The following is a 57,671-nucleotide window of genomic DNA, read 5'->3' as shown; positions in this document are numbered from 1 at the left end:
CCAAAGCTCATGAAAATGCTCGAAGACAGACGTTACGCCCGCTTTCTCGATAAGGGCCTTTCCATGATTCTGGACAGATATTCATCCTTCGGAATAGAGCATATTAATCCTGAACTTATGTATTTTTCGGTCAGACATTGGAAGAATCCCTGGATTTTTTCGGAGATATCAAAATGGAAGATGGTTTCATCTGAAGCAAGAAATATGGTGGCAAGATGGATACGGGTGGATCTTCTTAAGCGGTTTTTTGAATTTTTTTCAGGAGACGGATTCAACAGCTCGAGGCGTTCTGATTTCTGGATTCGGCATATTGCTCGAATCAGCGAGATGTATTTTGCCCTTGGCAGGGACGCCATGACTGACAGGCGCCCGGAATTCATGGATCAGAAAAGAAAAATGGAAGGCAGACTTATCGCCATTGATGACGGCCTTAGCATTCTTCATAATAACGCCCTCATAATGAAGGTCGGGGATCACTGGTTTGTCGAGTTTGGCGGCGTGGGCGGAGCCGTTTATGTTTACAGCCAGCTCCCATTCAGCCCTGACGAGACTGTCAATGTGAACGTTTCCATGCTCAAAGACAGAAACCTTGCAAAAGACAGGCTTCATCACAAGGATAATTACCACGGCTTTTCAAGATGGGAAGAACAGTTCGAATTCCATCTGGAGAATTTTTTTTGGATAAGCAGATAAGATCCCGATCATGCTTTTGGGCTTGTGGATCATTATCAGTGTGGTTTCCCGCCTTGCTGGATCGAGTCAGATTATACCCTTGAGCCTTAACGCCTCAAAGGTAATTTCCTGGCGAAGGGGAAGATCCTTTGGGGTATTGATCTCCATATTGGTTGCAAAAAACCATACCTTGCCACCTGATTCGACATAGCCTGTGAGCCAGCCAACTTTTTGTGACCATCCGGTCTTTGCCCTTATAGTATGGGAAGATGTCTGTTCAATAATCATGAGCTTTTTGAGCAGTTCGTATGATGACGTTTTAAAAGGATACGCTCTGGTATAGACTTTTTTAAGAAAATCAATCTGTTCAAAGGCGCTGATCCTTAAATCCCCACTAAGCCAGAATGTGGTGATTTCGGGGCCAGCCTGCTCATTTCCGTATTTTATTTTTTTAAGATAGAACTCGTACTTGTCTTTGCCCACACGTTTTGCAAGCTCCTGATAAAACCAGACACATGAAGATGGGAAAGCTGTCTCCATGGATTGGTCTTTATTCCAGCTTGGAATCTCCTGGTTTTTACCGTCCCATTTTATAATTTCTTTTTCATCTGCCACTGCACCTTCTTCAAGAGCTATGAGCGTGTTTGGTATCTTGAAGGTCGATGCAGGAAGAAAACGGGATCTGGCGCGGTCTTTATTGTGACAAAATGTCTTGTCGCCTTTCAGAGATGCAATGACTATGGTTCCATTAATTTTTTTATTTTTGAAAAGATTTGAAATATCAGGATCTTCAACAAAAGTTTCGCTATGTGCCTGGGTCGCTAAAACAAAAAAGAAGGAAATAGCAACGCAAAAAAGGAATTTATTCATTTCTCTATCTTTATGTGTGTTTTTTGAGCAGCTATGCTCTGTTTTTTTTCGAGGGTCAGGCAGAATCCTAAAGTTTTTGCGGAGCTTTTTTCAAAAAGCGACCCGCCGGAGGCACATATCTTCCTAATCAGTCTGTCTTTTCCCTTGGCATCTGCATTCATTTTTTTATTCAAAGCGCAGAGCCAAGGGAAGAGTCAAATCTATCCGCCTGCAAAGACCGCGATCATGATTTGTGCTATCAGGATTTTCAAGATAGTGGCCGCAGGAAAAATCATCGCATAGCATATTTCCACGCGGTCAGAAGGGACGGTTCTGTAAGCGTATGCAAGTATTGCGGGATTGCCTGTGACACCGGCTGTTATACCGAGTAGTTCGTCAAATGGAATCCGCATGACATAATGGCCGATAATCATAGGGATCAGTGCGAGGGCCAAAAGAATGCATGCACCGGCAATAATCAGGGTAAATCCGCTGTCCTTGACCACATTTATGAATGGAGCGCCTGAACTCATTCCAACCTGGGCAAGAAATATGGAAAGACCAAAGTTTCTAAGGGTGATGTTTGCTGAAAGCGGCATTGTCCAGGTAAGTTTTCCGGTTCGGCCAAGTTTTCCGAGGATAAGAGCGACAATGAGCGATCCTCCGGCAATCCCCAGCTTGATCGTTCCTATCATGGGAACAGGTATTGGTGTAACGCCCAGAAGAACGCCCAGAACCATTCCTATGCCAAGGGAAATATAACTGAATTCGGTTGTAGTCTTGATCGAGTTGCCGAAGAATTTTCTCAAATCATCAAATGACTTGCGGTTTGCAAGCAAGCCGATACGATCACCGTATTCAAGGGTAATGCTTGGTGTGATAAGCATTTCGGAGTCACCGCGCTGGATATGGGAGATGGTTGCTTCAATACCTTCAGGCATCTTTAAATCGGACAGCATCATTCCAATAAGATTGGGTTTTGAAACAAAAACGTGGAGATAATCGATGTCGCTGCGATCACAGACAAGACGGCCAGTGGCCTGTTTGCCCAGCATCTCGCGTGCAGAATCAATCGAAGCCTTGTTTATGCCTTCAAGAAACAGAACATCGTCAGCGCCCAGAATCAGCTCGGGATCAGGATGCATGTTTTCATTTCCTATGCGGGCCAGAAGAATTCGGACTCCCACAGGCAATCGAGGGACTATTTCTCCGATCGGACGTCCTATCACATCTGCCGAATGGATGGCTACCTCGAGAAGCTCAAGTCTTGATGAAGAAGATGCCTCGATATTAGGTTTTATTATAAGCTGCATGACGTACATGCAAAGGATGGCGCCAAACACACCAAAAGGATATGAAAGGCTGTAGCCGACCGCAGGCTCGGTGTTTTTCGCAGCTTCCATGGCAGCCTGCATACATGCGGAACTTGTTCCTGACCCTGCGAAAAGACCGACAATCAAAGGATTGGAAGTATTAAGCACATACATTTCTATGATGCTTACGGCAGATGCGGCGATCAGAGCTATCACGGCAAGCAGGTTGAATTTGCGCCCTGCCTTGCCTGTCAGACCTTCGAAAAACTGTTTCCCATACTGCACGCCAAGTCCATAAAGAAACATGACCAGTCCCAGTGTGCCGACCATAGGTGGAGGTTGGCTCTTGGTGGCGATTGCACCAATGAAAAGGCCTGAAAAAATAACGGCTCCAACACCAAGGGAAAACCCCTTGATATTTATTGAGCCTAACGCATATCCTGTGGCAATTACCAGAAACAGAGCCAGGAACGGCTGCTGGTTTAGAAATGAGATCAGTATCTCCATATTATCCCCTTTTTTGCTTTGTTGTTTTGTTCCAGCAAGGCACCATAAATGAACGCGACCAGCCTCGGCTTTTTCCACCTGTTTAAGGCTATTTTGCTATTATCATTTGGAAATGGAGCTGATCTGTCAGAATATGCTTAAAGCTTTCAACAGAAACATAATCTGCCTGTTTTTGTCTATCGTTTTCTGTTGAGAGGGCAAATTGTCTTTTTATCGAAAATCTAATCCTCAAATACAGTATGCACGGACATAAACTGAATTTCATAAGACATGTGAATTTAAAAAATATTTCCATATGTTATATATTAGTATGTCTCAATAAGACATACGAAATTTTTACGGCTTGTATTGCTTAAAAACACTTAGATATTAGAAAAATTGTATTGACGCATCTATCAGTGAAAAGATATTTGCTTATGTTATGGATAAAAGTTAACGAGCATCTTTCAGGAATATTTGAATAAATGTGTTAAGTGTAGTTTTAGATCTTTGGGAACTGTTAGAATAAGCATTATGTTGCATACTGCAATGTTGATATTGGGGATTAAAAAGGAGGGCGTTTTGAAAAAAATTGTCATTATTATTGGATGTTTATTTGTCTTGAACGGTTGTGCAGCTTTGGTGAAAAGGATAATTAATCCTGATCCGCCTTTAACAGAATTAAAATTTGAAGATATAACCATAAAAACCGATAATGGCGATAACTTTTTTAAAAACATTGTGGTTAAATCATCCGGCTATAATATTGTTATTACCTGCAATCTTTCAAGTAATTCAAAATATGATTGTGTTAACACTTATGATTTTCAACTGGTTGATCAAGATAACACAACCCAAAGAAAAGTTATTTCTGTTAATAAGGGGGAGTCTAAGCCAATAAGTCTTAGCTGTAGCAGGAGTGACTTTGATGGAGAAATTAAAGATATTAAAATAATTTTGAAACAATCCAAAAAAATATCAGAAACCGAGGCCAATAAGAATACTCCTGTAAGTGATGAGAATACTCCTGTTAATTATAAGTTTAGCCTTCATAAGCCTTCTTATAACAAAGATAAATATTTTTCAGACTCTAATATTTCAATACGTTTTGATATTGAACAGTCTGGGATTTCTTTTAATATTACAAATAAGTCGGGTGGAAGAATTAAGCTTGATTGGGATTCTTTTTCATTTGTTGATGTAAATGGAGCTGCTCATAGAGTTATTCATTCTGGGGTAAGAATAATTGACAAGGAAAAACCTCAAGCAATTGCCATTATCCCACCTTCGGCCCAAATAAGTGATTCGATATATTTGTCAGATTATATAGAAAGTTCAAAGATCTGGGAAAATAAACCTTTGTTTCCAACTGACAAGGGGTTAGCTGTAGTATTAGTAAAGGGTAAAACATTCTCAATTTTTATGCCCCTTGAAATCAACGGTGTAGTGAAAAATTATAACTTTGTATTTAGAATTGATGATGTGTAATAGCACAACCCAATTAGTTTTCTTATTATAACTCGTTAGGAGACGAGTTATAATAAGGATCTATAACCCCCTTACATAGCCTTATTTAGTAAATATTGAAATAAAGATTTATATTCGGTCATACTATTATTTTACAATGCCTAAGTGTAGAATAGATTTCATTATCAGTATTTCTTATTTAGAAATAAGCAACATTTTTTCTGCAAATTCATCTGGTTCTTTACTCGATAAATAATCAGTATTAATCATTTTTGCGAAGTCTGGGAGAGGCTTGTTTGAATACCCCATAATTTCTCTGAGAGCATCGACTCTTTCAGCAGGCTTGGAAACCAATTCTGATCCGATATCGCTCCAGTTTGCCAGAATATAGCGTTTGAGCCTAGATTGAGATTCAATTACTACCTTTTCATTTTTGTTTATGGGCTCAAGAGCTACATGATACGAACTTGGAGAATATTCATAAGCTCCTCCAGATATTGCATCCGTTCCTGACCCACAAAAACCCCCACTTATTATATTCCCCCAGAACCAGCCAGATAAGCGTCCTTCCAGATTGATAATTTGAGGGTTGTAACCTTCCTTTTTGATTGTTGCCTGCATTGAATCTTTTCGAGAAACTGATCCCGTCCAAGGGGTTTTGCCAACGTCATTTCCATTAATTTGTACTATAGCGTCTATAGGTGTGGAATTTATGGAAACGCTTTGTTCTGTCCTATTAATAATAGTTGCACAACCTGCGAATAACAAAATACATAAAAGAAATTTTACATTATTTATGAGGCATTTTTTACTATTCGACTTCATCATTCTTTCCTTCTTGCGCTTTGGCTCATGTTTGGATTAAGTTCTGTTTAAAAAAGTTACTAAATGGACAGGAATTCAATGTTTTGCTAAATCATAACTATTATTCCTTAAAAATATCGGTATTGAATTAATTAAAAACACAATTTATCAAAAGCACATCATACCTGTTCTTGTCCATCATTTTTATTCCCGTTTTCTGATCAAAGATTTGCATATCTCCTGTCTCCCTTTTACTGTATTAATTGACATGTCCTGACCTTATATCTGATTGGTTATCCGATTGATGATTTGGCCGGGCCTTAGATCAATACTAATCCCCAATCTGGCGTGAATCATGGACTGGTTGCTTATATTTAAAATTTCATGGGCGTTTTTCTCTGTTTTTGTGCTTGTTGTTGTCCTGGTCATTCTGGCGAGATTCGGCAGCATTTTCAGGTGGAAAAGGGCGCTTAAAACAGAGCTTGATACTCTTGCTTCTGACTGCATCGATGATTGTACAGATGGCTGCGCCAATAATTCGGCAAGGCATTCAGGCATTGGAATCATCAGGGACAAATGTCTGGAAATATTCGGGGTAACTTCTCCTGAAATAATGGAATTAAAGGATATTCCTGATTTTGTGGCTGAAATCGCGGCCTGCTATCATCCTGAGTCTGAAAGGCCGGAGCTTGAGGTCAGCATAGGTTCAATCGCCAGAAGCCTTGATCTTGCCCTTTCACGGTTCGAATCAATTATGGATCGTCCTGGTTTCTGGCGTCTAAGGTTTGTCAGAATCCGTCATATTAAGGACTCCCTGGATTATTACGAGACCATCACAGACACTGCGATCTGGAAATGTTATCAGAAATACAGAAAGAAGATTCAGGTTCTTTTGAAACTCAATCTTTACCTTGTTCCAGACCCTTTTTCATGGCTTGCATATCTTTCGCGAAGGCTTCTTCTGCTTCTTCTGACAAAATGCCTTCTTGCGGACATTTATCTTTTTGTGGGTAAACTTGCCCTGAATGCCTATGATATTGAAAAAAGCACTGTTTCGGATGATGAGAAGGAGACTCTTGAGAACGCTCTTGAAGGCCTAAGCATGGCTGCGGATGATAAGGAAGAGGAAGATGCCGTCAATTCAGAGCTTAGTAGTCCTGAGCTTCTTGAACTCAGAAAGAGGCTCATCAGTTTCAGGCATCTCATTATGTCAAATCCAACGTTTGGCGAGTGGAAGGCTGCGGTGGTCGAGGCTGCCGGGATCATTTCCGGAAAATATTTTCCTGAATCGGAGCGCCCTGTTGAAGAAGCTGCGATTGGTCCTCTTGTGGAACGAGGTCGGCACTGGATAAGCACATTCAGAAAGGCCGAGGATTATCCTTTGCTTGGAAAATTTTACGGAGTCAGACTTAAAACCCTGAGAAAGGCAAAGGATTTTACCAGCGCGATTACAGGCGGCAGACTTTGGCCCGTGATCGGGACTGCTGGCAAAGTGTGGGCATGGCTGAAATGGCCGTGGAAAGCTTACAGACTTGCCCAAAAAGCTTCTCCCTGGGGAATCGCCGCTGAAATAGGATGGGCAGGAGCAAGAAAGGCGGGGCTTGCTTATCTGTCAAAACATTTTAGCTCGCCTGCTTTGAGCTTGAACAGGTCTATAAGGAGTCCTGGATGATTGCAGATAAGAAAAAAAACAGGCTATCTTTTCATGTGTTCCGTCTTTTTTGAGACTTTATGCAATGTGAGTTATCGACAGTTTTTCATTGATTTTAGATATATACGCTTCCACAGCCTTTACAGCATCTGCCGCAGAGCTTGTTATGCCTCCAGTATAACCCGAACCTTCGCCTATCGGATATATGTTCTTTGTGTTTACAGATTCAAATTTTTCATTGCGTTTGATCAGCACCGGAGATGAGGCTCTAGTTTCAGCGCCTAATAATATGGCCTGATTCGAAATAAACAAAGGAACTTCTTCTTTCCATTTTTCAAACGCGGCCAGCAGCTCATTGATTATGAATTCAGGGAAAATGTCTTTCATATCAGCTGGAACAGCGCCCATCTTGTATGAATTATCATTTAAAGCGGCTGAATTTTTCCCTTCTAAAAAATCCATAAGATTCTGGGCAGGCACCTCCCATCTTCCTCCTCCTGCTTTAAAGGCCTTTCTTTCGATACTCTTTTGGAATTCTATACCTGCCAATGGGCAGGTTGATTCATAATCGTCCGTATGGCAGGTTACAATCATTGCAGAATTTGAAAATGCCGAAGATCTCTGAGAATAACTCATCCCATTTACAACCATCATGCCTTGTTCTGATGAAGCATTGATTACCTCGCCTCCCGGGCACATGCAGAAAGTATATACTCCCCTCCTGATCTTCCGGTTCGTGTAATTCAAAGAATATGTGGCTGCTCCCAAACCTTTGAAGTTCTTATATTTATTGCCGTATCTGATAAGGTTGATGGTGTCGACAGGATGCTCGATTCTCACACCAACTGAAATGGGTTTCTGCTCAATTGCGATACCTTTTTTATGCATCATCTCAAAAGTATCCCGGGCAGAATGACCGAGTGCGATAAAAATACCTGAAGATAGATATTCATTTTCTCCATTTATGATTACGCCCGAAGCCTTGCCATCCGAGATCAGGATATCCGTCATTTTTGAGTCAAAAAATATCTCGCCGCCTCTTTCAAGGATATAGCGTCTTATATTGCCGACTATTGAACAAAGCACATCAGTGCCAAGATGGGGCTTGCTGATGTAGGCAATTTCTTCGGGCGCTCCAAATTTTATAAAGGTATTTAATACCCGATTCACATGGCTCGTATTGTTATTTCTTCTGGAAAACAGCTTGCCGTCCGAATATGAACCTGCTCCGCCTTCGCCGAACTGGATATTCGATTCCGGGTCTAATTCCCTGTCTTGAATAAATCTTTGAACATCAATGGAGCGCTCTTCTATATTTTTGCCTCTTTCAAAGATTAATGGTTTGATTCCATAATCGATGAGTTCTATGGCAGCAAACATTCCTGCCGGGCCAAAACCAATTATTATCGGTCTGTCCTTTATGTTTGTCTTTCTGATCGCTTCCGGTTGTTCTGTGTATACAGGAAGGTTTTGCTTGTTCTCGAAACTGCCTGAAATATTTACGACGAAAGAGATAATATAATAGAATTGTTCATGGTTGCTGGAATCAAGTGATTTACTCAGGATTTTCGAGATTGCAATATTATCTGGGTTTAATTGCAGCTTTTCAGAAGCGGCCTTTATATATTCATCCATCCCGTCTTTTTCTATGGGAATACGCAAATTTCTGATTATAAGATCCAAAGAAAGCTCCTGAAATTATTTAAACAATTCTCTATTATGATGCCAACTACCGTTTTCTCGCTTGATTCCAGTAAGGAATGCAATCCTAACCGTCTCTCTTGCCGAGGAAAAGCAAAATGATGAAAATCAGAATTTATTTTGCCAATGATGGATATTCTATAAACAGCGGCGTCAATTAAATGGTGCTAAATATACTGACAGGACAGTCTTTGTCCTCGTTGACAAGGCGCATTTATGGCTGTAGAACTCAGGCAATTATAAATGAAGTTTGCCAAAACCTGAACAATACCTGTGAACACAATATTTGTGATTCGGGAAAGGGAATATGACAGAAGTAAAAAGCAAGGATCCTCTCCAGGGTGTAACTCTTGAGCGGATAATTACAGATCTGCATGAGAATTACGGATGGGAGGCCCTGGCTGAAAAAGTTCATGTCCGCTGTTTTGAGGAGAATCCATCCATCATGTCAAGCCTGAAATTTTTGAGACGAACTCCCTGGGCCAGAACCAAAGTTGAGCGTTTATATGTCCAGATGGTCAAGCGTAAGGGTTCTAAACCCGTTCAAAATATCGAAGGGTAGGGCGCTGAACTTTTTGCTTAACCTGTGTAATGAAAGAAGCCGTTTCAAATCATTATTCATTTCTGCTCTGATAAATCCCGGAAGGAATTATTCTTATTAAGACTCAAACATCTTTTCCAAATCAATCTGCGGATAATGATTTGTCATTACAGTCTTCAGGCTTGTCTGGCGGCCTTTGCCTTGCCGCAGATGAACTCGGCTACAAGGAACTCTTTCCGATCCAGAGAGATGCCATTCCTGTGATTCTTGCAGGAAAAGACCTTGCAGTGGCGGTTCAGACAGGTTCCGGAAAGACTGCGGCTTTTTTGCTTCCGCTTTTGCAGCGCCTGTCTGAACAAAAAGCTGTCAAATCATCATCGGTGCGGGTTCTTGTACTCGTTCCGACAAGGGAACTTGCTCTGCAGGTGGCCGAGGCTGCAAAGGTATTCTGCCGTTATATCCCTGAAAAAATTAAGATTACGGCTGTTCATGGAGGCGTTTCTATAAATCCTCAATTGAAAAGCGTCAGCACTGGCGCGGATATTCTTGTCGCAACACCGGGCAGGTTAATTGATGTTGTGAATAATAACGCTGCCAGGCTTTCTCATGTAGAAACCCTGGTTCTCGATGAAGCAGACAGGATGCTCGACCTCGGATTCAAGGACGAACTCGCTATTATCCTCGGGATGCTTCCTTCCAAAAGACAGAATCTCCTGTTTTCAGCAACACTTGGAAGCAAGATTGAAATTCCAGGCATGGATTTTTTAAAAGAGGCCGTGAAAATAGGTATCGAAGAACCTGAAACTCCTCCTGAACCTGTTGAACAGATTGTCTATACTGTCGATCAGAACAGCAAAGGCCTGCTTCTCCGCCATATGATAAAAAATGGAGGATGGACTCAGGTTCTTGTTTTTGTGTCCTCAAAGCGGAGGGCGGATAATGTTACAAGAAAACTTATAACAAACGGAATAAGCGCTGAAGCATTGCATGGAGATAAAAGTCAGGGCGCGCGCAACGGAGCTTTAACCCGTTTCAAACAGGGAAAAACCAGGGTGCTTGTGGCGACGGATCTTGCTTCAAGGGGGCTTGATATTGAACAGCTACCATATGTCGTTAATTATGAGCTTCCAAGATCCGCAGCTGATTATATCCACCGCATAGGGCGTACAGGAAGGGCGGGCATGAAAGGAGTTGCAGTGACTCTTTTATCCGAGGATGATTATCAGCATATGAAGCTGATTGAAAAACGAATGGGGAAAAAGCCCGAGTATATTGATTCCGCAAGTATTCGTTTTTAGAGGAGGCCTCAACACACTACTCATTTTATCATAACAAAATCAGAACAATTCACATCTAAGCTGCTCCCAGACCATAATAATCAATAAGGAGGAAAATGATTACGGCCTGGGATACTGATCAAAAAGCTTCAAGAGCCGCTGTTACCCCGGAATGCAGACTTGAGAAATTCAGAAATATTCTTGGAATATCCGGGGATGCAAATAACCTTCTTGCAAATTTGCCCTTTGGAAATGGAGATGTTACGGCCGGAACCGAAAACGAGCTTCAGGTTGTTGTAAAGGGCTCTCCGGATGATTGCGACCTCCCTCTATTCATCAAAAACTCAAATTATTATAAAAATATTCGGGAGCAGGCCCTCCAGGATGACATGCCCACAGCCAGAGCCGAGGAGCTGGAGGAATTCCTTTCAGGAAACTCGTCACGGGTTTGGGAGCACAGCTGGGTAAGATTTCCAATGTCACGATTGTCAGGTTACGCAAGGCTCATCTTAGGCGAGGATCTTCTGAAGGACAAAAAAGAGCCGGATCTTGGTAGGCGTGATGATTCTGACAGATTTTTTTTCGAAAAGAATGGCGAAACATGGCTCAGGGTGCCTGTCAGCTATCTTTTGAAACTCGCCATTGCAGACAGCATAGGCAGAACTCCTCTCGCACACGCGACTGTAAGGGTTGCTGGCAAGAGCGCCATGGATCATTTTTTGAGCGACAACACTTCCCCAGAAACATTTTCATTCTATCCGTCATGGCTCAGAAAAACCCATTCCCACGGAGAGGAAGTGGCTCGTGAAACCCTGAAACGCTTTCTTCTGACCCATCTTCTGACACTTTATGCAGGAAAAAGATTCGGGCTTGAGGAAAACGGACAGGAAGTGAAAGTCTATTTTTCACCGCATCCTCCGGTTCGTCAGAAAAAACTGAACAGTCTGGTTACTGATTCCTTTTACAGGGAAATTTTTATGAGTCCCTGCCTTTCAGGTTGGGACAGGGGCGAAGAAAAACACAAGTACATGATTCTGTGCCATCAGGTGCTTTCAAGAAGCCAGTTGAACACCATATCAAGGCTTAAAGATTCGGGAATAATCCAGTCAAATCTTGCGGTTCTACCAAATACCTCAAATATCAGCCTTGCGAACAACGGAACGCATGTCAGCCTTGGAAGCCTGAAACTCACCCGGCTATGCAAGGACAAGGGGACTGGTTTCGAAGGCGGCATGGAGAAATACTACGGGGATCTTTCCATAAAGATGTTCGAGTATTTTCTGCCGATTTTTACATGCGTGCTTAGCGGCTCGCCTTGCAGAATGGATTTTGAGGATTTTCATCCTGAGCAGGCACTTGGCTTTCTTCCCCATGAACTTGAGGATATTCACCTCAGAATGATCTGGAGAGAATGGAAACGCAAGGCCGGACTAAGATTCATGGGCAGATCGATTACTCCGTTCGGCCCGGTATGGCTGGACAGAATGCTCAAGAAACTGCTTCATATCAAGGGCGACCTTGTGCCTGATTTCAGGATCATAGATTACCTTTGCGCTCTTAAAAGCACCATGAGCAGCCCGGCCCTTGACGGCGGCCAGGGCAACAATGAAAGGCTTAAAAAAGATCTGATGGATCTTGGTGTTTTTGACACAAGAATGCCGATGTACCTTCCAGTACGCCAGAGACTTTTCAGCCAGATGGGGTTTTCAGGTTTTGAGGGGCGTCATTACAGTCTTTTTGAAAGCGTGAAAAACGATATGACCTCAGCTGTTAATCTTCAGATGCTCCTTACTGCCCTGACTTTCAGCTATATTCTCAAAGGTGAGATAGATCACGAATCCATTCCGGACAAGCCTTTTATGGAAAGCGAGCGTCGCCAGATATTTTTTGCCCAGGCTCTTGGGAATCCATGTTTTTTTGTAAGCCGCAAGAAAACCAGCCCTTTTTTGTCAAAAATTCTAAAGGAGATACCAAAAATCAGGGAGTCGAAGAACTATCCCGGTTTCTGGGTGATAGGCATGAAGGATTATCTCAAGGCGCTTGTGAACATCATAAAAAAAGACGGAGCTGATTTGATAGAGATGTTCGGGTTCACAGGTCTTATGGGAGATCTTGAAAGAAGGATTTCCGGCGACTCTGTTTCTGAAAAGCTCGTAAATGGGATTTGTTCGTCGTCAGGCATAAAAAATCCTGTGTCTGTGGACGCAGACACGTTCAACCGCAATGCCGAGGAATATTTCAGGGAAGGGCTTTTCAATAAGCATATTTCAGAGGCAATCGAGTTCATGGATGATGATATCAGGCGTCTTGAGATGTGGGCAGGATATCGAGATAGCTCCATGCAGGCCTCGCTTTCAGGGATAACAGAAGGAAAATGCAGCATAGGAGCGTTTTATGAAGAAACAAGGGACAGGGTCTTTTCAGGAAAGGCGGACGCTGATCAAATCATGAAACAGATTCACATCGTTCTTGTGTCCATCCAGGCAGACAGATCAAAGCACCAGATTTCATGGTAAATGCCGAAATGCACTATGCACCATCAGGAGAAAACAAAAAAACATGAATTATCATCATTACTATATTGACAGACATACAGGCGGGGCTGTCATGGAAAAACTGGCTGCGGATGCTATTGTTCGCTTTCTTTACTCGCCTGTAAGGGAAAAATCAGAGAAGATGTTCAGAATGATTACCTCTCCCGGATACTCTGATTTCATAGCCAAATTCAATTATGACTTTCCGTTTTTGGGCAGGAGACAGGCCGGGCAGATGGCAAAAAAGCTCGGAATAGACCTTCCTGAATGTCTTGAAGATCCAGGCTACTTTGATTCAGCCAGAAAACTCTTTGAAAGAAAAATTAGATACTGCGAAACAAGACCCATGCCAGAAAATCATGACTCAATCGTTTCTCCGGCAGACAGCAGGGTGATTACCGGATCGCTTCTCGAGACCGAAGATATATTTATTAAGGATAAGTTTTTCACTGTCGGAGAACTTATGGGTAAAAGCATCTGGGCAGAGAGATTTGCCGATGGTGATTTTGCCGTATTCAGGCTGACACCGGACAAATATCATTATAATCACATGCCGGTTTCAGGAAGGATTCTGGATTTCTATGAAATAGACGGTGGTTTTCATTCGTGTAATCCCTGCGCCATCGTTTCAATGGTCACGCCTTATTCAAAAAACAGGCGCTTTGTTACCTTGATCGACACAGATGTCGAAGCCGGAAGCGGAGTCGGGATTGTTGCCATGATCGAAGTTGTGGCCCTCATGATAGGAGATGTTGTCCAGTGTTACAGCGAGGAAGGATATGATTCTCCAACGCCTGTGACGTCAGGGCTTTATGTGAAAAAAGGCTGTCCAAAGAGCCTTTTTCGTCCGGGAAGCTCCACTGACATACTTCTTTTTGAAAAAGGCAGAATCAGATTTTCTGACGACATAATAGCAAACCTTTTCAGGCCTGGTGTGCAAAGCCGTTTTTCCATCGGCTTCAGGCAGCCTCTTGTGGAAACAGATGTCAGGGTAAGGTCTGAAATAGCTGTGGCAATAAAATAAAGTGGTTTTGGCTTAAGGCTGAGGAATGTGCCTTCGGTGAGTCGCTTTTTAAAAAAGCTCCGCAAAAACTTTAGTGATTTGATGATTATTGGAGAAATTTAATGGAAAATCTAATTTTTACATTTGCTTTGATTGTGACGCTTGGGATTCTTTTTTCTTGGGCTTTCAGAACGCTTCCCCGTGAAGAATGGCAATTTCTGGCAACTGCCCACCCCAAAAAGAATGGCCCTGATTCCTGGACAGGAGTGAATTATACTTTTTACGGCTTTTTTTCTGCAACAGGTTATACTGCGGCGGTTCTTCTGGCCTTTATCCTGATGGCCTCTGTGTCCATAACTCCGGGAGCTGCAATGGTTTTAGCAACAACGCTTCTTCTTGTCTGCATGCCATCGGCAAAATGGGTGGCCCGCATTGTCGAAGGCAAGGCCCACACACTTACAATTGGAGGCGCGTCATTCGTCGGGATTGTTTCTGCGCCCTGGATTATCTGGGCGGTTTCGGTTCTTCTTAGAAAAAATGGTTACCAGACCGAGCTTCCTGTATGGCCGATAATGGCAGCCATGGGTACTTCCTACGTCCTTGGAGAGAGCATTGGCAGGCTTGCCTGCATAAGTTTCGGATGCTGTTATGGAAAAAGTCTTTCTGACTGTCCTGCTCCTGTTGCCAGGCTATTTTCATCATTTTCAATGGTTTTTCATGGCAAAACCAAAAAGTCATCCTATGAGTCCGGGCTTGAAGGTGTCAAACTCTTTCCTGTCCAGGCAGTGTCGGCTGTTGTTCTTGGTCTGACCGCGGCAGCCTGCGTCTTTCTTTTTCTTGAAGGAAAGTTTGGTCTTTCCCTTGCTCTAAGCATCGGTGTTTCCCAGATCTGGAGAGTATCATCAGAATTTCTAAGAGCCGATTTCAGGGGCGATAAAAAAATCACGCCATACCAGATCATGGCCGCAGTTTCTGTTATTTACATCCTCATCCTTCTTTTTGTGGCACCATGGCCTGATATTAACATGAAGCCACTAATCGCCAAGGCCTTTCCCCTGGTCTGGGATCCGGGCGTTATTGTGTTTCTTCTTCTTCTGTGGATAGTTTCTTTTGTCTATACTGGCAGAAGCAGCGTAACCACTTCAAAGATATCCTTTGACGTGGCAAGGGACAAAATTTGAAATAGTTTGAAACTGTTTACAAATATGGACAGAGGTCTATGCTGATGAAAAAATGGTCTTTTCATGTTTTAAAATCTATGTTTTAAATGTAGCAAGAAATAGAAAAAACCATCCAATGTCCTGTTTGCGTTTAATCAGATATGTTTAATTTTAATACATCACTGTTCATAATGGACTGCAATTGATGATTATAATGAGACCTTGATACTGTCTGTCTTCTTTCATAACTATATATCTTTTGCAACTATAGGAGAATGATATGTCTTTGAACAAGCCGCGTGCAGTCATTGCAATCCAATCTGGTATTCAATTCGGTTGAAGGCTTACTGGCTCAGGTTTAAGTATTCTCGGCATCAGTTTTGATAGATGGCATAAACAACTATATGAAGAGAAACAGCATGGATAATGGTTTACCTGTATGTATGAAATGCGGATATAAGGCGCAGAGTGAGAATGACCCTTTATTGACCAGTTTCAATGGAATGGGCGAGTGCCCAGGATGTGGTGCAATTCCCAGGAAGATGTCAGAACTGAAACCAATCAGGCTTGAGTCGGATGGAATCACAGAGCCTTCAATGAAAAAGTTAGCGCCAGAAAAGGGCGCTTCTGTATATCAAAAAATCATTATGGTTATTCTGATACAGTTATTATTGGTGGGCTTGCTTTATATCGTGTCAAAACCTGCGATGATTACTGTCAGTACAAGTGACATCTATATTGAGACGGATCAGCACATTAAGGTTGTTCCTGATGGAGTCTATAATGTCTGGAAAAACGGCAAACTGGTTCAGATGGGAATAGATGGCAAAACAGTTCTCGAAATGGAAAAAAAATTAAGAGAAGGTCAGATGGGTTTTTTGGCTGCCACACTTATGGCGATTATTGTTGTTGTCGGAATAGTGCTATCAGCAAAAATTCTTCAGGACCTTGAAGAAGAACATGCAGAAAAAGCACGTAAACTGCTAAAAAGCAGAGGTTTTCTGAATCTCCTCCATGCTGTTGCCGGATTGTCTTTCATTATTGGTGCTATGATGTTCCTGATGATGGTTTTTGGTCTATCAGCAACCATTGACGATCCCAAAGCATATGTAATACGCCCCATAGTAGTGCTTTTTATATCTGAGATTCTTTCTGTTTTCGGACTACATTATTACAGGGCCTTGAAACCTTTTTTGGTCAAAGAGAAGTAGGGGATCGAGGAATTGATCCTCAAAAAATAGGAATGGGCTGAATCAGCTTTTAGTAAAAGTATTTTTTTATGCTAAAATAAAAAGGCTTTTTTAAACAAGGCCAGAGGTTATTTTAAAAAAAGCCCGTCAACCATATAAAAGTTTTTACAAAAAGTGTCTCCCAAAAATCAACATGACAAGCTTAACAGTATCCGTGTATTTTCAAAAAGCGACCCTATAATTTCCTCAAATGAGCGTTCACCTATCCTTTAAGCCCAAAGCATCGAGGCCAGCATTTCCTGATATGGCGACTTCTTCCTAAGACATAATTTCACAATATTCTGAAGAACCTCTAACAAAATTCAAACTGCGCCATACTACAGACTAATTGCCCGCGTATTGGGCAAAGCTGCTCTCCGAACACTTCGCGCTATCTCCGGCCAGTCTAAACCGCTGGCTGGCCGGAGAACAAAACAAAGCAGCTATTTTGTTTTTCAGTTTTTTAAGGATCTGACTTTGAAAATAAGAAGCAAAATCACATCACTTGTCTGCATTACGGCAATCGCTATTTCGGTTGTGTCTGTTTTTCTCTACTACAGGTCAATCACCAGAAATACAGAGGCTGAAATTACCCATCTCAGAGGCCTCATGGAAAAAGAGAGGGAGACCCAGCTAAGGGATCTCGGCGACTCTGCTTATGCAGTTGCGGCATCCTCCAATTTTTATACTGACGCAATTGCTGCAATTGAAGGCATGAGATTCGGGCCAGAACATTCAGGTTACTTTGTTGTCATGGACTTTTCAGGTATCATCTATGTTCATCCGGGACTCCCTGAAGCAAAAAATAAAAAAAGGATTGATTTCAAGGATTCGGAAGGCAGGGAAATTTTCAGGGAGATAATAGAGAGAGCTAAAACGGAAGACAATGGCTTTATTACTCACAAATGGCCCCGCAAAGATGGTTCGGAGCCTGTTCAGAAATTAACCTATTTCAGGGTTTTTATGGAATGGAAATGGGTAATATGTTCAAGCCTTTATATGGATGATATTAATGGAATAGTTAAAAACAGACTCGATGAGGTAGAAAAGCAGAAAAGGAAAAGCCTGATTTTCTTTTTTTCCATGGTCGCGTCAGGTCTTGTGATCGTTATCATTCTGGCCGATTTTATCGCCCGCAGAATAGTCGTACCTTTGAATCTTGCATCTGACACAATTAAAGGGATTGCTTCCGGCAATGCTGATCTGACTACAAGGTTTCCTGTAAAGACAAAGGACGAGGCTGGCGAGCTTATTGAAGGAGTCAACCAACTTCTTGAAAATACGGTTCAGATTATCCAGGCAATCAAAGGAAATGCAGGAACCCTTCACGCGTCCTCTATTCAATTCAATGATGTATCATCCGTTCTTATAGATGCCGCAGATGATGCCAGCCAGAAATGCGGCCAGGTTTCGACAGAGGCTCTTAATCTGCGGGAGCATATAATGCTTGTCAGCAGTACATCTTCAAAAACGGAAGCCAATCTTTCAGGTGCCAGAATCCTTGCGGACAGCCTTAGTCAAAAAATGGCAGAAATATCTGAAAGCGCAGGTCAGGCCACGCAAATTGTAAATTCAGCTGTAGAAGAAGCCGGTGCCATGTCCGAGTCTTTCAAAAGCCTTGGCGAATCAGCGATGGAGATAAACCAGGTCACGGATCTTATTTCTGAAATATCTGATCAGACATCTCTTCTTGCACTTAATGCAACCATTGAATCAGCAAGGGCAGGGGAGGCAGGCAGGGGATTTGCAGTTGTTGCCGGAGAAATCAAGAAATTGTCCCAGGAAACAAGGGATGCCACCGAAACCATCAGGGACAGGATAGAGAGAATCAGGGATGATGTTGTAAATGCGGTGAAAAAAATAGGAAGCATGTCTGATACAATTAAAAATGTGGATTCCATAGTCTCTTACATCAACCAGTCTGTGGAAAGACATGGCGGTTCGATGAGATCCATGTCTGAAAGCATGCTTGTTCTGTCCGGAGAAATGATAATGCTTAAAGATCAGTCTGAAATAAGCCTCAAGGCTTCGGAAAGCATGGTGGCAAATCTTTCCGAAGTAAATGAAACAGCAGAAAGAATAGCTTCAAGCGGACGTACTATTGCTGGTGACGCTGATGGGGTAAAACGTCTTGCAGGACGTCTTGTGCGATGGCTTGGAAATTTTCAGATATGATTCAATGACATGTAAATTTAACGTGTAATAGATAATAAAAATGTTTTTTGAAAATTTTAAGGTATTTATGGAGTTTTATTATGATACCGCTCAATGATTCTTTCTGGATCAACGCCCTTTCAAAGGTCAGCTATGCTTTCCAGCCCATAGTAAACATTCATTCCGGAATATGTTACGGATACGAGGCTCTCCTCAGGGGCTGGCAAGAAGCTGGTTTCAACTCGATAGCATCGGTTTTTGATATGGCTCATGAAGAAAAATGCCTTCACAATGTTGAGCTTAGCCTTAGAGCAAAAGCAGTCAGCACATTTTCAAAAATACCTGCATCCGTGAGGGGCAATGCAAAACTCTTCCTTAATCTCGATCCCCGTGTTCTTGCCTCAGGAGATTACAAGCCTGGAAACACACTTCAAATACTAAAAGATTTCAATCTTCCCAAGGACATTGTCTGTTTTGAAATATCCGAACGAATAGATCCTAATGCGTCCGCCATGATGGAAGTTCTTACAAAATACAGATTCCAAGGGTTCAGAATTGCTATGGACGATTTTGGAACCGGTTTTTCAGGCCTCAAGATGCTTTATTACACAGAGCCTGATTTCATAAAGATTGACAGATTTTTTATAAATGAGATGGAGAAAGATGCAAGGAAGCGACTGTTTGTTTCAAAAATAGTCGAGATAGCTCATATTCTTGGCAGCATGGTCATAGCCGAAGGTGTGGAAACAGAGGCGGAATATTATATATGCAGAAAAATAGGCTGTGATCTTGTCCAGGGATATTTTGTACAAAGGCCGCAGCTTGATCTGAGTGTTCTTTCAGATAATTATTTCCATATTGGCGCACTTGCCAAAAAGGACAGACGCCAGAATACGTCCTTGGACAGCCAACTCATAAATAATGAAACAGCCATGATACCTGCCGTATCAATTAATGATGATATCTTCAGTATTTTCCAGAAATTCCGCCAAGACCTGATCAAGGACCAGACATATTCATTCTTCCCCATTCTTGATGTTTCAGGCGAGCCAATCGGAATAATTCAGGAAAAAAGTCTCAAGGATTACGCATATTCAAGATACGGAGTCTCCCTTTTACAAAATCCTTCGGTGTCAAAGAATATCCAGAAATTTGTAACAAAATACCCGGTTGCTGACATTCATTCACCAATCAGCAGAATTCTTGAGATCTATTCCCAGGATCAGAATATTGAAGGCATAATTATGGTGGACAGAATGAGATATGCCGGATTCCTGAGCGCTTCTTCACTCCTTAAAATCATTAATGAAAAAAATATCGAAACGGCAAGGGACCAGAATCCTTTATCAGGTTTGCCTGGCAACACGGTCATTTACGAATATGTGTCAAACGCCATGGAAGATCTGAAATCATTTCATTTTTTTGTGTATTTCGATTTTGATCATTTTAAAGCTTATAATGATACCTATGGCTTTAGAAGCGGAGACAGAGTGATCCTTTTATTTGCTGATATATTAAAGAAGCTCAGATCCGAAATCGGGATTTTTACGGGTCATATAGGAGGGGATGATTTTTTCGTAGGTATCGAAAATATGAGTCTTTCCGAGGCTACCGAAATGGTTAGGAACATCATTGAAACCTTCAGAAAAAATGTTGAGAGTTTCTATGAACCAACCGCCATTAAAAGCGGCTTTATAGAGGCAAAAGACAGAAACGGAAATATGTCAAGATTCCCCCTGATGACAGTAAGCGCCGTGCTTTTGAAGATCCAGGGGAACCGCAGAAACAATTATTCCTCGGAAGAGGTTTCAAATGTCATAGCCAAACTAAAGCCTGTTGCCAAAAGCAGGGAGGATAAGTTGTGCATTGCCTGCATCGAGAATTGCACGGATGCTTTCAGGGAACTTTCGAATTAAGATTTTTATTGATTATTCTCGATGCTGATTAATCAAGATCCATACTTGACCAGGCCGCAAAAGTTGAATTTTAGTCATTCCGGCGCAGGCAGGAATCCAGAAGTAACTGAAAATACAAAGATGCAGGATCAAGTTAATTATGACGCCGGCGCTCTTTTTTGTGAGATAATCATATACTCATCAATGTCACAGCTTGAACATTTGAAATGAGTCAGGCCGTTTGAATTGCAAGCCTGTTGTTGCATTATTACTGGAAAAGAATCCATAATCGAAAAGTTTTTGCCAAGCTTTTTTCAAAAAGCGGCCTTTGACCTTTCATCTATCAGATGAGTTCAATTTATGACGGTGTGAAGTATACTTACAATATGGATTTGGAGTTTGTCAGCATCTCCTAGGCCACCTTTAAGCAATTCTCAAGAAGGCCGCCCAGATTCTTTGATTGAATTAATCCACGGCTCTAATCTTTTTCCGTAAAAAAGTTCTATTTCATAGCATTGATATTCGGAATACTTTCCGCAGTCCTCATTCATTTTTGAGTTTTTGAATGATTCCAGCTTTTTCTCATATTCAAGGGGCAGATGGAGAGATACCACTCCAAGTCTTGAAATCCAGCCTGTCAGGCGTTTGGTGGCTTTTTCATCACTGTAATCATAACCCGGTCTTACGATACCTTTTGTGATCATATATCTGTTTTTGTCCTGATATTTTGATCTGAGTGCAGAAGCTTCAAGTCCTGCGTCGATTACGAAAAGGCGTGATCTGGATTTGATTTCGTTTTTCAGCTCTTCTTCAGCTGATTTGCGGCGGTCAATCAGATCCTTGCTGTTCGGATTTTCCTTCAGTTTTGCTTCAGCAGAAGCCAATGTTTTTTCAGATCTTTTCACAGCTTCCCTGTATGCTTCGCCGTTATTTTCAAGAACAAGGCAGACTTCCTTTTCCGGCAGATCCTGATAATGATTTGTATTCCGCTTTGCATATCTATTGATGTCAAACCCAAGCTCTGTCAGCTTTTTTTCGTCAAGCCAGATGGGCGCTCTCCAGTCAGTATAATAATATCTTTCGTCCGTATCTTTTTCCTTGCCAAGGGCCCGCCAGTTTATCCGAAGTGAAATTCCGCTGTTTTTAAAATCCGAAGTATAGGATCTGCTAACTTCCATCTCCCTGCCAGAAAGAGTTATGACTGATTCAGGCTCTCCTGATCTGTTGTAGGCAACACCTGAAAGAACGATGGCATTTATTACAAGAACAATAAAGGCTCCTGCCATGAAAAGATTTTTCGAGTTCATCTGATTAATCTGGTTCATTAGGCAGCCCTCCCAGTATTGTTAGTCGGTGAATTGCGCAGACGTTTGAATATCATCAGGAAAAGAATAGATGTAAGCCCGATTATAAGGAAAAACAGATATTTGGGCATCAGATCCCACCACCAGTCATAAAATTTGGTATAAAGGAAAATCACAAAAAATACGTTTCCTGTATTAACGACCTCGGGCCACGTTTTTTTAATGCCGATCCATATGGCGCCTGCACTGAAGATGAATCCGGCAGCCTGATACATGTATTCGATTAATTTCGCATCCATATCAAGATAGCTGATATATCCCCAGTTCGAGAGAATCAGTACGGGAAGGAAAAGCTGAAGCATTGAAAAGACCCTGAATATAGGGTCAAATCCTGAAAACCGTTTATGGGATATGAAAGAAGGCAGGATAAAGAGCAGAATTGCCGCAGGAAAGAAATTTTCAGGCCTCTGACCAAAATCCAGCCAGTAGCACCCGCTCCATGTGCCAGTCCGTGCTGAAAGAAAAAAGGAAAGGCATATAATCCCTGTGGCAAGAAGGAGCCTCGCGTCGCAGGCATAAGCCATAATGAAGGCAAACGCGGCCCAGGCGAGGAAAGCCTTGTCCGAAGGAGTGATGTTGAAAATTTGGCCGAGCATGGCGAGGTTCAGCACAAAACAGGCAAAACCCACCATGCTTATCAGTTTTGCAAAATAACCTGTTGGTTCTTTTTTTATTGCAAAGGCCGCCGCCGGAATGCTTATCAAAGGCGCTGCGATCAGGATAAAGACCTGTACTGCGGTGGAAAACATCCCCCAGAACTGGTAGAAAAGAAAAAACACGCTTGCGGCAAGTCCCAGTGCTCCAAGAAACGAGGCAATACGCATTCCAAGGCTGAGCTGTTTTTCCCTGCTGTCAGCATCGACATCAAATATCCCTGACATTTTGGCAATAAAATCATCATGATATTTTGTCACTGCCGCTTTCTGGTTATCATCCAGTACAAGAATTTTCTCTTCTTCAAGATTTAATAATTCTTTTCTGAAACAGCCGATCTGATCAGTTCTGCTCTGTGCTTCTGATTTGGATTTTATCTGCATTGGAGCCTCTTTCTGTAGGTTCTCGGTGTGGGATCAGGATGATTTTTTGATTTGATGATACCTATAAGTATACGTTACATGCTTCGGCAATATTTTGCATCCTAAATTGGCAAATACAGAGATTTGAAGAAAACGGTTTGAAAAGAAATCGGGCCTTGTCTTTAGTATTTTTAGCCTGATTTTATCAGTCGCTTGCTTGTATGCTCATGTTAATCATTGTATAGCTGATAACGAAAAGAACTGAGGCCGTAAACCCGCTATTTTCGGAGATAATGATGGCAAATACCGAACATTACAGAAAACTTGAAAACATGATGCATTCTGCTCCTTTCGTAAAGCTCGCCGGAGCAAAGGCACGCATCGGTGACGGAGAGGCGACAATATATCTTCCTGTAAGAGAGGATTTGCATCATGCGGCAGGAGCCCTGCACGGAGCCCTTTATTTTCTTGCCCTTGATAACGCGGCGTTTTTTGCGGTCAATTCCCTGGTAGAGGATGTTTTCGTTTTGACCACCAGCTTTACCACATATTTGACCAGACCCGTTTCAGAAGGAGTTGTCAAGGCTGTGGGTAAGGTTGTTCATCAGAATAAGTCCCAGTTCATTGCTGAATCAGTTCTTTATGATTCCAATGACAACGAGATAGCCAGAGCCAATGGCGTTTTTGTGAGAAGCAAAATACCGCTGACTGAAAAGATAGGTTATGCGTGAAGAATTGTAATAAAGGGAGATGGAAGATTTTAGAGGCGCCCTTTAGGCTTTCCTCCCAATTCCTTCGTATTCAAACCCTAACTCCTTCATTTCTAGTGGATCATACTGATTTCTTCCGTCAAAAATAACTGGGGTTTTCATAATTTTCTTCATTGCGATGAAATCAGGCTGTCTGAAGGGTTTCCACTCTGTCACAAGAAACATGGCGTCCGCGTTTTCAAGGGCTGCGTACTGATGACTGCAAAATACGATTTTTCCTGATTCCATCCATTCGCCAGGGAATTCCCGGTCAGTCTGGGGTTCGGCAACAGGGTCATATGCCCTGACGCATGCTCCGGCGGATATAAGGCTTTTTATCAGCACCAAAGACGGAGCTTCCCTCATATCGTCGGTTCCTAGCTTGAAGGAAAACCCCCATACAGCGAATGTCAGTCCAGCGAGATTATTTCCAAAGCGGGCTGAAACTTTTTCAAAAAGGCTGTTTTTCTGAGCTGCATTTCTTTTTTCCACGGCGCTAAGGAGAAGAGGAGAAAAACCGGCGGATTTCGAAGTCTTAATCAATGCCTTGATGTCCTTTGGAAAACATGAACCTCCATATCCGCAACCCGGATAAATGAAGGAGTATCCGATGCGGGAATCAGAGCCTATACCTTTTCTGACATTTTCCACATCTGCGCCCATGATTTCGCATATTCCGGCTATTTCATTCATGAAAGATATTTTGGTGGCAAGCATGCAGTTGGCGGCGTATTTGGTCATTTCCGCGTCACGTATTCCCATGAAAATTATCTTGTCGTGATTCCTTGAAAAAGGTGAGTAAAGCCTCTGAAGTATTTCAGTTGCCCTTGCTGATCTTGCAGGCAAACCATACCCCGATTTAAATCTGGTCTCATGTCTGGTCTCATGTCTTGTTTCAGGTGTAGCCTCATTCTTGTGTTCCATGCCTATTATTATCCTGTCAGGCCTCATGAAATCATTGACAGCATCACCTTCTTTAAGAAATTCAGGATTGCTGACCACGTCAAATTCGATATCAAGAGCTCTTTTTTCAAGGGCCTTTTTAATCTCATTCCGAACAAGATCACCGGTTCCGACAGGGACTGTGGATTTATTGACAACAAGCGAATAGCCGGACATGTTCAGGCCGATCTTGCCTGCCACTTCTATTACATGGCTGAGATCTGCGGAGCCATCCTCGCCAGGAGGAGTACCAACCGCAATGAAATATATGCTGGATGCTCTCATGGCATCTTCAAGACTTGTGGTGAAAGCGAGAAAGCCGTCTTTTGAATTCCTGACCACCATTTCCGCAAGTCCTGGTTCATGTATGGGGATGATTCCGTTTTTTAGCCCCTCAATCTTTACTGCATCAACATCAACGCATGTGACATGGTTGCCCATTTCTGAGAAACATGCGCCTGTCACAAGTCCTACATATCCGGTTCCAATAACAGTAATATTCATGCTTTGATTATCCCTGCCTGTTTATTGTTGTCATTGATAAAGCAAAAAAGACTATCTGAGGTGTATTAGAGGGGGATTTAAAAGATGTTTATATGATGGGCGTTTATTGGGATACTGATTATGATGATTTCATCTAAATAACCCGGCGCTCTAATTTTAATGACCTTAACGTAATTCTGCATAAAAAACTAATGGATAGTTCATGGTGAATAAAGCGAACCAATGACATTTTTAGAATCACGCAGAATACTTATTAGCATCAACACCTATGCCATAAAATTTCTGATAACAGATCTAATGGGCCTTGATGAAAGATCCAGCAAGGCAAAGTGTCCATCCATTGTAGAACCTGGATTAAGAATAATTGAATTTCCAATCCTGTCACTTCCAAATCCCTCATGAATATGCCCGGAAATGCAGGCGAGCGGTTTTCTTTTTTCTATAAGATTTCTGACAGCTTCGCTTCCTACATGGATTCCTGAGTAGATTATGTCGCAGGCTGTTTTAAAAGGAGGACAGTGGGAAACAAGAATAAAATCAACGCCATCAGGAATTATTGCATCTACCTTGTTTACAAGCTTCAAAAAATCGTTTTCTGATAATTCGTTCGGTGTTCTTGCAGGGGTTGGCGGCGAATAACCTATGCCGACTAAAAATATTCCGTCAATTTCAACGACTCGCATATTCAAATTGATGTCTTTTGAGCCAAGATATTTTGACACGCTTGAATTATCCCAATTCCCGGGAACGGCAAATAGCCTTGGCTGAATGCTTCTGATAGCTTCAATAACACTTGCAGCGTCTTCTTTTCCTCCGGAATGGGTTATGTCTCCGGCAACTATGATAAGATCAGCTTCGCGTATGTACGGCTCTATTCTGTCAACGAACGCATTATCACCATGCATGTCTGAAACTACGAGAATATTCAATGTTTTAGCCTCGGAAAATGTGACTTACCAAAATAACGGGAACATTTTTTTAAGCATTTGAAAAATTATAAAGTTCTTGCGGAGTTTTTTACAAAAAGCGACTCGCCGAAGGCTCTCATAACTGAAAATAAGGCAGAGCCCCCCAGAAGTATAGGATTTATTGCCAAGATAGGTAAACCATAAAGTTTTGTGGAGCTTTTGTCAAAAAGTGGTCTGATCAATGTTCAAAGGATGTTTTAAAATGCAATGGTCAGACATTTATGGGGGGAGATTAATTTGCTGAATTCAAGGAGCAGGCTGCCTTCCTTGAGAAGGCAGCCCTTTATTTGGATCGACTATGGATTCATGGTGTATGTATCGATCAGTGTGTAGATATGATCGTTGATCACCTTGTCGAATTCCGCGGCATCGGTAACAGGTTTTTTGATGATTTTTTTGATGCTTTCAATCTGCTGTTCTGTGGTTGAAGGCTTCATGAGGAAGGTTGTGGCATAATTGGACATATCACGAACGAATACGTCGAAAATGCCATTGATGATTTCATCTGCAACGCCTTCCATTTTTGCTGCTTCAACAATAAGCTGAGCGTAAGGAATTACAGAGAAGATTTCGCCCATAGCGAACAGGAAGTCGAAGTTCATCATCTGGTTCATGATGCCTGCGCCTGATACCATGAGAACTTCCTGGAACGCTTTGACCTGCTCGATGAAAACTTTCACGTTGCTCAGGTGAGAAACGCTGTTGAATACTGGCATATAGTCGTGGAACTGAATCTTTCCGTAGCCTTTTGTCGGACCCTGGTTGAACAGGAAGTCATCGTTCTGGCTTCCGTTCATGCGGCCAACTTCAGGGTATTCTTTCGGGTTGAACATGTAGTTAGGGATCAGCTTGGCAATAAGCGCCATGTTGACGTGCTTGGTTCCTTCGAGTTTTGGCATACCTTTGATTTCCATGGCTGCCTGCTCGAAGAACATGTCTTTTTCAAAGCCCCTTGCTGCGATGATATCCCAAAGATCTTCCATGACTCGTTCGCCCTGGGTAGCTACTTTCATTTTCATAAGAGGGTTGAAAAGGAGGTAACGTCTGTCTTCCGGATTTGCAGCGCGTAGGTAATCAGTTGCGCGGAGACCGAAAAGTTTCATTGCCACAGTGCGGATGTATGAATCAAAGAAGAGCTGGCGGATATGAGCGAACTCGGTGACGTTTTTGCCGAAGATATTACGATGAGCAGCATGGTTCAGTGATTCATAAAGGCTGTGCTCGCAAAGACCGATGGCAGCAGATCCTATGTTGAACTTGCAGACGTTGATGGTGTTGAGCATGTCGTCCCATGCTTTCTGGCCGCGGGACAGGATGTCTGCTTCTGTGATCGGATAGTCATGCAGGGCAAATTCAGCAACATACATCTGGTCACACGCAATTACGTTTTTGACGCACTCATATTTTTCGTGATGTGAATCAACTGCAAAAAATACGTAATCTTCTGTGTCTGCAATTTTACCGAAAACTGTTACTGTAGCTGCTTCGTTGCCGTTACCGATATAGTATTTTGATCCTTTGGCAAGATATGTGCCGTCTGCCTGGGGATAGAGCTTCATTTCACTTGAGTAGATGTCAGCACCGTGAGCTTTTTCTGAAAGACCGAATGCGCAAAGCGGGTTTTCTTTCAATTTGGCTGCTGCCTTGTGCTTGGCTTCCTCGTTGTCTCCCAGAAGAACCGGGTCAAGACCAAGGGTTGAAACATGGAACATGTACCAGTAGGCTGATCCGTAGAATCCGAGAATTTCAGAGTATTCAAACATCCTGTAGGTGCTGTAGTACTGATTCGGATCTTCGCCATAGCCTTTTGGAAGGAATAGGGTTTCGAAAATTCTTTCTTTCTTCACAAATTCAGCAAAGTCTGAAGTGAAAACGCGGCTCTGGAAGTCTTCCTTGACTTTTGCCAGGCCTTTATTTTCGAACCATTCAATGGTTTTAACCATGATTTCTTTGGATCTTGCATCAGGGTAATTTCTGTCTTTGTAATTTTTGGGATTTAGTAGAACCACTATTTACCTCCATGTATTATGTTTGGATTGCTTGGTGTAAAATCGTTGTATTTTATTTCGTGTACATAATGTTTGTATACGAAATATATGATCTTTGTCAAGCGGCTTTTGGTAAACCATCCAAGTCCTTTATTTATATGTAGAATCAGACGGGCATTTTATAGGTGTTGCTCAAAATGTATCGATGATATTATTTTGTGTTTATTGATAAATATTATCAGTACGAATCTGAGCCTATGCCCGGGGTTTAAAATCAGGCGAATCTGAAAAGTTGGTTCATGGGATGGGGATGTCCCATAACGTCTTGTATTCGATCAGGCCTGACAGTATACAAACTGTTATGTATACATAACATTCTAAAAATGATATGTGCAATATTATTTTTAAAATAATGATTCTTTATTTTTTTGATAAAATGATGATTATTTTGTGACGCTCTTAACCCAAGCCACTATATTTCCTGAAAAACAGGTTGCTACATTCTTTAGAATATCAGATTTTTTGTTTCATTTTCTGAAAGTGTTTCTTTGGATGTCTCTGGCTAATTACTAAAAATGTGAATATAGATGCCGTCCCACAATCATTTCAAAAAGTATTATGCTGTTTATAACTGGCAAGGCCACAGAAGGGCTGGTGAGTCGGATGTTATGAAAAATGTCGATTCAGATTGCCTGTTTATACTGTATTAAGAAGATGCAATACAAGGTTTTAAACAATGATAGTCATATTTTTCAGGTGTTTGTCATAATTGATGGACTCGCAAAAAGTCAAAAAATGGTTTTAGCGTCATGCCGGACTTGATCTGGCATCCAGTAATTTCAGGAACTTCTGGATTCCGGCCTGCGCCGGAATGACGGAAGTCTGACTTTTTGCGACCTTGTCATAATTGATTATAAGTAAATTACCGGCTTTGCCAGTGGCCGGTGACTCAGGATGTGATCTGGTGTCGGCCTTGGAAGAGAGCGGTTTTGCACTTTTATTCCAAGAACATGATGAGCGGATAAAAAGCTAACGTGGTTTTACAATGTAATTTTCAATAAAAACTTGGCTTTCGAAGATTTTGTAATTTATAAGCCCTGTATTATTTCAAATAAAGAGGACTTTTTATGCAACCAATTATGAAACTGTTTAATTACTTTTTATTTATTCTGTGCTGTTCAGCCGTGTTTTTCATTAATTGCGATACTGTTTTCAGCAAGGAGCTGACAATCGTTTTTACCGGAGATATTAACGGCCATGTGGAACCATGCGGCTGACAGCCTGAAAAAGGCGGGATTGCCCGGAGGGCAGCCCTTATAAACAAAATAAGAAAAGAAAACAAGAATACGGTTGTGGTGGACAGCGGAGACGTGTTTTCAAGCTCAAAAGCACCCGTTGAATTCAGATCAAAAACCCTTGCGGTGGCAATGGCGGCCATGAAATACGATGCCATAAACATAGGAGACGGGGAGCTTGATACAGGGATGCCTTTTTTTGCTGAAGCAGTCAAAAAGCACAAGCTTCCATTTGTTTCGGCCAATATCAGTATGTCTGGCCCGGAATACAAGGCCGTAAAACCGTATGTGATAAAAGCCTTTAAAGATATGAAAATTGGAATAACCGGAGGAACGCCATCATCTTATTTCAAGGAGCAGAGTTCCCTTGAAAAAACGGTGGGCTTCAAAGATGTGAATGAAAGCCTTCGCCAGAGAGTGGATGAACTCAAAAAAAACAAGGCGGATATAGTTATTGCTCTGTTGCATACTGGGAAAGAAGCAGCTCAGAATTATCTGGAATATAATGATGCGGGCGGCATAACGGTCGCTATAGCAGGGCACGAAAGATACATAACCAACGAGCCAAAAAAGATCAAGGGGGTCTATCTTGTTCAGAATACTTCGGAAGGTGAATACCTCGGAGTTTTGAAGCTTGTACTTGACGACGAGAACAGGCCGGTTGAAGCAAAACTTGAAAATATAGCTCTTACTGCTAAATATCCTGACGATCCTGATATGGCCGCCCTTTTCAAGGACTTTCGCAAAGAAGTTCCTGAATCAGATTCTCATTGATCTCTTTTTTTGAATCAATCAGGGCAATTGACTGAGAGGTTTCTCAACCTCAGAGAAAGCTTTTTCAAAGTTGTGAGGCGTGACAAGATTCTAAATGAGGTTGTTTGAGCCAGCATCAGCATATGATCTACATGGTTATGATGCCTCAATATTTGGGAAAATAAAAACAAACTCTTTTAGGCTTAAAACCTTTAGAGAATATGATGCGCAACCGAAAAGGATAATGTAGAGATTTCAGATAATGCTTACACTTGAAGGTACATCAAAATAGAGTATATTTGAAGCTCGGCTTACAATGTATTCATTCGTTGTTTTAATAAAGCTTGTTGGCTTAGAACCATCCTCCAGTTGAAATCTATTAAGTTGGCCAATAATTTTTACTGTTATTGCACAATTATATGATTCAGTTTCAAAAGTGAAAGGTGCTTCTTCAGTTACGACATTTTTGAGTTCTTTAATCTTAATGATTGCTTTTCCAGATCCTTCTACCCAAAAAATATATTTACCTTTGCCAACTATGTTTACATATTGGTCTTTAGGATTCTCGCTATCTTTCAAGTGATTCGTGGATGTTCTTTCTAAAAAGAGCGCTGTTGTCCCATCTTTATATTCAATAAATCTTGGATTTGATCCTGAATATTGTACTTTTTTTGGCAGTATTCCTTTTGTAAAATCGAATTCAATGGGCTGCAAATTACTTTGTTTAAAAAATACCAACCTTTTAATAATTAGCGGTTCATCATTGGCGCATATTTTCCACGGCGAAGTCCATACAATTTCTTTTTTGTGTTCATATCCATCAGCATATTCGATAAAAATTAAATAATCATCATGTATTACCTGAGGCATTTTTGCTTTAGCTATTTTTATATCACTTAAATATTTAGTGTTCATAAGTGATGCCATAACGTTGTTAGTAAGCTCATTGGAATCCTTAAATATAGCAGGCATGCAGTATTCTAAGATTCGCTTTCTGAATTCTTTTTGCTTTTCAAAAAATTTGTCAGATTCACGGATTCCCGCTGGCATATGAAAATTATCAGTCGCCATAAAAAATAATCCTGGCTTCTCAAGCTTTTGAGCCGTTAAAAATTCGAGTTCTGTATAAGATATCTCATATCCTTTGGGCGGTATGCTTCCATAGTAATGACCAATTATCCCAATAAATAAATCGCATTTTTGAACCATTTTTTTGCAGTGCTCAGCAGCAGAATCAACGCTGGCTGTAAAATCTTCCATTCGTATACATTTTAAAGAGTGTATTTTTCTCAAGACATCATAAAGATCATCTCTTTGAGCCTGCAGATCTCTTCCTGTTGAACTTAAGAAAATATTCAAAACATTATTATTATCACTGATATCACGCATAAAAACAGAATCCTTTAGAAATGCTGTGATACAAACCTATCAAAATGGGTTGATAGATTGATCGTCAGTAAATTAGAATCAATTCCCTCATAAAATTGGAAACCATTTTTTTTTGCGGAGCTTTTTTTCAAAAAAGCGAACTTTCCCAGAATTTTGGATTTATGATTTTGGGATATTGGTCTGGCACATCAATCATAAATTCAAAATTCTACAAATCGATAATCTTATCCAAGCCGCCCTTTCCATCACTTCACCTGCTCACAACCAGGACCATATATTTCACTCTTTCCGCCGGATATAGGCTGGACATTAATCCTTGTGCTGATTCTTTCTTTCAAGGCAGATACGTGTGAAATGACGCCAATAAGCTTGCCATCCTGCTGGAGGCTGGAAAGGGTTTCGAGTGCTGTTTCGAGGGCTTCCTCGTCGAGTGTTCCGAAACCTTCGTCAAGAAATAGGGAATCGACTCGTACTTTTCTGCTCGCCATATGGGAAAGGCCGAGGGCGAGTGACAGGCTGACAATGAAGCTTTCACCGCCTGAAAGATTCTTTGTGGATCTGATTTCTCCGGCCTGATAATTGTCCACCACATTCAGCTCGAGGGGCTGGATGTCGTCCCTGATAAGAAGATACCTATCTGTCATTTTTCCAAGCTGCCTGTTGGCGTGGGATACCATTATCTCGAAAGTAAGGCCCTGGGCGAAATTCCTGAATTTTTTGCCGTCAGCAGATCCGATCAGATCGTGAAGATCATCCCATCTTGAGCATTCTGTTTTCTGCTTTTCAATTAATACGAGTTTTTCATTAAATTTAAGTCTGGCGCTTTCATTATCAGCAAGCCTTTGCTTTATGCCACCCATTTCCTGAACGAGGCTATTTAAGGCCTTTGAAACAGAATCGTGTTCTTCTGACAATTCCTCGAGGGATTTTGACGTGGATTTTCTTTCGCGCTCCTGTTCAAGCTTTTCTACACGATCCTTGTGGCGTGCCATGATTTCGGCATTCTTTGTATCAAGATCTTTGGCGTCATTTGCAAGCCTGTCCCTTTCTTCTTTTGAAAGCCTTTTTTCAAGATAATCGGATTCTCCATCAAAACAGCTTTGTTCCAGCCTCTTCATAAAATCGGATTCAAGCTGATTTAAGTCATTGCCTCGTTTTTCAATATTATCCTTGAGGGAAAGAATCCTTGTCGTCAGCTCATGGAGATTTCTGTCTGCCTCATCACGCGCCAGCCTTGCCTTTGCAAGATCAGCTTCTGAACCTGCCACAAGAAGTCCGAGACGGCGTTCTTCATGATCAGGATTTTTTGTTCCGTAAATCTCAATGCGACTGGTTTTTAATTCATGGAGAGCCGCTTCAATCTCAGTATGTGATGACTGCCTGTTCTTGAGATTTGCCTCATAAGCTTCAAATTGTGAATTAAGCGCATTCAGCTCATTTGAAATCTCATTAATCAGCTTTTCTGTTTCAGTCTTTTGTTTCTGATTGTTAAGCCAGGAGGTGAGCCTTTTTTCAAGGGACGAAGATACCTTGTCCAGCTCAGAATCAGGGATCTCGTTAAATCCGTAAGCTGCTGTTTCAGAAAGAAGATTATTTCTGATTTCTGTGCAGGTCTGATCTGTATCAAAATGAGCTTTCTTGATTCTTTCAGAATCTGACTCTGCCTCGTTTTTTTTGCTTTTTAGCCTGTCCAGATTTTTTTCAGATTCCGCATACGTTTTTTCAGCGCTTTTTTCCTGAATCATGGCAGCTTTAAGCTCATCTTCAAGTTTTTCAGCCTTTTCTATGACAGCGGAAAGGGAAGAAGTGCTTTCTCTGGTTAAGTCCTGATCCTTACATATGCTTTCATCTGATAATGATTCGCGTTCTGTGATTCCAAGCTTTTGAAGATGTTCTAAAAATGCTGCCTTGTTCTGTTCAATGGATTTACCAAATTCAAGAATTCTTTTTTCAGAATGCTCTAAGTCTTTCTCAAGGCCAGCCTTGGTTATGTTAAGGGATGAAAGAACAGAATCCGTTGCTTTTAGCGCAGTTTTAGCCTTTGAAAGCTCTTCTTCTGCCTCGCCTTTTTCAGGGATATTGCCTTTGGCGAAGGGATGATCAGGAGATCCGCACAAAGGGCAGGGCTTGCCATCTTCAAGCCTCTGGCGCTCTGACTCGAGATCCCTTATTCTGTTCAGGAGCGAGACTTTATCTTCAATCAGGGTTATTTCCCTTTCCTGATTTTTTCTTTTTTCTGACAAGGCATCTGTTTTAGATAGAATGCCGCTGATTTTTTGGTTCAGCCCAGCCTTTAAAACTACAGCCTCGGAAAGGTTTTTGGTGTCTTTTTTAATGGATTCGGAAAGTTTGGAGAGCGAATCAAGATTTCTTTGTCTTTCTTTCAGAAGATCGTTCTCATCCCTGATTTTTTTTAGCTCTTTTCCCTGAAGAACTTCAAAGATTGAGCCTGAGATCATTTTTGAATCTGCCTGGCTTTTTTCTAATGCTGATTTACTTATTTCAAACTGTTTTTCCTGAAGCTTAAGGGCTGAATTAGCGCTTTCAATCTGTTTCCCAGCTTTTTTCAGATCTGCGGACAGAGAGTCCTTTTTAGAAAGAGATGCCTTTAGGTTTTTGATCTTTTCTTTAATTCCCGTGAATCCTGAAACAAGCTCGGAGTCAGAGGGATTTTCCGAGATATAAAGGTTGTTTTTTGCAAGATTATCCTGTGCAGAAGCTTTTTTTGCTTCAGCCCCATTTTTCATGTTTATATTTGCCGCAATCTGATCCTGAATTGCCTTTATTTCTGATGAAACTGAATTAAGGTGCTTTTCATTTTCTTTTATTTGCAGATCAAGAGTTCGAATATTTTTGATGATCTCAGACTCTTTTTTTTGATTTTCTTTTAATTCTGATAGAATTTCTTCTGTTTTATTCAGCTCTCCAACCCTAATTGCCAGAATTTCTTCTTTTTCAGGAAGCAGCTTTTCAGATAAAGAAAGGGCCTCAATATCTTTTTTCTGCTGCTGCCTTAAAGACATAAGAGTTCCGTGCTGGCCATCAAGTTCTGCTGCAATGAGCGCTTTGGCTAATTTTTCACGGTTTTGTTTGAAGTTCTCAAGCTCTGACGATATTTCTGAGGCCTCTTTTTCAAGCAAAGCCAGCTCTTCTTCCAGGGCTTTTATGGTCTTGTGCCAGATAATGGCATCAGAGGTCTGTATATTTTGGGCTGAAAGATTTTTTTCCGAGTCCTGTTTTTCTTTCAGTTCCTTGCTGATCCTTATTTCTTCATCTTTTTCAAGGATCTGTATGCCTGATGTTTCGGCCTTCAGGATCTCAAGCTTTTCTTTTTGGGACTTCTGTATCTCATGAACCTTTTTGGAAATTACAGTGTAGATTTCAGTGCCTGTTATGTCTTCGAGTATGGGCGCCCTGTCATCAGGAGAAGCCTGTAGAAATGCAGCGAAACCGCCCTGGGCAAGTAGAATGGATCTTGTGAATCTGTCGAAATCCATCCCTGTCCGCTCTTCTATGGCTTTTGCAACATCCCTTTTTTTTGATTCTATTACATTACCCGAATCGTCATCTGAAATCTCATGCTTAGAATCAAGAAGATTCCCGTCTGTTTTCTTGCGAGCCTTTGCCTGACTCCAGTGGCATCTGAATCTGCCTTTGTCTGTCTCGAACGTAACTTCTGAAAAGCACTCTCCGGTCTGACGCGACATGATTTCATTGCTTTTCTGGGATATCTGCTTCAGCCTTGGTGTTCTTCCGTAAAGCGCAAGGCAGATTGCGTCGAGAATGGTTGATTTTCCAGCTCCGGTAGGACCTGTTATGGCAAAAATGCCGTCTGAAATATATTGGGGAGAAGTAAAGTCTATGGACCATTCGCCATGCAGGGAATTCAGGTTTTTGAATCTAAGCTTAAGAATTTTCATGATTTTTGAATTTTGAGTTGTGATTTATGATTGTTGTCTCCTGAAATATGTGGGGATTTTTTGTAAAAAGTCCCCACACCCCCAAAAACTTTATATTTTTTTGCTCATGACAATCTAAGTACAGCATTTTTAAACGCACCAAATCATAAAGTTTTTTGCCAAGCTTTTTTTCAAAAAAGCGGAATTTTTATATGCAATCGGAAAAATACCTCTTTAAAAATCCAAATTCGGAAATTTAAAATCACATATCCTGCTCTTCTTCATACATACTTTTAAGGGTCTCCTTATACGTTTCGATATAAAGAGGCCTTTTTTCTTCAGGAATTCCGCGGGCGTCCAGGCATCTTGTAAAAACATCTTCAACATTCAGATCATCGAGGGTTTCTTCTTCATCCATGCGGCTGATGATGCGGTCGATGATGCGTTTGTTTCTGATTTTTCTTACTTCTATTTCAGAGCCAGCCACAGCTTCGTCAATGCTTTCCCGAAGGTTTGCGGCAATGTCTTCGCCTGTGTATTCTATCTCGAGCCAAGCCTTGCTTGATGATGTTTTCAGCTCTTTGATCTTTCCCGTAATGCTGTCAAGATCCCCTGAGATTTTTATAAGCTTCTGAAACGTCGGAACGGGTTGAATAGATATCTTGGGGACATTATTTTCCGATTCATTTTTTTCAAATTCAACAAGTACAACGCTTTTTTTCTGGTTTGCTTCTCCGTAGCCCATGGGAATTGGCGAGCCGCAGTACCTCATGTTTTCGGAATCACCTGTTTTCTGGGGAACGTGAAGATGGCCGAGGGCTATATAATCAATAAACGAGGGGAATATATCCCTTCCGACATGGGCAAGGGAGCCGACATAAAGCTCGCGCACTCCGTCTCCATCGACTGTTTTTCCTCCGGCAGTGAAAAGATGACCCATGGCCACAATTGGGATATTGCCTGCTTCTTTCTGCTTTTCACGGGCTATCTGGCAGACATCGCCATAATGATCCTTTATGCCCTGAACCAACTTAATATTTTTATCCTCAATACTTTCACCTGCTTCGACTGTTCTGATGTCCCTGTCTCTTAAGTATGGAACAGCGCAGACAATCAGCTCAGACTTGCCTGCCGGATCTTTAAGGACAAGAACCTCATCCTCTAAGTTTTCCGGGGCAGATCCTGTTACATGGACATTAAGAACACGAAGCAGTTCTTTAGGCGCATTCAGAAAGGAAGGGGAATCATGGTTCCCAGCTATAACGACCACATGGCGGCAGCATGACAAAGACACCCTACAAAGGAATCTGTAATAAATCTCCTGGGCTCTGTTGCTGGGTGTGCTTGTATCAAAAATGTCACCTGCTACGAGAAGCACATCTATGTTTTCTTTTTCAATAAGCTCAGCGAGCCAGTCTAAAAAGGCCTCGAATTCGTTGTAGCGTTTTCTTCCGTATAGTGTTCGGCCGATGTGCCAGTCAGAGGTATGAATGATTTTCATGGTTTTGGCCTGTTTTTGAATCCTATTTATGGATTTGGATCATGAATGTGATCTGGTGCCAGAAAATTCAATAAACATATTAACGATTCATTAAAAAGTCCAGAAAGGCCTTTCCTTGCTTGGAATTCTTTATCTGGAAAGTTTGCCTAAAGGGATTTAATTTTGTAAGCAGGGTAAGATATTTGAGTATTCTAATTAAAATATTGAACAATATTTGAGTTAACGGGCTGGGGAAATATATGGCTTCGCTTGATTTTGAGAATTAAAAAAATCAGTTTAGAGACTTTTATGATTTTAATCATAATTTGCTTGAAGATGCCAAGAATTCATTTGTCACCCTCGTGAATACGCTCGTTACCCACTCAGGACACATAGCAGTTTCAAAGGTTGAGGGCAGGGTAAAAAACAAGGAAGAGTGCATCAAGAAATTTAATCAAAAATACAGAACCGAGCTGGAGGCCATTTCCCAAGCATATTCTATCAAGGATCATATCTCAGACTTAATCGGCCTGAGGATTGTTTGTCTGTAAGAAGATGATATTGCGAAAATAGGCAAGGCTCTTAGTGGGCTTTTCGATGTCATAGAAATCACAAATAAAATCGTTCTCCTTGAAAATACAGAAGGCTCTTTATTCTGTGGCGCAAGTAGTAGTCTTTATAAAGGGTAAGAGCGCAATAAGTATAGCAAGGAACTATGGTGGCCGGAAAAAGAATTTTACCGGCCAGAATTTTTTGGCAAGAGGCTATGATGTATCGACAGTTGGCAAAGATGAGCTGTCGGTTCGAGAGTATATTAAAAAACAGGAACACGAGGAACGCAGAATTGAACAATTAAGACTATTTGATTAATCACCTTTAGGTGATCCCCATTTTTTACCGCTTTGAGCGGTTCAGAATCCCATGCCACCGGCTTTGCCGGTGGTCGGTGCTTATCCGATTCGTTTATCAATAGGTCAGACTCCTACGCTGAAGTATGGAAGCCAGTACAAAAACTCCACAGCTTTATTATCTGTTTGAAATAGGACTGGAATAAGTATGCCTTCATAATAAGGCATTCGAGTGGCGGCTTTGTAAAAGGTCTTTTAGATTACCCTTATAATCTCCGACCTTTTACTAAGCCGTCAATCCTCTACCAGATCAGGGATTTGAATACCCAGCCAGTGTCGCCGTCAGAATGACGGACTTTGTACCAGTCTTTTTTTGTTTCCAAAACAAGAAACGGGACTCCTTTGCCAGCGGTGAATAAAACCGGATATTCCTTTCCTGGTCCTTTTCTAATATTGCTTTTGCGGTTTTTGGTAACAATCGTTTTGTCATTGCTCAGGAGGGGTTTGTAAACCCATCCATCATAACCTTCAAAATCCCTGAAATGGATCCATTTGTCATTGGTGTCAAGGACTTGTAATGGATAGTATTTTTCAGCCTTCCAAAGAATCTCATGGTTTGTTCCTGGTCCTGATCTGACGTTGATTTTATCTTTTTGAACACTGAGTCTTTGTTCTGAAAACGATAAAATAGGCGTGGATAAAAGAGTTACAGAAAAAATAACTGTTGCTAAAAATGTTTTTTTCATATGAGATACCTCCTTTTTTTTATTCCGCAACAGCGGAAGATTTAAAACAAAGCTGATTTTATAGCATGTCAGACATATGAGACAAAACCATTTATGAATATTTTTTAAATTTATGATTTTTTATGATGATAACTATTTGAAATAATAATATAAAAAATGACATATGTGTTATACATGTAGTCATTATAATAAAATGAAATAGATGGCTTTTTTTACCTTGAGAGCGTTATGGACTGCCTTTTCTATAATACGGATCAAGAACGGCTTATCATGAGGCATACTCGATCTGATTGTTGATAAATACAAACCTCTCATTATATAAACTAACTAAAAAATAATCGAAAAAGATCAACTTTAAATCAAGGAGATTGAAATGCGCCGGATTATCATGTTTTTTTTTGCTATGTTGACTGCTGTCGGTTCTGCAAGTGCGGACGAAACGGCAAAGGGTTTAGATTTATTCAACAAGGCAGTGCTTTCGTTTGAAACAGTTAATGACTACACATGCACATTCCATAAAAAAGAAATGGTCAATGGAGAGATAATAACTTCAAAATCTGATCTGAAAGTAAAAAAACCGTTTTCCATATTCTATAAAGAATTTGTCGGATCGAACAAGGACATAGCCTGTGTATATATCGAAGGCCAGAATGACAATATGATGGCAACAAGAAATACGGGTATTCTGGGTCTTGTGACCGTAAGCCTTGATCCCACAGGCTTCGTGGCAATGAAAGGCAACAGACATCCAATTACTCATATTGGTATTGGGTACATCCTTTCATCTGCGTCAAAAGATATTGCAAGGGCCAGAAAAAACAAAGATGCTGTATTTACATATGAAGGCGTATCTGAAATTTATGGAAGAAAAGCCCATCAGATCAAGACCGTATACCCTGAAAATAAAGGGTATTACGCTCATATAGTTCAGCTGTGGTATGATGACGAAACAGGACTTCCTCTTAAAATATCGATGCTTGACTGGAAAAATGAATTTATGGAGGAATACGGCTATGAGAATCTCAAGATCAACGTGGGCCTGACTGACAAGGATTTCAGCATTTAAATATAAATATTGCAGGAAATAAGTTGCGGATGATTTTGCGACCCGCTGGCACTCCTGATTACTTTACTCTTGATTTGAAATTAAATTATTCAAACCAGTCTTTCCCCCATATTTATACCACGAAATAAAAAAAGCTGTACCGCCCGAAGGCGATACAGCTTTATAAATGCTTATTATGGATTCATCGATTAGCCGATGAATGCATCTTCAGGCATATCCATAGCTGCTGTAGAAACTGCCATGGTTCCGATCATTTTGCCCATTGCTGTTGGAAGCATGTGCTCAATGAAGAAACGAGCGCCGATAACCTGACCTTCGTAGTATGCCTTATCTTTCTTGGAAGCTTTTTCGATCTTAGGCTGAGCAACTGATGCTCTCCAGAGATGGAGCCATGACATAATAACGTCACCGGCTACTTCACAGAAAGGAGTAGCGTTAGCGAAAGCAGAAAGAACTTTTTCGCTCATTGCAGCGCCACCAAGGGTCATTGCAACTTCACCAAACTTGTTAACTGCTTTCTGAACTTTTTCAGCCATATCTTCAAGGCCAGCAGCCTTAGCAGCAGCGATGGTCTTGTTTACTTCGCCAAGAAGATCCATGAGAGGCTTGCCCTTCTTCATGCCGAGCTTACGACCAAGAAGGTCCATAGCCTGGATGCCGTTGGTACCTTCGTAGATTGCTGTGATGATACAGTCACGAAGGAGCTGAGCCTGAGGATATTCTTCGATGAAACCGTAACCACCGTAGATCTGGATACCGGTTCTTGCAACTTCACAGCCCTTATCGGTGCAGTACGCTTTTGCGATAGGAGTGATGATTTCGATAAGACCGTTCCACTTCGCCTTGTCATCTTCATTGGCTGCGGTGTTAACCATGTCAAAGCACCAGCCGAGATAGTAGATAAGAGAGCGCATACCTTCAACATAGGTCTTCATCATAAGAAGGTTACGACGAACGTCCGGATGCTGGATTATTGGCACTGGGGTGATGTTCTTTTCAAGAACTGCCTTGATAAGATCCGGACCCTGCTTACGCTCTTTAGCGTAGTTAACCGCATTCATGTAAGAATGGGTAGCAAAGCCATGACCCTGAAGAGCAACGCCCTGACGCGCTTCATTCATCATGAGGAACATGGTTCTCATGCCCTTGTTCTTGTCGCCGATGAGGTAGCCGCGGCATTTGCCCTTGCTTCCGAAAGCGATTGAACAGGTAGCGTTGCCATGGATACCCATTTTGTGTTCAACACCGGTGATTGTTACGTCATTGTCTTCACCGATTGAACCGTCATCGTTTACCCAGAGCTTTGGAACGATGAAGAGAGAAATACCAGGAGTACCAGGAACGCTTGATCCGTCTGGCTCGATGATACGAGCAAGAACAGGATGAATTACGTTTGGAACCATATCAGAGTCACCGCCGGAGATGAAAATCTTGTTACCAACGATGTTGTATGTTCCGTCTGCATTGAGGGTAGCTACTGACTCAAGAGCACCAACGTCAGAACCTGCGTTTGCTTCGGTGAGACACATTGTGCCGCCCCACTCGCCGGTGTAAAGTTTCTTGAGATAGAGTTCCTTCTGCTTTTCAGAACCTACGCTTGCGATGATGTTGCCGCAACCGTGTGTAAGGCCTGGGTACATGAGGAATGCGCAGTTTGCGCCGGTGAACATTTCACCGCAAGCCATTGCAAGAACGTGTGGCATGCCCTGTCCGCCGTACTCAGGATCATCACACATTGCTACCCACTCACCTTCGCAGTATTTTTTGTAAGGCTTGTGGAATGAAGGTGGAACTTTTACCTGGCCATTTTCAAGTGTAACGCCTTCTTTGTCACCAGGTACCATGGTGGGAAGGATTTCCTTGATTGCGAACTCTCTTGCTGCTGTAAGAGTCATGTCCATGGTTTTTTTGTTGAAAGCAGCATAGTCTTCATGCTTTGAAATCTGTGATGCTTCGAACATTTCATGGAGAACGAAGTCCTGGTCCCTGCGGTCAGCGATCTGCTGTGCCATCTGAATATCTCCTTAAAGTGGCTTAAGTTTGATTCCTTTGAGCCGGAGTTGAATCACCCCGGCCAGTTCCATTATAAAAATATTAAAATAAAAAGGACGAACCTTTTTTGAAAACTATATCCTGCATATATAGTTTTATTGCCTAATTTGGTGTTGCAAAAAAAGATTTCCGTTTGATAGTGAACTCCTTGAATATCTGAAAACACCGGTACCGGATAAAATCCTTAAATGGCATGGACTTTTTTTAATTTTTTACGAGACCATCGAGTAATTATTTTGCATACAATCAACAGTCGTTTATATTTATAAGTTTTAAGTCTGTAAACCTAAAATTGCATAGTATTACAAATTATTGTCAGAACTTATTCCGTGGGTGAATATATCGAGCACTGTTTTAATGAAGGCGTCCAGCGCATCCGGTTCGCCAGCTTCCTCGGTAAGCCAGAACCAGGCAATGGAGGTCATTATTCCTGTGAACATGACCGCCATCTGGTGAGCTGAATATGGCTTGAATTCTTTTTTTTCTATGCCTTCTTCAAAGAGCTCCTGGAAAAGAGCTATTAGTCTGTCATGGAGTTTGTTGATTTTTTTGTTCAGACTTGGGGTAAGGGCTCCATCAATATTGCTTCTTTCAGACACATATATACGGATGAAATTCTGGTTGCCCTGGCAGAATTTTGCACATGCCCTGAGGCTGTCCATGAGTCTCAGGCTTGGCTGAATGTCCCGGTTCTTTGTTATGTCAATCAGGATATCTCCGAGTTCCAGCCCTTTGGTGAAAACAAGATCATGGTAGATCTGTTCTTTGCCTGAAAAGAATTTGTATATTGTTCCGAGCGGATATTCGGAAGCCTGGCTTATCTGGGCCATTGTTGTTCCGTGATATCCTCCGGCTGCGAAGACTTTCTCAGCGGCCTTGATTATTTCGGCCTTTTTCAGCTCGTATTCTCTTTCTTTGCGGGACTTCTTTATCACCAGGCACTCCAAGCATGCTAATTTTATGAAATCCGTATTCTATTTGTAAGGACTCTATTGTCAAGTTTTTTTGGTTTTATTTTTTTATAAGCTCAAAAAAAACAAAATGAATACAATGTATTAAGGTCGATTTCGGATGTCAGGCGAGGCCATGGGGTTCCTGGCCTGGCTTTGGCTGTGACAAATATCTGTAATTATTTGCTATCTTCCGAATCTTCCTGCTTGGCTTTATCTTCTTCCTTGGCTGCGTTCTTGAAATTTTTGATGCTTTGCCCGAGGCTTTTGCCTATTTCAGGAAGCTTTCCAGCTCCGAATACGACAAGGACAATAACAAGTATTACTAAAAGTTCTGGAATGCCCAATCCGGCCATTTTTTTTCTCCTGCAAAAGTGAGTTTACTTAAAAAGATTGAACGCTATCATTAGATTTGCTTTTTTGTCAACAGGCCTATTTATTAAAAGCACTTGACTAACAATGGGTTGTGATTAATTTGGTTATAAACTTTTTTAAGGCAACTTCGGACAAAAAGCCGGATGCGCCAGGATGCTCTAATACTTAAGCACCGGCAACTCATTTTTTTACCGGCAGTATTTATCTGAATATCAGGACAATTCCAAGGAAATTGCAGAAATGACAAGACACACACTTAAAAATAAATTTTCAGGCGCAAGCAAATATGTTCTTGATGAAGAACTCGCAAAAATAGTCAATATATCCATGGCTCTGGAGATGCCGCTCCTTCTCAAGGGCGAGCCCGGAACAGGCAAGACCATGCTTGCCCATGCCATAACCGAGAGTCTTGGCATGCCCCTTATCATACTTAATGTAAAATCCAGCATGAAGCTGATCGAGGCCCTTTATCAGTATGATACCCTTACGCGCCTCAATGACAGCCGCTTTGGGGACTCAGGGAAAGATGTCAGCAATATAGAAAACTATATAAGGATGGGAAAGATCGGTCAGTCCTTTACCATGGATGAAAGATGCGTGCTTCTGATTGACGAGATAGACAAGGCTGACACTGATTTTCAGGATGACATGCTTGATGTTCTTGACCAGATGCAGTTTGACATTCTTGAAACAGACCGAACAGTCCGCGCCCAGCACAGGCCTGTCATAATAATCACTTCGAATGCCAAGAAAGACCTCTCAGATCCGTTTTTGGGACGCTGCAATTTCCATCATATTGCCTTTCCTGATCCAAAGATGATGAGAAACATCATAGATGTCCATTTCCCCAAGATGGACGAGACCCTGGCTGAGAATGCCATCAGCACTTTTTACAAGCTGCGTGAGCTTGACGGAATAGAAAAAAAACCTGCTACGCGCGAGCTTATTAACTGGATAAGAGCTCTCAGTGCTGATCCTGATTTCAAGGCAAAGGATCTTGTTAAAGGTGAAGTTCCTTTTCTTGGAATTCTTTTCAAGAAGAGTCCTGATTATACGAGGGTTACTGCGGCTGTTTCAAGACGCAAATTCTAATTTCAGCCTGATAAAAGGCATAAGATATGTTCGTACAATTTTTCTACACACTTAAAGAACTCGGCGTGCCTGTGACTCCGACTGCTTTTCTGACTCTTCAGAAAGCGCTTGGAATGGGGCTTGTCAATTCCATGGATGATTTTTACACAACAGCCAGGGCCGTACTTGTAAAGAGCGAAAGATATTTCGATATCTATGACCAGGTTTTTGCGAGTCATTTCGAAGGAGCAGAGCTTCCTGATATAAAAGGAATTGAGCTTGATGAGATTGTAAAATCCCTCCTCGATGAGTGGCTCAAAAATCCCAAAGACATTGCGGACGCACTCGGAATTGATCCTGAAAAGCTTTCCAAGCTGAGCCCAGACGAATTGATAGAGTATTTCAAGGAAAGGCTGAAAGATCAGGCTGAACGCCATGATGGCGGAAACAGATGGATTGGAACTGGCGGAACGTCTCCTGTTGGTCACTCGGGCTATCATCCTGGCGGTATGAGGGTCGGCGGAGTTTCCCGTAACAAATCAGCTGTCAAGGTGGCCGGAGAGAGGCGCTACAAGGATTATTCAACTGAAGGGCCGCTAACCCAGGCCATGATGGGCGAGGCCATGAAACGCCTTAGAAATATGGTTCCCCACGGCCCCATGGATAAGGTGAATGTGGACAAGACCATATATCACACCATGAAGAATGCCGGGGAAATCGAGATCATATTTGACAGAAGCCTCAGGGACAGGCTCAAAGTGGTTCTCATGATAGACAATGGCGGATGGTCCATGGATCCTTATGTCGACGTTGTTCAGACGCTTTTTGATTATGCCAGATCCCAGTTCAAGGAAATAAAGACCTATTTCTTCCACAACACCATATATGACAAGGTGTGGGAAGATCCTGCCAGATATAAGAAGCCCGTGGCCCTTGATACATTTTCAAGAATGGATCCTGAGACAAGGGTGATAATCCTTGGTGACGCAAGCATGGCGCCCTATGAGCTTATGTCTCCGGGAGGTGCCATTCATATCCAGGACAGAAGTGGCAAGGCCAGCATCGAGCGTCTGAAATTCATATCAGACACATTCAGGCATTCAATATGGCTGAATCCGACTTCTCCATATATGTGGGGTTACACCCACACCGTCGCCGTTATTTCAAGAATATTCCCCATGTTCGAGCTGTCACTTGACGGACTCGAAAAAGCTGTTGCTGAGCTTATGAGGAAAAATTGATACTATTTATGAATTTTGAAGGACGAGGAATTAATCAGGATGCCTCCGGCGGGTCGCTTTTTGAAAAAAGCTTCGCAAAAACTTTATGATTTGTGTTTAAAGTTAGAAATCATAATTCAAAAATATTCATTTTAAAATCATCTGACCGTAGGGTGCTCAAGCCGTAAGGCTTGCGCACCAACAATCTATAGCTTTGGCCCTTGTGTTTGAGTTTTTCAAGGATTGATTTCATAATTTTTAGCGAGAACTGTTAAAATATGTCGGAATTTTTTGAACAGAAATACAGGGTCAGGTATTCCGACGCTGGTGTGTCAGGTTTTCTGCGGCCCTGGATGTTTTTCAATCTGTTTCAGGATGCGGCCAGTGTCCATGCTTTTAATGAAGGTGTATCTGCCCTGCACATGGCTGAAAAGGGCCTGACCTGGGTTGTCAGAGCATATAGTCTTGAAATTAAAAGCTTGCCTGTGTGGAATGAGGAACTTAGGATAAGAACATGGAGATTCCCTTTTAAGAATCTTTACGAGCTTAGATCCTATGAGGTTACAGGAAGCTCAGGTCAGGTTTATGCCTTTGCAAAGAGTGCCTGGATACTTGTGAAAATTGACTCTGGGCAGCCAGTTCGGCTTGGAAAGAATCTTCCTCCTGAACTTCCTTCCGGGCCTCCAATAGACTTCGAGATTCCTGAATTGCCAGCACCAGAATTCGAACCTGAATCAGGAAATGGTTCAGGAGTCATTAATAAAACGAGATTTGAAGTCCATGCATGGGATCTTGATTATAACAGGCATGCCAATAATGCCGTTTTTATCAAGTGGCTCATTGAATCCCTGCCTTCTGATATTACTGAAACTTGGATTAAAAATATTGATGCTGTTTTTATGAAGTCTGCGTATATGGGTAACAGCCTTGATTGCAGCATGAAAAGAAGGAATAATGGACAGGACGAGAGTTTTATCTGCGGAATTTTTTCTCCTGATACGGCCCAGGATATTTTGAAAGCCGAGATCAGATGCTCGCTTACTTCAAAGCCTGTCGGAGCATTTGACCGGAGCATTAACCAGAGCATTAACGAGGCTATCGATCGGGCATCACTCTAAATGCTTCTGGAATATTTCAGTCTGTTTTTACTCAGTTTTGGCGCAGCCACAGTAATTCCCATCGGGAGTGAACCCCTTTTTACATATATGCTTGCATCCGGCGGTGATGCTTCTTCCCTTGTTGCTACTGCTACAATCGGCAACTGGTTCGGCGGACTTACAACCTTTGCCCTCGGATATTTCGGCAAATGGGAAAGAGCCTCAAAAATCCTCAGAATTGATCCTGTGAAGGCAGAAAAATGGAGAAAAAAGGTCGTTGATAAAGGAACCTGGTTTGCGATCTGGTGCTGGACTCCTTTTGTCGGGGATATAATTGCCTTTGCCCTAGGACTTGCAAGGGCTAATCCAATGACCGTATCTGTTTTCATGCTTACAGGTAAATTTCTTCGCTATTTATTCATAGCTCTTACACTTGAAGGTTTCAGCAGGCTTTGAAAAAGAATCAAACCCCCTAAATTTTCAAATATTTTTAACTTCATTCGAAAATTATTCCCCGATTTCATTTTTTGACTGCTTTTTTTTAAAACTCATAATATTGATATTCTCTGTCAATAAAACACTATGAACCATGATGAAACAATGGCTCATTTAAATACTGCTTCATTGAATTTCAGGAGGACTTAATGCCCATCTGCAAAAAGAATCGTAACATATTGATCCTGTCCATTTTTCTTATGCTTTCCCTTGGGTTTGTCCAAGGCTGCAAAAAAGGATCTGATTCGGCGGGTGGAAAAGACGGCGCCGGGAAAAAGGGTGCGGCTCCTGTTGTTGTTGCTGAAGCTTTGACAAAAGATGTGCCTGTTCAGATAACTGCTGTCGGGAATATTCAGGCTTTATCGACTGTAAGCATCAAATCCCAGGTTGAGGGAGAAATAGCGTCTGTTTATTTTAAGGAGGGCCAGGAAGTAAAGGCCGGAGATCCTCTTTTTGGCATTGACGCGAGGATGTACGAGGCTCAGCTCAGGCAGGCCGAGGCAAGTCTTGCCAAGAACAAGGCCCAGCTTGTTAATACAAAAAAACAGCTTGAGCGTTATGCTTCTGTTTTGAGAAAAGGTATTACCGAGGAACAATATGATAATCTTTCAGCAAATGCTGCCTCCCTTGAAGCCAGTATAAAATCAGACGAATCCATGATCGACGCGGCAAAGCTCAGGGTTTCATATTGCTCCATAAAGGCTCCGGTTCCTGGAGTTACAGGCAGTCTCAAGGTCAGCAAGGGCAATATAGTCAAGGCAAATGATAATGACAGGCCGCTTGTGACCATTAACCAGATCAAACCTATTTATGCTGTTTTTTCAGTGCCTGAAAAGAATCTAACAGAAATCAGAAAGCTGATGGCCGAGAAAAAACTTGAGGTGACAGCCCAATTGTCTGATCAGATGTCTGGTCGGGTGTCTTCAAAAGATATTAAACCGGTAAAGGGCAGCCTCGCTTTTATTGAAAACTCTGTGGATGTTGCAACTGGCACAATTCAGATGAAGGCCTCTTTCCCGAATGAAGACGCAGGGCTTTGGCCTGGCCAGTTCGTAAATATCACACTTGGACTTGGAATAAAAAGCGGTGCTGTTACAGTCCCTTCCCAGGCGATTCTTTCAGGCCAGAAAGGCGAATATGTTCTTGTGGTCAAAGAGGATGAAACCGTTGATTTCAGAATTGTAAAACCAGGCTCGACTATAAATGGCGAGACTGTCATCAATGAAGGAGTGACAGCCGGTGAAAAGGTTGTGACAGATGGACAGATGAAAATTGCTCCGGGCGCCAAGGTAAAGATTGCGGACGCTAAAGAAGCATCTGACAAGAAAGACGACGGAAAGAAAAAGCCTGAGGCTGATAAACCCAAATGAGAATTTTTGACCATTGATTTTCATTGCAATGCATTATTCTCAGTGCGGTTGGCTGATCATAAAAACCAAGATTCCGAAAGCAATGACAATCTCATTTTTTAAGCATGTGCCATAATCATAAAGTTTTTGCGGAGCTTTTTTCAAAAAGCGACCCGCCGGAGGCGTTTTTTAATGAACATTCCTGAACTTTTTATAAAAAGGCCTGTCATGACTACGCTGGTCATGATGGCGATACTCATCTTCGGGATAATGGCCTACAGGCTGCTCCCAGTTAGCGAACTTCCCAATGTTGACTTTCCGACCATCCAAGTTTCCGCAAATCTTCCAGGTTCAAGCCCTGAGACAATGGCGTCATCTGTCGCGACTCCGCTTGAAAGGGAATTTACAACCATATCAGGTTTGGATTCCATGTCATCCAGCAGCGCTCTTGGGATTACCCAGATTACGCTTCAGTTTTCTCTGGAAAGGGATCTTGATTCAGCGGCCCAGGACGTTCAGACAGCAATCTCAAAGACTCTCAGACTTCTTCCTGCTGAAATGCCGACGCCTCCTTCTTTCAGAAAAGTAAATCCTGCTGATCAGCCGATAATATATCTTGCCTTAAGTTCCACTGTGCTTCCTCTTTCTGAGGTCAATGAATTTGCTGATACCATGCTTGCCCAGCGCATTTCCATGATAAACGGGGTTGCCCAGGTTCAGATTTACGGTTCCCAGAAGAGGGCTGTCAGGGTTCAGGTCGATCCTGACAAGCTGAACGCGGCAGGGATAGCTCTTGAGGATGTCAGCAAGGCTGTATCTGATAATAACGTGAATCTGCCCACCGGAACTTTTTCCGGGAAAAGCAGGGCGCTTACCATAAAAGCTTCTGGTCAGTTATTAAAGGCAGATGACTACAAATCCGTGATTGTGAGTTATAAAAACGGCTCACCAGTATATTTGAAACAGGTCGCCAGCATCATAGAAAGTGTTGAAAACGACAAGGTCGCAAGCTGGATGGACGGTGACAGGGCGATAGTTCTTGCGGTCCAGAGGCAGCCGGGTACAAATACGGTTGCTGTCGCAGATGCCATTAAAAAACTTATTCCTTCCTTCAAGGCCCAGATTCCGGGAAACGTTGACCTAAAGGTTCTTTACGACCGTTCTGAATCCATCAAGGATTCCATAGAAGATGTAAATTTTACCCTATATCTAAGCATGGTTCTCGTTATTCTGGTAATATTCGTTTTTTTGAGAAACGTATCTGCCACACTTGTTCCAGCCCTTGCGCTTCCGCTTTCAATTGTAGGAACATTTGCCGTCATGCAGCTCATGGGTTACAGTATGGACAACCTTTCAATGATGGCCCTCACTCTTTCCGTGGGATTTGTCGTGGACGACGCCATTGTTATGCTTGAAAACATAGTCAGGCATATGGAAATGGGAAAGGGACGATTAAGGGCCTCACTTGAAGGATCAAAGGAAATCGGGTTCACCATCATTTCCATGACAATATCCCTTGCCGCCGTGTTCATCCCCCTTCTTTTCATGGGCGGGTTGATTGGCCGCCTGTTAAAAGAATTTGCCGTAACAATAAGTGTTGCCATACTTGTTTCAGGATTTGTATCCCTTTCGCTTTCCCCAATGCTTTCAAGCAGGTTTGTCAAACATCACAAGAGTCATCATGAAGGAGAAGAAAAACATGGCCGCATGTTCAGGCTTTTTGAACGCGGATTCGATATTATGCTCGGAGCCTATGAATCGAGCCTGAAATTGGTTATACGCCACAAATTCAGCACGCTTATCATGTCCATAGCCCTCATTTTCATCACAGTCTGGCTTTTCAGAATAACTCCCAAGGACTTTATTCCTAGTCAGGACGTAGGCCAGCTTTATGGTTTTACTGAAGCGATCGAAGGCGCTTCATTTGAATCCATGAAGGAGCATCAGAAAAAGATAGCCGAAATTATACAGAAAGATCCTGGAGTCGAGCACGTCATGTCCAATGTCGGGCCAAGCGGATCAAGAATGACCTCAAATTCAGGCATGGTTCTGCTAAAATTAAAGCCAAGGTCCGAGAGGAAAGACAGCGCGGATGAAATTCTCCAGAGACTAAGACCAAAGCTGGCTGCCGTGCCAGGCATCAAGGTCTTTCTCCAGAATCCGCCTGCAATACGCATTGGAGGCCGTTCAAGCAAAGGGCTTTATCAATATACTCTCCAGGATTCGGACATGAACGAGCTTTTTGCCTGGGCTCCGAAAATAGAGAAAGCAATGCGTGATCTTCCTTCGCTTCAGGATGTGAGCACAGATCTCCAGATAACGAGTCCTCAGATATTGGTGGATATAGACCGTAAAAAAGCCGGATCATTGGGGATTTCAGCAAGACAGATTGAAAACACCCTGTACAGCGCGTTTGGATCGAGGCAGATTTCGACGATTTATTCGCCGTCCAACCAGTATCAGGTAATAATGGAGTTCAACCCTGAATATCAGGCTGATCCTGCTTCCATATCAAAACTCTATGTACGATCCTCAACAGGAAGCCTTGTCCCTCTTGAGACAGTGGCCTCGATAAAGCAGCAGGTTGGGCCTCTTACCGTAAACCACAGCGGACAGCTCCCTTCTGTTACAATCGCTTTCAACCTAAAGCCTGGAAGTGGTCTTGGCCAGGCAGTGAAAGAGATTGAAGGCGCGGTTGATGAACTGAAGGTGCCTGAAGGCATAAGCACGGCGTTCCAGGGTACGGCCCAGCAATTCCAGGAGTCCATGAAAGGAATGTTTATGCTTCTTTTCATGGCCATATTCGTTATTTATATAGTTCTCGGAATTCTTTACGAGAGCTTTATTCACCCCATTACAATTCTTTCCGGCCTTCCATCGGCTGGTGTCGGCGCTCTTCTTACCCTGCTTGTTTTCAAGGTCGATCTGAGCATCTATGCCTTTGTGGGAATAATAATGCTTGTGGGCATAGTAAAGAAAAACGCCATCATGATGATAGACTTTGCGATCTCGGCCCAGAGAAACGAAGGCAAGAATGCCGAAGATTCCATATTTGAAGGCTGCATCATGAGATTCAGACCTATAATGATGACGACCATGGCTGCTCTCATGGGAACGCTTCCTATAGCTCTTGGAATCGGAGCGGGAGCTGAAGCAAGACGTCCGCTTGGACTCGCTGTTGTAGGAGGACTGGTCGTTTCGCAGTTTCTGACCCTTTATATTACGCCTGTCATTTACATTTATCTTGAAAAGGTTCAGGAAAAGGTAAAGGCAATGTATATGAAAAAAAGATGATATTTAAGTAAGGATTCAAGGGCGTGCTTTTAATCAGGTTCATGATATCGAAAGAAAAAATATTGACGATAGCTGCTTTTGCCATGTTTATGCTGACTTTTGCGTCGTCAGCTTTTGCAAAAGATAAAATAATCTGGGTTGATGTCGATGCTCCGCCCTTTTATATTCTTGAAGGAAGCGACAAAGGCAAAGGGGTTGTCGATGAAATAACACTGCTTCTTCAGAAAAATATGCCCCAGTATGACCATGAGCACCGGGTTATAAATCTTTCAAGGCTGATGTATATGATGCGAAACGGGGAGCATGTTTGCCACGCAGCTCTGTTCAGGACAAGCGAACGGGAGGCTGAGGCCCTTTTTTCATCGATTCCTACGGACATTGTGCCGCCTGTTGGTATAACCATAAAAGCTGACAGGAAAGATGACTTCCCTGATCATGATAATTGTTCCCTGGCTGAACTTCTTGAAAAGAAAAAATTGAGGGTGGGTATCGCCGCAGACAGGTCTTATGGAAAACCCCTGGACAATATTCTGAAGAGAAATGAAGGCAGCTCTCTTGTTTATGCAAGGTCAGGCGCTGATATTTATTCCGGGCTGTTAAGGATGCTTCTTGCAGGCCGCATCGATTTCATACTTGGATCTCCTCTTGAGGCCGGGTATATACATAAAAAAATGGATGTCGGTGACTCTGTAATCAATATACCAATCAGGGAAAACATGGAATACACAATGGGCTATGCTGCATGCCCCAAAAATGAATGGGGCAGGGGAGTGATGACCGAGATTGAAAGAATCCTGAAAGAGAGAAGAAATACCGATGAATATCGGGATATCTTTGAAAAATGGCTTGATAAAGGCAGTCTTGATAGATTCAGGAAAGCGTATTCAGCACATTTTTTGAAAGAGTCTTTAACTGAGAATAATAATAGCGATGGCAGAAAATAGCTGCTTATAGAGAAATGGCAAACGACTTTTACGTTATCTTTTTTGAACATTTACAAGGTCGTCAAAAGTCAGATTCCCGTCATTCCGGCGCGGGCCGGAATCCATGAATAACTGAAAATATTGGATGCTGGATCAAGTCCGGCATGACGCCGATGCCATTTTTTGACTTTTTGTGAAGGCATCAAAATTGGAATTATTGATCAGTATTTCCAGGTAAGGGTCAGGCCGATTCCTTTCATATCACCACCAGCTTTCATGCTGACTGGGAGGCTTTTATATGAGCTGTTCAGATTCTGGCTTTCGCCTTTTATTATTCTGTCTCCGTCTGATGTCACGTATGTTCCTGCAATGTCGACCGTAACTCCTTCCAGATCTATTCCCGCGCCGATCCCATAAACATGGCGGTCTGCGTCTGGCCATACAAAATCAAAAGTTTCATCAGGTATGGGTGAGGGATCATATGTATATCCGCATCGAAGCGTAACTTTTTCAATAATCTGCCATTCTGTACCGAATTTGAGCTGGAATTTATCTTCCCATTTTCTTGGATATGAAATTTCAGGGATCATTCCAATAATGGCCGGGCTGAAAGAAAGGTGATAAGCATTTGTAACTGACCATTCTGTCCAGAGAATGTCTGCCTCGAAAGCAACGGTTTTAAGCGGATATATCCTTACTCCGGCCTGGATCTGCTGGGGGAAGTCAATCGCAGTATCAGCCTTTGATCTCAGGATCATGCCATTTGGGGCAACAACCACCGCGCTTCCTGAAAAATCAGCCTCTGTTCCGCTTCTCCACGTAATGCCAAGGTTTATGTCTTCAGATGGCGTAAAAAGCATGCCTATATTCATGGAAAGATTTGCGTCATCTTCAAGGTCAACCCTTATGTCAGCATCGTGGAACAATGAAGAAATTTTTTTGAGCGTTGCTTCGTCGAGTCCTGTTTTGTCCCTCACAGGCTGGGACGTTGCTATGTATTCAGGGAAATACTCTCTGTTGCTCTGGCCAGTCTTTGCTTTGCCTATAGAAAGACCCGTTCCGATGGAAAAAGTATCATTGATATTAAAGGACATTCCTGGAGTGATAACTTCCCTAACATAATAAGACTCATGACTGTTATATGCCGCAGGGTTTCTGTTGGGATTAGACGGCCATTCCATCTCAAGCCCGAATGGCACATATGCCGCGACTCCTGCTGTTATTCTGTCATTGATTTTTTTAGACGCGCTGAAATGCGGAACTGCTATGCCGTCAGTCGTGCTGGAAAAAGGAGCTGTTTTTTGATGATAAGGATCATGGCTAACGCTGTATTCGTTTACTATCAGGTCCGGCTTTACAAGCGAAGTTCCGGCTGAAAAAGTGAATCTGTCGCTGCCTTTAAGAGCGCCAGGATTGTTGAACAAAGCATATGTTTCGTCCGGACAGGCTGCAACAGCTCCGCAGACTGATATGGCCCGTGAGCCTATTCCGAAGTTGTCAACATTGCCTGCCATGACCGGGCATACGAAAATTGCCTGGAATATGACTGCTGAAATCATTAATAAAATTAGAATTATCATATATGGATTGCCTTGCTTTTTCTTTATTCTGCTTAGGGTTTATGTTTTTAATAAAGGGAGAATTCGTGAGGGGTATAGCCCCATAAAAAAACATAATCAAGGGTTTATTGGTTTATGGGATAACGTTGTTATTTATGAATGTATCTGTTGTTTTTAAAGAATGACAAGTGTTCACAGGAGTGTGTTGTGAATAATGTTTATAGGAAGTGTATTCTGTAGTAGCATTGTTATTTTTTTTGATGGATCTTCGGACTTGGTCAAAAGCAGGGTGGGCGGCGATGTTAAATTATCTTAAAAATGCTTCATCTAATTGCCCATGCATTTGGTTTTAACATCTTCAACAGTCCAGGTAAGGGATTCATTCTTTTTAATTTTTGAGCTTCCCTCAAAAAGACTCGAACCAGTGCCAGCGTCCTTTACCATGCAGTTGATGGTTTTATGCGTCCCTTTATCGCTTTGAAGCCTTATGGCTAATTTCAGGTTACTGCAAGTAGGGCCGTATTCGAGTCTGCCGGAAACCTCAAGTGAGTCTCCTGACTGCGATATGTTTACCATGGATAAAGTGTAACCGTTGGCTGTGATATCTGCAGCGCTTGAAATTGCAGGAAAAACAATAAAATTAATTATGAATGAAATAGCAAATAGAAGCCTGTATTTGTTCATTTTTGATAAGCCTTATGTATAATACTAAAATGTTTCATCATATTTGATGGGTTTTAAGCCAGCATAAGACAAGTTTTCATTATTAATATTACGTGTTGATATAGACTTTGTTTTCATCCATGCGAGAACTCTTTTTTCAAACATTACATAGAGAAAAGAACCGCCTAAAACTCCTGATAAAGCGAGCAGCAATAATGTCATATCATTTGGGATTAGTTCAGACATATTGGTGCTTTTAATTCGTTTGCAGAAAAATTCAATAATAAAAATGTGAATCAGATAGATTGAATAAGAGGCGCTTCCGACAAAAAGAGCTATTTGTCTTTTTTTTAAAAAACTGTTTATCCCATTAGAACAGCTTCCAATGATTATCATGGCCGATGCAATTCCAAAAAACCATGTGTATTTGCCTTCTAAAGATGAAGTGTTGTCGAGTAAGCCTAAAATAATGAAAAGGGCATTTCCAGCAAAGAAAGCTGAATACCTCAAAATATCAGCTTGGTTTGTTCTTATGCCGGACTTGATCTTTTCTGTTAATAGGCCTGTTAATATCCCTAATAAGAACAAAGTGTTGTATTTTGATAGGAGAAATACCGAGGGGAAGTCGGGAGTGTTACTAAATATATTAAAAAAAACTGTGAGTGTGAATATCAAGCCAGATACAGTTAGTCCTGTTTTTTTGTTCATAATGATCAATGAAAAAAAGAGATAGAAAAGAATCTCATGGGTCAGCGACCAAGCTACAATTACATGCGGCGGATGTTCTTGAGGCATCAGCAGGAGGCTGGTTATTATGCCTGAGAGATTTCTGTGATATGGCTCCCCAAAGCTTGGACGCAGCAGCCAGACAGGAAGCAGCACCAGTGTGACTGTCCAGTAAAGTGGATAGATTCTGATGAATCTGTTTTTCAAAAAAGATTTTATATCGCGGCTCTTATTACCGTTGCAGTAAGTATGATAAAGAATAAAGCCGCTCAGAACGAAAAAGAATTCAACCCCTGCATGGCCAAAATGGAAAATTTGGCTAAGAGGGGTTTCCAATGAATATTTGCTCATTATGAAATTTGTATGATGAAGCACGACAAGAACAGCTGCGAAACCTCTGTATGCCTGAATGGCATGTAGCGTCTTCACTGTGGACGCTCCTTTTGTTATGAGGTTGGAATTGCCCTAAGCCGTGCTAATGGTCAGATACCATATAATTCACAGGTATTATCCCATATTGATTCAGCTATTGTTTTTGAATCTTTTTCAAGTACTTCAGCAATTTTAAGCAGCACGGCCGGTACGAATGACGGTTCGTTTCTTCTTGTTTTGTTTTTATGTGGAGCCGGGGTAAGGTAGGGCGCGTCGGTCTCAATCAGTATTCTGTCAGAAGGAATGTACCTGACAAGATCTCTTAAAGTTTCGCCTCTTTCATTCATCGTAATTATACCTGTTATTCCTATATATAAACCGAGATCGAGATAAGATTCAAGTTCCTTTTTATCCCCGCTGAAACAATGCACGACTCCGCGTCTGTTTTTGACTTCGTGATGTTTGAGGATTTCCAGAAATCTTCCTTCTGAATCCCTTTCGTGGAATATGAGTGGCAGATCAAGTCTGTATGCATATTCTAACTGACGGATAAACCATTTTTCCTGAACATTTTTAGGAGAATGCATTCTGTTGAAATCAAGACCTGTCTCGCCCCATGCCTTGACCTTGCTGCTTTTGGAAAGTTTTTCGAGGTGTTTCAGGACTTCCTCGCTGCATTCCTTGGCATCATGGGGATGAATTCCTACTGATGCGTAAACCCCGTCATACTGCTCCGCCACATGTACACATATTTCAGATGATCTTTCAGTCACGCCGACCGTCATCATTCCAGTTACGCCGGCTTCCTTTGCTCTGTCTATCATTTTTTCAAAATCTTTGGTGTATGAGGAATCATCAAGATGGCAGTGACTATCAAAAAAATGCATGTGGTCTCCTTAAAATCCGTTGAATAAAGTCTGAGGGGTCATAGCATTTTAATAAGCGGCAGGCAAATCGAGGGTTTGTTTTTTTCATTAATAGTAAGGCTTATTTTCGGCCGGTTTCAGCTTGATTTACAAAGATGCAGGGAGTAAGGTGTTTTTTCTGCTTTTTTGATTGGATGATGATTATCAAGCCTTTATAAAAAGGGAACATGGTTATGTTCAGAATAGTTGACAGAAAAGAGATCGCTGGCGTTGCAATAGTTGAAAATCAGATCGAAGCTCCGCTCATAGCAGCAAAGTCTAAACCAGGCCAGTTTGTGATCCTTAAAGCCAATGAGACCGGAGAACGAATTCCGCTCACAATAGCTGACAGGGATATCGAAAAGGGCCTTATTACAATACTTTATCTTATCGTTGGCAAATCAACCCGTATTTTTGCTGATCTTAAAGCAGGTGACTGCTTTCAGGACGTCATAGGCCCGCTTGGTCAGGCAACCCATCTTGAAAAATATGGAAAAGTCGTTTGTGTTGGCGGCGGCACTGGGATTGCCGTTCTTCATCCAATAGCAAGGGGGCTCAAGGAGGCTGGCAATCATGTCACAAGCATACTTGGAGCAAGGTCAAAGGATCTTCTTGTTTTTGAAGAACGTATGAAAAAGATTTCAGATGAAGTCATAATTACAACAGATGACGGTTCTTATGGAAGAAAAGGCTTTGTGACAGATCCTTTAAGGGAAATGCTTGAATCCGAAAAGCCAGATTTTGTGGTGACCATTGGCCCTGTCCCAATGATGAAGAATGTCTCAAAGCTTACAAAAGAATATGGCGTAAAAACCATAGTCAGCCTTAACCCGCTAATGATTGACGGCACGGGAATGTGCGGATGCTGCCGTGTGAG

43 protein-coding genes and 1 pseudogene (2 of these 44 cut by a window edge) are annotated in these 57,671 nt (G+C 41.9%); 24 read left to right on the top strand and 20 right to left on the bottom strand.

Going from position 1 to position 57,671, the window contains the following annotated elements; all coding sequences use genetic code 11:
• Window positions 1–693 carry the final stretch of an EH signature domain-containing protein gene (locus K245_RS0103235; RefSeq protein WP_027358150.1) on the top strand. 699 nt of this gene lie to the left of the window's left edge, so only the last 693 of its 1,392 coding nucleotides appear in the window; the start codon falls outside the window, past its left edge; the stop codon is at window positions 691–693.
• 66 nt (window positions 694–759) lie between these two features.
• Here the strand turns inward: K245_RS0103235 and blaOXA are convergent, their stop codons facing one another.
• Together blaOXA and K245_RS0103220 are read right to left on the bottom strand one after the other, a co-directional pair.
• Entirely contained in the window at window positions 760–1,542 is a 783-nt protein-coding gene (gene blaOXA, locus K245_RS0103230; RefSeq protein WP_027358149.1) for a class D beta-lactamase, read from the bottom strand.
• Between the two features lie 200 nt (window positions 1,543–1,742).
• A complete protein-coding gene (locus tag K245_RS0103220) occupies window positions 1,743–3,341 on the bottom strand; it encodes an aspartate:alanine exchanger family transporter (protein WP_027358148.1) in 1,599 nt (532 codons plus the stop codon).
• A 561-nt stretch (window positions 3,342–3,902) separates the two neighbouring features.
• On the opposite strand from K245_RS0103220, the gene K245_RS0103210 reads away from it, so the two are divergent.
• Complete coding sequence (locus K245_RS0103210) at window positions 3,903–4,808, top strand: hypothetical protein (RefSeq protein WP_027358146.1); 906 nt, start codon at window positions 3,903–3,905, stop codon at window positions 4,806–4,808.
• 174 nt (window positions 4,809–4,982) lie between these two features.
• Here K245_RS0103210 and K245_RS0103205 read toward each other — a convergent pair whose 3' ends face one another.
• Window positions 4,983–5,615: a PEGA domain-containing protein gene (locus K245_RS0103205; RefSeq protein ID WP_084156108.1), complete on the bottom strand. Its 633-nt coding sequence runs from the start codon at window positions 5,613–5,615 to the stop codon at window positions 4,983–4,985.
• Between the two features lie 331 nt (window positions 5,616–5,946).
• Here K245_RS0103205 and K245_RS0103195 point away from each other — a divergent pair, with 331 nt between their 5' ends.
• Window positions 5,947–7,263, top strand: coding sequence for a hypothetical protein (locus K245_RS0103195; RefSeq protein ID WP_027358144.1), 1,317 nt, complete (start codon window positions 5,947–5,949; stop codon window positions 7,261–7,263).
• 57 nt (window positions 7,264–7,320) lie between these two features.
• On the opposite strand, the gene K245_RS22870 is transcribed toward K245_RS0103195, so the two are convergent.
• On the bottom strand, window positions 7,321–8,925 hold the full coding sequence (locus K245_RS22870) for an NAD(P)/FAD-dependent oxidoreductase (protein WP_035276384.1): 1,605 nt from the start codon (window positions 8,923–8,925) through the stop codon (window positions 7,321–7,323).
• A gap of 325 nt (window positions 8,926–9,250) precedes the next feature.
• Between K245_RS22870 and K245_RS0103185 the strand changes: the two genes are divergently transcribed.
• The 8 genes from K245_RS0103185 to K245_RS22860 all read left to right on the top strand — a co-directional run bounded on the left by K245_RS0103185 (window position 9,251) and on the right by K245_RS22860 (window position 20,757).
• Entirely contained in the window at window positions 9,251–9,505 is a 255-nt protein-coding gene (locus K245_RS0103185) for a VF530 family protein (RefSeq protein WP_027358143.1), read from the top strand.
• Window positions 9,506–9,645: 140 nt separating this feature from the next.
• Window positions 9,646–10,782, top strand: coding sequence for a DEAD/DEAH box helicase (locus K245_RS0103180; protein ID WP_027358142.1), 1,137 nt, complete (start codon window positions 9,646–9,648; stop codon window positions 10,780–10,782).
• A 95-nt stretch (window positions 10,783–10,877) separates the two neighbouring features.
• A complete protein-coding gene (locus K245_RS22865) occupies window positions 10,878–13,277 on the top strand; it encodes a hypothetical protein (RefSeq protein ID WP_051283825.1) in 2,400 nt (799 codons plus the stop codon).
• Between the two features lie 43 nt (window positions 13,278–13,320).
• Entirely contained in the window at window positions 13,321–14,319 is a 999-nt protein-coding gene (locus K245_RS0103170; protein ID WP_027358141.1) for a phosphatidylserine decarboxylase, read from the top strand.
• Window positions 14,320–14,420: 101 nt separating this feature from the next.
• Window positions 14,421–15,479 carry a prolipoprotein diacylglyceryl transferase family protein gene (locus tag K245_RS0103165; protein WP_027358140.1) on the top strand — a complete coding sequence of 353 codons (1,059 nt, stop codon included), beginning with the start codon at window positions 14,421–14,423 and terminating at the stop codon, window positions 15,477–15,479.
• 398 nt (window positions 15,480–15,877) lie between these two features.
• Window positions 15,878–16,669 carry a hypothetical protein gene (locus K245_RS0103160; protein WP_156906683.1) on the top strand — a complete coding sequence of 264 codons (792 nt, stop codon included), beginning with the start codon at window positions 15,878–15,880 and terminating at the stop codon, window positions 16,667–16,669.
• Between the two features lie 495 nt (window positions 16,670–17,164).
• On the top strand, window positions 17,165–18,862 hold the full coding sequence (locus tag K245_RS0103155; protein WP_027358138.1) for a methyl-accepting chemotaxis protein: 1,698 nt from the start codon (window positions 17,165–17,167) through the stop codon (window positions 18,860–18,862).
• An 80-nt stretch (window positions 18,863–18,942) separates the two neighbouring features.
• Window positions 18,943–20,757 (top strand): GGDEF domain-containing protein, encoded by a 1,815-nt coding sequence (locus K245_RS22860; RefSeq protein WP_051283824.1) that lies wholly within the window; start codon window positions 18,943–18,945, stop codon window positions 20,755–20,757.
• Window positions 20,758–21,170: 413 nt separating this feature from the next.
• On the opposite strand, the gene K245_RS0103140 is transcribed toward K245_RS22860, so the two are convergent.
• A complete protein-coding gene (locus K245_RS0103140; protein ID WP_027358137.1) occupies window positions 21,171–22,061 on the bottom strand; it encodes a DUF4824 family protein in 891 nt (296 codons plus the stop codon).
• Window positions 22,061–23,137 carry a DUF2157 domain-containing protein gene (locus K245_RS0103135; protein WP_027358136.1) on the bottom strand — a complete coding sequence of 359 codons (1,077 nt, stop codon included), beginning with the start codon at window positions 23,135–23,137 and terminating at the stop codon, window positions 22,061–22,063. The genes K245_RS0103140 and K245_RS0103135 overlap by 1 nt, the downstream gene beginning before the upstream one ends.
• Before the next feature lie 272 nt (window positions 23,138–23,409).
• On the opposite strand from K245_RS0103135, the gene K245_RS0103130 reads away from it, so the two are divergent.
• Window positions 23,410–23,847 carry a PaaI family thioesterase gene (locus tag K245_RS0103130; protein ID WP_232223789.1) on the top strand — a complete coding sequence of 146 codons (438 nt, stop codon included), beginning with the start codon at window positions 23,410–23,412 and terminating at the stop codon, window positions 23,845–23,847.
• A gap of 42 nt (window positions 23,848–23,889) precedes the next feature.
• Here the strand turns inward: K245_RS0103130 and K245_RS0103125 are convergent, their stop codons facing one another.
• From K245_RS0103125 to K245_RS0103110, 3 genes are all read right to left on the bottom strand, one after another.
• On the bottom strand, window positions 23,890–25,311 hold the full coding sequence (locus tag K245_RS0103125) for a UDP-glucose dehydrogenase family protein (RefSeq protein WP_027358134.1): 1,422 nt from the start codon (window positions 25,309–25,311) through the stop codon (window positions 23,890–23,892).
• Between the two features lie 266 nt (window positions 25,312–25,577).
• A complete protein-coding gene (locus K245_RS22855; protein WP_051283823.1) occupies window positions 25,578–26,240 on the bottom strand; it encodes a metallophosphoesterase family protein in 663 nt (220 codons plus the stop codon).
• 335 nt (window positions 26,241–26,575) lie between these two features.
• Window positions 26,576–28,288: an acyl-CoA dehydrogenase family protein gene (locus K245_RS0103110; RefSeq protein ID WP_027358133.1), complete on the bottom strand. Its 1,713-nt coding sequence runs from the start codon at window positions 28,286–28,288 to the stop codon at window positions 26,576–26,578.
• A 1,331-nt stretch (window positions 28,289–29,619) separates the two neighbouring features.
• Here K245_RS0103110 and K245_RS0103100 point away from each other — a divergent pair.
• Window positions 29,620–30,336: a bifunctional UDP-sugar hydrolase/5'-nucleotidase gene (locus K245_RS0103100; protein WP_156906682.1), complete on the top strand. Its 717-nt coding sequence runs from the start codon at window positions 29,620–29,622 to the stop codon at window positions 30,334–30,336.
• Window positions 30,337–30,570: 234 nt separating this feature from the next.
• Here K245_RS0103100 and K245_RS0103095 read toward each other — a convergent pair whose 3' ends face one another.
• From K245_RS0103095 to K245_RS0103085, 3 genes are all read right to left on the bottom strand, one after another.
• Window positions 30,571–31,704 carry a DUF4062 domain-containing protein gene (locus tag K245_RS0103095; protein WP_027358130.1) on the bottom strand — a complete coding sequence of 378 codons (1,134 nt, stop codon included), beginning with the start codon at window positions 31,702–31,704 and terminating at the stop codon, window positions 30,571–30,573.
• 245 nt (window positions 31,705–31,949) lie between these two features.
• Window positions 31,950–35,624: an AAA family ATPase gene (locus tag K245_RS0103090; protein WP_027358129.1), complete on the bottom strand. Its 3,675-nt coding sequence runs from the start codon at window positions 35,622–35,624 to the stop codon at window positions 31,950–31,952.
• Between the two features lie 241 nt (window positions 35,625–35,865).
• Window positions 35,866–37,104 (bottom strand): exonuclease SbcCD subunit D C-terminal domain-containing protein, encoded by a 1,239-nt coding sequence (locus tag K245_RS0103085; RefSeq protein ID WP_027358128.1) that lies wholly within the window; start codon window positions 37,102–37,104, stop codon window positions 35,866–35,868.
• 305 nt (window positions 37,105–37,409) lie between these two features.
• On the opposite strand from K245_RS0103085, the gene K245_RS26270 reads away from it, so the two are divergent.
• Window positions 37,410–37,634: a nucleotidyltransferase family protein gene (locus K245_RS26270; RefSeq protein ID WP_027358127.1), complete on the top strand. Its 225-nt coding sequence runs from the start codon at window positions 37,410–37,412 to the stop codon at window positions 37,632–37,634.
• 100 nt (window positions 37,635–37,734) lie between these two features.
• A pseudogene (locus K245_RS22845) lies at window positions 37,735–37,953 on the top strand (transposase); the annotation flags it as partial.
• Window positions 37,954–38,233: 280 nt separating this feature from the next.
• Here the strand turns inward: K245_RS22845 and K245_RS0103070 are convergent.
• Window positions 38,234–38,677, bottom strand: coding sequence for an SH3 domain-containing protein (locus K245_RS0103070; protein ID WP_035276382.1), 444 nt, complete (start codon window positions 38,675–38,677; stop codon window positions 38,234–38,236).
• Window positions 38,678–39,065: 388 nt separating this feature from the next.
• Between K245_RS0103070 and K245_RS0103065 the strand changes: the two genes are divergently transcribed.
• Window positions 39,066–39,743, top strand: a complete 678-nt coding sequence (locus tag K245_RS0103065; RefSeq protein WP_198013815.1) for a DUF1571 domain-containing protein — start codon at window positions 39,066–39,068, stop codon at window positions 39,741–39,743.
• Window positions 39,744–39,931: 188 nt separating this feature from the next.
• Here the strand turns inward: K245_RS0103065 and K245_RS0103060 are convergent, their stop codons facing one another.
• The 3 genes from K245_RS0103060 to tatA form a co-directional block, all read right to left on the bottom strand.
• Entirely contained in the window at window positions 39,932–41,755 is a 1,824-nt protein-coding gene (locus K245_RS0103060; RefSeq protein WP_027358124.1) for an acyl-CoA dehydrogenase, read from the bottom strand.
• A 342-nt stretch (window positions 41,756–42,097) separates the two neighbouring features.
• The gene (locus K245_RS0103055) at window positions 42,098–42,730 is read right to left on the bottom strand and encodes a TetR/AcrR family transcriptional regulator (RefSeq protein WP_035276381.1); all 633 of its coding nucleotides are present in this window, start codon (window positions 42,728–42,730) and stop codon (window positions 42,098–42,100) included.
• Between the two features lie 194 nt (window positions 42,731–42,924).
• The gene (gene tatA / locus K245_RS27150) at window positions 42,925–43,101 is read right to left on the bottom strand and encodes a twin-arginine translocase TatA/TatE family subunit (protein WP_084156106.1); all 177 of its coding nucleotides are present in this window, start codon (window positions 43,099–43,101) and stop codon (window positions 42,925–42,927) included.
• A 259-nt stretch (window positions 43,102–43,360) separates the two neighbouring features.
• On the opposite strand from tatA, the gene K245_RS0103045 reads away from it, so the two are divergent.
• The 7 genes from K245_RS0103045 (at window position 43,361) to K245_RS0103010 (ending at window position 52,590) form a co-directional block, all read left to right on the top strand.
• Complete coding sequence (locus K245_RS0103045) at window positions 43,361–44,212, top strand: AAA family ATPase (protein ID WP_027358122.1); 852 nt, start codon at window positions 43,361–43,363, stop codon at window positions 44,210–44,212.
• 26 nt (window positions 44,213–44,238) lie between these two features.
• Window positions 44,239–45,432: a vWA domain-containing protein gene (locus tag K245_RS0103040; RefSeq protein WP_027358121.1), complete on the top strand. Its 1,194-nt coding sequence runs from the start codon at window positions 44,239–44,241 to the stop codon at window positions 45,430–45,432.
• Window positions 45,433–45,689: 257 nt separating this feature from the next.
• The gene (locus K245_RS0103030; protein WP_027358120.1) at window positions 45,690–46,529 is read left to right on the top strand and encodes an acyl-[acyl-carrier-protein] thioesterase; all 840 of its coding nucleotides are present in this window, start codon (window positions 45,690–45,692) and stop codon (window positions 46,527–46,529) included.
• A complete protein-coding gene (locus tag K245_RS0103025; RefSeq protein WP_027358119.1) occupies window positions 46,530–46,964 on the top strand; it encodes a YqaA family protein in 435 nt (144 codons plus the stop codon).
• Between the two features lie 188 nt (window positions 46,965–47,152).
• A complete protein-coding gene (locus tag K245_RS22840) occupies window positions 47,153–48,373 on the top strand; it encodes an efflux RND transporter periplasmic adaptor subunit (RefSeq protein WP_051283821.1) in 1,221 nt (406 codons plus the stop codon).
• A gap of 171 nt (window positions 48,374–48,544) precedes the next feature.
• Entirely contained in the window at window positions 48,545–51,646 is a 3,102-nt protein-coding gene (locus tag K245_RS0103015; RefSeq protein ID WP_027358118.1) for an efflux RND transporter permease subunit, read from the top strand.
• Between the two features lie 23 nt (window positions 51,647–51,669).
• Window positions 51,670–52,590 (top strand): TIGR02285 family protein, encoded by a 921-nt coding sequence (locus tag K245_RS0103010; RefSeq protein ID WP_027358117.1) that lies wholly within the window; start codon window positions 51,670–51,672, stop codon window positions 52,588–52,590.
• A 200-nt stretch (window positions 52,591–52,790) separates the two neighbouring features.
• Here the strand turns inward: K245_RS0103010 and K245_RS0103000 are convergent, their stop codons facing one another.
• From K245_RS0103000 to K245_RS0102985, 4 genes are all read right to left on the bottom strand, one after another.
• Window positions 52,791–54,149 carry an OmpP1/FadL family transporter gene (locus K245_RS0103000; protein ID WP_027358116.1) on the bottom strand — a complete coding sequence of 453 codons (1,359 nt, stop codon included), beginning with the start codon at window positions 54,147–54,149 and terminating at the stop codon, window positions 52,791–52,793.
• A 306-nt stretch (window positions 54,150–54,455) separates the two neighbouring features.
• Window positions 54,456–54,812, bottom strand: a complete 357-nt coding sequence (locus K245_RS0102995; RefSeq protein WP_027358115.1) for a hypothetical protein — start codon at window positions 54,810–54,812, stop codon at window positions 54,456–54,458.
• Window positions 54,813–54,836: 24 nt separating this feature from the next.
• Complete coding sequence (locus tag K245_RS26265) at window positions 54,837–55,946, bottom strand: acyltransferase family protein (RefSeq protein ID WP_051283820.1); 1,110 nt, start codon at window positions 55,944–55,946, stop codon at window positions 54,837–54,839.
• Between the two features lie 53 nt (window positions 55,947–55,999).
• Window positions 56,000–56,776: a TatD family hydrolase gene (locus K245_RS0102985; RefSeq protein WP_027358114.1), complete on the bottom strand. Its 777-nt coding sequence runs from the start codon at window positions 56,774–56,776 to the stop codon at window positions 56,000–56,002.
• A 212-nt stretch (window positions 56,777–56,988) separates the two neighbouring features.
• Between K245_RS0102985 and K245_RS0102980 the strand changes: the two genes are divergently transcribed.
• Window positions 56,989–57,671, top strand: partial view of a sulfide/dihydroorotate dehydrogenase-like FAD/NAD-binding protein gene (locus K245_RS0102980; RefSeq protein WP_027358113.1) — the 5' portion only. The gene runs 157 nt beyond the window's last position; only the first 683 of its 840 coding nucleotides appear in the window; it begins with the start codon at window positions 56,989–56,991; the stop codon falls past the right edge of the window.

This window comes from Desulforegula conservatrix Mb1Pa (assembly GCF_000426225.1).
In the GTDB taxonomy this organism is placed as follows: Bacteria; Desulfobacterota; Desulfobacteria; order Desulfobacterales; family Desulforegulaceae; genus Desulforegula; species Desulforegula conservatrix.
This window is presented reverse-complemented; position numbering and strand designations above follow the sequence as displayed.

Excerpts from the sequence above, each read along its gene's own strand:
- tatA (WP_084156106.1), bottom strand. The coding sequence starts at position 43,101 with ATGGCCGGATTGGGCATTCCAGAACTTTTAGTAATACTTGTTATTGTC.
- K245_RS0102985 (WP_027358114.1), bottom strand. The coding sequence starts at position 56,776 with ATGCATTTTTTTGATAGTCACTGCCATCTTGATGATTCCTCATACACC.
- K245_RS0103030 (WP_027358120.1), top strand. The coding sequence starts at position 45,690 with ATGTCGGAATTTTTTGAACAGAAATACAGGGTCAGGTATTCCGACGCT.
- blaOXA (WP_027358149.1), bottom strand. The coding sequence starts at position 1,542 with ATGAATAAATTCCTTTTTTGCGTTGCTATTTCCTTCTTTTTTGTTTTA.
- K245_RS0103095 (WP_027358130.1), bottom strand. The coding sequence starts at position 31,704 with ATGCGTGATATCAGTGATAATAATAATGTTTTGAATATTTTCTTAAGT.
- K245_RS0103165 (WP_027358140.1), top strand. The coding sequence starts at position 14,421 with ATGGAAAATCTAATTTTTACATTTGCTTTGATTGTGACGCTTGGGATT.
- K245_RS0103220 (WP_027358148.1), bottom strand. The coding sequence starts at position 3,341 with ATGGAGATACTGATCTCATTTCTAAACCAGCAGCCGTTCCTGGCTCTG.
- K245_RS0103015 (WP_027358118.1), top strand. The coding sequence starts at position 48,545 with ATGAACATTCCTGAACTTTTTATAAAAAGGCCTGTCATGACTACGCTG.
- K245_RS0103040 (WP_027358121.1), top strand. The coding sequence starts at position 44,239 with ATGTTCGTACAATTTTTCTACACACTTAAAGAACTCGGCGTGCCTGTG.
- K245_RS0103025 (WP_027358119.1), top strand. The coding sequence starts at position 46,530 with ATGCTTCTGGAATATTTCAGTCTGTTTTTACTCAGTTTTGGCGCAGCC.
- K245_RS0103085 (WP_027358128.1), bottom strand. The coding sequence starts at position 37,104 with ATGAAAATCATTCATACCTCTGACTGGCACATCGGCCGAACACTATAC.
- K245_RS22865 (WP_051283825.1), top strand. The coding sequence starts at position 10,878 with ATGATTACGGCCTGGGATACTGATCAAAAAGCTTCAAGAGCCGCTGTT.
- K245_RS0103065 (WP_198013815.1), top strand. The coding sequence starts at position 39,066 with ATGTTTTTTTTTGCTATGTTGACTGCTGTCGGTTCTGCAAGTGCGGAC.
- K245_RS0103185 (WP_027358143.1), top strand. The coding sequence starts at position 9,251 with ATGACAGAAGTAAAAAGCAAGGATCCTCTCCAGGGTGTAACTCTTGAG.
- K245_RS0103130 (WP_232223789.1), top strand. The coding sequence starts at position 23,410 with ATGATGGCAAATACCGAACATTACAGAAAACTTGAAAACATGATGCAT.
- K245_RS0103170 (WP_027358141.1), top strand. The coding sequence starts at position 13,321 with ATGAATTATCATCATTACTATATTGACAGACATACAGGCGGGGCTGTC.
- K245_RS22840 (WP_051283821.1), top strand. The coding sequence starts at position 47,153 with ATGCCCATCTGCAAAAAGAATCGTAACATATTGATCCTGTCCATTTTT.
- K245_RS0103045 (WP_027358122.1), top strand. The coding sequence starts at position 43,361 with ATGACAAGACACACACTTAAAAATAAATTTTCAGGCGCAAGCAAATAT.
- K245_RS0103090 (WP_027358129.1), bottom strand. The coding sequence starts at position 35,624 with ATGAAAATTCTTAAGCTTAGATTCAAAAACCTGAATTCCCTGCATGGC.
- K245_RS0103205 (WP_084156108.1), bottom strand. The coding sequence starts at position 5,615 with ATGATGAAGTCGAATAGTAAAAAATGCCTCATAAATAATGTAAAATTT.
- K245_RS22860 (WP_051283824.1), top strand. The coding sequence starts at position 18,943 with ATGATACCGCTCAATGATTCTTTCTGGATCAACGCCCTTTCAAAGGTC.
- K245_RS0103140 (WP_027358137.1), bottom strand. The coding sequence starts at position 22,061 with ATGAACCAGATTAATCAGATGAACTCGAAAAATCTTTTCATGGCAGGA.
- K245_RS0102995 (WP_027358115.1), bottom strand. The coding sequence starts at position 54,812 with ATGAACAAATACAGGCTTCTATTTGCTATTTCATTCATAATTAATTTT.
- K245_RS0103125 (WP_027358134.1), bottom strand. The coding sequence starts at position 25,311 with ATGAATATTACTGTTATTGGAACCGGATATGTAGGACTTGTGACAGGC.
- K245_RS0103060 (WP_027358124.1), bottom strand. The coding sequence starts at position 41,755 with ATGGCACAGCAGATCGCTGACCGCAGGGACCAGGACTTCGTTCTCCAT.
- K245_RS0103000 (WP_027358116.1), bottom strand. The coding sequence starts at position 54,149 with ATGATAATTCTAATTTTATTAATGATTTCAGCAGTCATATTCCAGGCA.
- K245_RS0103135 (WP_027358136.1), bottom strand. The coding sequence starts at position 23,137 with ATGCAGATAAAATCCAAATCAGAAGCACAGAGCAGAACTGATCAGATC.
- K245_RS0103195 (WP_027358144.1), top strand. The coding sequence starts at position 5,947 with ATGGACTGGTTGCTTATATTTAAAATTTCATGGGCGTTTTTCTCTGTT.
- K245_RS0103070 (WP_035276382.1), bottom strand. The coding sequence starts at position 38,677 with ATGAAAAAAACATTTTTAGCAACAGTTATTTTTTCTGTAACTCTTTTA.
- K245_RS0103160 (WP_156906683.1), top strand. The coding sequence starts at position 15,878 with ATGGATAATGGTTTACCTGTATGTATGAAATGCGGATATAAGGCGCAG.